The following is a 57,671-nucleotide window of genomic DNA, read 5'->3' as shown; positions in this document are numbered from 1 at the left end:
TGAAGTGTGCCTGATGATTCAGCAAAGCGCCCAGCAACAAAGCTTCCTAAAGCAAGGCTGATAAGCATAACGATAAGAGAACCAATCCCAAAGGAGAGGAAAGTTCCTGCAAAAGGTGTTGAAGAGGTGAAGTCCATTTGGTTGAAACCTAACGCTGCAACCAGAAAAGATAAGCAGATTGAAGTGGCAAGGGCTGTGATCAGTCCAGCAAAGATTGCTGACCATGAAATTGGTGGTTGGAAAAAAGGATAATCTGTTTCTAGAGATGTTTCCCCTAGAAAGTGGCTATCGAAGGGTGTATCCTCAGGAATGCGGGTTTCCATATTTTTATCTCCTCAAATGATGCTGGAGATAAAATGCCCCGTTAGAAATTATGTTCCAAAAGTGACAAAGAGGCTGCCAAATTGATACGAACGTTCAAAACAGTGGGTGATGATTATCGTTTATGAGGGGAATTCTCACGGATTTTGATGATGAAACCATGTTGGTGAAACTTCTTTTTGCAAAATTCTGCTTCAAGGTGCTGTTTATTGCGCGTGTGCATTGCTAGAGATGTTTGAGCGAATAGAAAGAGAAGAGGGATGTTTTGCAATATGGTTGCTTGTGCTGCTTGGTGCTATGAAAATATTTTCTTTTGCGTAGAAATTATGTTACCGGTCCATTTTGGAAAATAAATTTCAGTTATAAATAAATTTCTTTTTCGGTTGTCTCGTGTATCGAAAATTGCAAGAGAGCTTATCTTGGGTGGTGGAATGTTTTGTTCAACTTTTTTAAAAAACCGTGAAATCTATGGACCGCTTTGTGTTGGTTTTGATCCTAGTCATAAAGTTTTGCAATCATGGAATTTAAGTTGCGATTATAAAGGGTTAAAAGAGTTTTGTGAGATTCTCTTAACAGCCGTTGTTGGTAAAGTGGGTGTTATAAAGCCGCAAGCTGCTTTTTTTGAGTTATATGGGGTTGAAGGTCTTCACGTTCTCAAAGAACTTATTGAAGAAGCACATGACCAAGGCTTATTGGTTCTGGTTGATGCAAAAAGGGGGGATATTGGCTCTACTGCTGAAGCCTATGGGAGGGCTTGGCTTGGTTCAAGCAGTGCGTTTAAGGCCGATGCATTGACAGTCAATCCTTTTCTTGGTTTTGATGCGCTCATCCCTTTGATCAAGATTGCTGAAGAAACAGGAACTGCGGTTTTTGTGGTGGTTCAGTCCTCTAATCCAGAGGGAGCAACACTTCGCAATGCGCGCATTGGTGATCAAACAGTTTCTATGCATTTGGCACAGCGTATTTGTGATTATAATAGCCATTCTTTTACGCAACATCATGCTGTTGGACCCATCGGGGCGGTCATTGGGGCAACTTTGGGCAGTGAAGCAAAAGAGACAATCGAACAGTTGAAAAACAGCTTGTTTCTTGTTCCCGGTATTGGTGCTCAAGGGGGAACAATCACACAACTGACAGATCAGTTTCCACAAAATTTGTGGCAGAATATCATTCCCTCCATTTCACGGTCGATTACGGATGCTGGTCGTAACAGTGGTGATTTAAAAACGCTGATCAACTATTTTGCCGAGCAAGCTAAAAACACACTGATGCTTTAAGGATTTTTGCATAGATGTTCAATCTGTCAATTCCTTATAAAAGAGGGTACCTCTTGCAGAGGGATGATTTTAGCTTATTCGAGAGTTGTTTTGATGCTTCTCTTAAAACAGCTTTCGTTTTTTGATGTCTCTTTTGAAACAACTTACGTTATCTTGATGATAAAGACACACAAAATTCTGTTGTCGCATCACACCTTCCTTTCATATTCTCAACAGGGATGATTCACACATTCAATCTGATCTTTATGCAATCTGATCTTTATGCAATCTGATCTTTATGGATATGATGCAAAGGATAGGTACGAGTGTCAGAAGAATAACCGTAAAGCTAAGTGTGTCATGGTTGTCGTTTGACAAAGTATTTTATAAAAAGCCGGTATTTCTTTCCATCCCATAGCTGGTAAGTTTTGCGTTTTATGACGTTGTTGACATCAGAGAGTCTTAGCATTTGCTGTTCTCTGTCAATCAACATTCAATCCCAATGCAGCCATATGTTTCCCATGCAATAGCATGTTTAAGAGAGAGATTAAGACGAATGAACGTCCTATAGGCAGGACCAGCTTTTGGAGACTCAATGAAGAACGAGAGCATTGCATGTATCCATTTTGTAATCTCTGCAACGGGGAGGTAGCCTCATTGGGGAAGGATATGAAGATGTAAAGGCAAAAATCAATCTTCAATCTTAGTATTTCTTTTGGTTTTGCTTTACGGCTGGCAAAAGTGTTTAGAGCAATATCTTTGAGATAATGGAGATGACGCATTGTCTCACGCTTTTGTTTGTCACGTTTTTTAGGGAGTATGCCTCTCATGGAAAGCAGCACGCCATTGTGCGACGCATTCATAGGTTTGTTTTAAATAACTCAAAGTACATCCACGCCCATTTCACGATACAGCCCATGGAGAATATACTGGTAAATCTATTACGCACTATCCTCTTTACACTTGTGGAGGAGCAAGTTGGTATCGTCATACTCTAGCCGCCAATGTTGCAACAGTTTTTGGCATTGAGACGATTTATTAAAGGCATTTTATACCTTTCTTCTTGTGTTTTTATCCACACAATAGCCTCACTTGTGATGTGCAAGAGGATGTTTTTATTCAACAACAGCAGGATTGTAGTGAGAGAATCTTAGGATATTCGTGTTCTCATTTTATAGGCAAAACGCTTCATTGTCTTTGTAAATCAGATTGGTATGGAGAGCATATGAGAAGGTGCTTTGCGTAAAGGGAATGGAGAGGAGAGCGTGTGGAAAATGTGTTTCGAGAGGATTGTTGAAGAGAGAAGAAGGCAGCAGTGGTAGGAGGGCTTGTATGGGAAGTCTTATGGGGAAGTGCTTGTGAAGCGTTTTGTGGTTGCGGGCTCTTCTTTTTTATCGATAATGGGAAAAATATTAACAGAAAGCCGCTCTTTTGCGGTTGAAGGAGCCAAGTTTTTTAGTACGCTTAGGGGTGATGAGCATCTTCTTTGTACAAGGGGTGGTGTTTGTTATCGTGGGTTATGATTGATAAAGGTATTGCAGCGTTGGTTTCTATGAGATAGACACAAGCTATCCGTGAATAAGCCATCCGTGAATAGATATTGTTGTTAGAGAAGAGCATGTCATCAAAACAAGAAAAAACCAAAGCCCGTTTACCTCGTGGTTTTGTTGATCGCACAAGCGCACAGTTATATGCAACTGAAACCATGATTGCACAAATTCGTGAAGTTTATGAACTTTACGGTTTTGAAGCGCTTGAAACACCGATTTTTGAATATACAGATGTGTTGGGTAAGTTTTTACCTGATGAAGATCGTCCCAATGCAGGGGTTTTTTCGCTCCAAGATGATGATGAGCAATGGATGTCTTTGCGCTATGATCTTACCGCGCCGCTGGCTCGTTATTTTGCAGAAAACTTTGAAATTTTGCCAAAGCCTTATCGGAGTTATCGTCTTGGCTTTGTTTTCCGCAATGAAAAACCCGGACCAGGGCGGTTTCGGCAATTTATGCAGTTTGATGCCGATATTGTTGGAACACCTACAGTTGCAGCGGATGCTGAAATTTGCATGATGGCAGCAGAGAGCTTGGAAAAATTAGGGTTTCAACAGCATGAATATGCTATTCGCTTGAATAATAGAAAAATTTTGGATTGCGTTTTAGAGAAAATTGGCTTGGGGGGAGATGAACAGGCTGAAAAGCGTTTAACTGTCTTGAGAGCAATTGATAAATTAGATAAATTTGGTCCTGAAGGTGTGCGTTTGCTGTTAGGGCGGGGGCGTTTGGATGAAAGTGGTGATTTTACAAAAGGCGCGGAGCTTAAGGAGAAAGACATTGAGCGTATTCTTGCCTTCATGGCTGCTGGCGCTGAAAGCGCAGAGGAAAACCTTGATGCTTTGAGAAAAGTCGTTGGGGATCATGTTCAAGGCCTTGAAGGAATTGGTGAGCTTGAGGAAATGCAAACAATCTTTGCCGCAAATGGCACTGAGAATCGGATCAAGATTGACCCATCAGTGGTGCGGGGACTGGATTATTATACGGGGCCTGTTTTTGAGGCGACATTGCTGTTTGATGTGTTCAATGATGATGGACAAAAGGTTGTTTTTGGCTCTGTTGGTGGTGGTGGACGCTATGATGGATTGGTGGCGCGTTTTCGGGGGGAAAAGATTCCCGCAACTGGTTTTTCCATTGGGGTTTCACGCTTGATCGCTGCTTTGCAAAGCTTAGGAAAATTGCCTGTAAAAGAGGTCGCAGGGCCCGTCGTGGTGTTGATGATGGATAAAGAACCTGAGGCGGTTGCAGGTTACCAAAAAATGGTTATGCAACTGCGGGGAGCTGGAATTCGTGCTGAACTCTATTTGGGAGCAGCAGGGATAAAGGCACAGATGAAATATGCTGATCGGCGAAAAGCGCCTTGTGTGGTCATTCAAGGATCACAAGAACGTGAGGAGGGAAAAATACAGATCAAAGATTTGATTGAAGGAGCGCGTTTGTCTCATGAAATTAAGGATAATCAAACATGGCGAGAAAGTCGACCAGCACAAGTGACCGTTGATGAAGAACTATTGGTTAAAACAGTGCAAGATATTTTGAACAGACAAAATACGTAAACATTTCTGTAGAAAGCATTGCATGAAATATTGGGAAAATTTGCGCTTCAATTTTTAAAATTGATACCTTTCTTGATTTTATGTGTTTACCATTGAACACCACTATCTTTACGCTTATGAAGGTACAAGCTGGTACCATCATACTCTTTGCCAGCCCCCAATATCGCGACAGCTCTTGGTATTGAGACGATTCATAACAGGCATTTTGCCTCCTTTCTTTAGAGTTTTTACCCACACGCCAGTTCCGCTTGTGACGTGCCGAAACATCATTTCACTTGATTCAACATAATATGATTTGATATGAGAAAATCTTATGATATTAAGGCGTCTCATTTAACATGTAAGAAAAAGAATTGTTTTTATAAATCAATATTTTACATCTAAAAAAATCCCTAAACGAGAACGGAATGCCATGAGGGTATGCATCACGTTTCTTTCATATCTTAAGACAGGTTACTCACATTAGGGCGATGACGGTCGGTTGGAGAAAAAAAGCATTACGGAGCAGAAAGCGTGCTTTTTTCAGAATTTCTCATATTTCTAGTCATAAGGGCATGCGAAATTCTGTTATCGCGTCATATACACCTTCATATTCTCAGTAAGGATGGTTTATTTCTTTCAATCGGATTTTTACAAAGATGATGCAAAGGATTTGGATTGGTTCGAACGCCTGTAAAAATAAGCAAACGCAAAGCTAAATGTGTCATAGTAATTGTTTTGCAAAGTGTTTTAAAACTGCTCTCACTTGCTAATTTCGTGTTGATCTCTTCGTAGTTTTATGGCGTTTTATGCTTGTAAAGCAACAAGCGGTACTCTCTCTAGCAATTTCTTTGAGATACTGGAGGTTGCATATTGTCTTATGTTTTTATTTGTTATGTTCTTTAATGGGGACCGATCCTCATATAAAAGAACGCTATTAGGTCACACATTTATGGGCTTTTTAAAGATACCCAAACTCATTTCAAGGTGGTGCCGTGAAATGTGATACACTGGCAACTCTATTGAGTAACGCCATCTTTACGTTTGTAAAGCAACAAGTAGGCACCATCTCCAGCAATCTCTTTGAGATAATGGAGATTACACATTGCCTCATGTTTTTGTTTGTCATGTTTTTTAATGAGGACACTGATCACCCTGTAAAATAAAACGTCATTGGGTTATATCTTTACGGGCTTTTCTAACGACTTTTCTTAAGGAACCCAGCCCATTTTACGGCGGCGTTCGCGGAATGCTATAGCGATAAAGCCATTGAGTACCATAATTTTTGCGCTTGTGAAGGTATAAGCTTGCCCCATCAGACTCTTTACCAGCCCACAATGTTGCGACAAATCTTGCATTAAGGCGATTTATTAAAAGCATTTATTCCTTTTTTCTTGTGTTTTATCCATATGATAATCGCACTTATGACATGCCGAAACATCATTCCATTTGATTCAACATAAGAGGATTTGAGATGAGAGAATTTTACAATATTCGGGGGCTTATTTAACAGACGAAACAGTAAATTATCATTATAAATCAATACTTTGTCGCCGTTATAAAAAGAACGCTCTATTCTTGACAATCCATGCTTAAAAAAATTGAGGACGAGCAGTCCGCACAGTGGTGTTAAAAGTGTTCTTGGTGTTTTCTTTGAGTGAAAAGGGGGGAAAAACGTTATACGGGGAATGTTTGGGGGGAGGGTATAGCTCTTTGAGTTCCATGAAGATGAAGCTTCTCTTTCATATTCAGAAGGATGGAGCGTTATTTTTTTGATCATTGCGGAAGATAGTAGTGAGAAGTTGCTGTGTGCTTTTCGTGATAAAATATTTCCGCTTGGTTTTTTGCGTTCAAAAATTTTCCAAAAACAAACGGCACAACTTCTTTTTGCGAAAAAACTTGTACCGTAAAGTCTATGTTTTTAAAGGCTTGAACGCGCTATGAGATTAGTTTTGCAGGTTTTTTAAAACATTTTGTGGTGAAGAGACTTCATAAGGGTCTGTTGTACAATTGTCTGAAAAACCTGCTTCTTCAAACCATTGTTCAATCACACCATCGTTAATAACAGCGGCATAACGCCATGAGCGCATGCCAAAACCAACATTGTCTTTCGCAACCAACATACCCATTTTACGGGTGAATTCACCAGAGCCATCAGGAATTAATTTTACATTTTTAATTTCTTGCGTTTTCCCCCAAGCATTCATGACAAAAGCATCATTGACAGAGAGGCAATAAATTTCATCAATGCCGACTTTTTTAAACTCTTCATAAAGTTTTTCAAAATCAGGCAGTTGAAAGGTTGAACAAGTAGGCGTAAAGGCGCCTGGAAGAGAAAAAAGAATAACCCGCTTTCCTTTAAAATAGGTATCGCTGTTAACCTCTTGCCACCGATAAGGATTATCCCCATCAACGGATTCATCGCGGACACGGGTATGGAAAGTAACATTGGGAACGGTCTTTTTGATCATAATGATGCTCCTGTGTTTTTGTGAAAATTGTCTTTCAAAACAGATCTCGTCTTTAAATATGTTTTTAAATTTCATCTTTAAAGAAGAAAGATGTATTGAAGAAGGTATTTTTAAAAATAGGCTATGCTTCATGAATGTGCAAGCATTACATTGTTCCGTCAAGGGGAATTAATGGTCGACTTTAAGCGCTCTTCACTTTAAAGTTAAAGGAAGAGTCTAAAGGAACAAGGGAAGAGCATGAAGGTACCTTGACAATGACAAAGACAGTTTTAACAACGGCTTTTAATGATCAAAAACTAGGAACATCTGGTTTACGCAAAAAAGTGTCGGTTTTTCAACAACCCCATTATGCGGAAAATTTTATACAGTCTCTTTTCAACAGTATTCCAGATATTGAGGGAAAATGCCTTATTCTTGGTGGCGATGGACGCTATTTCAATGAGACCCTTTTGCAAATTGTCCTGAAAATGGCCGCTGCCAATGGTGTTGCTTGCGTAAAAGTAGGAAGAGGGGGCATTCTTTCCACGCCGGCTGTTTCGCATCTTATTCGCAAAAATCATGCCCATGGGGGATTTATCCTATCAGCAAGCCATAATCCTGGTGGTTTAGAAGGGGATTGTGGCATTAAATACAATATTGCCAATGGTGGTCCTGCTCCCGTTTCTCTTTGTGAAACTGTTTTTAAAATATCACAGCACCTTTCTTGTTATAAAATTTTTGAGGCACCAGATGTTGATTTGCAAAAAGAAGGAACAACTTTTCTAGGGGCTATGCGAATAGATATCATTGATCCCGTCGCAGATTATGTGGCTTTGATGCAAGAGATCTTTGATTTTGATTGTATTGCTAAGGCTGTGAGGGAAGGTCTCACTTTGCGCTTTGATGCCATGCACGCGGTAACGGGGCCTTATGCCCATGAAATTTTTGAAAAATGTTTGGGATTTTCTACAGGGACAGTGGTCAATGGTGTTCCCTTAGCCAATTTTGGTGGGAAGCATCCTGATCCCAATTTGGTTTATGCCAAGGAGCTTTATAATTTTTTAATGTCGGAGCAGGCGCCTGATCTTGGGGCGGCCTCTGATGGGGATGGAGATCGGAATCTTATTATTGGCTGTGGGCAATTTGTAACACCTTCTGATTCCTTAGCGATTATGGTGGAACATGCACATCTCATTAAAGCGTATCGCCAAGGTATTGTAGGGGTTGCGCGTTCTATGCCAACAACGCGTGCTGTTGATTTGGTAGCTGCAAAAAAACAGTTAAATTGTTTTGAAACACCAACGGGTTGGAAGTTCTTTGGTTCACTTTTGGATGCGAGAAAAGTGACCTTTTGCGGTGAAGAAAGTTTTGGAACAGGTTCGCATCATATTCGTGAAAAGGATGGTTTGTGGGCGGTGTTGTTTTGGTTAAATCTTTTGGCGGTGACAGGGAAAACTGTCGCACAAATTGTGCAACAGCATTGGCAAACCTATGGGCGCTTTTATTCTTTACGCCATGATTATGAAGAAGTGGAGGCGGAAAAAGCCCATGCACTCATAGAGCACTTGCGTGCCCATTTACCACGGGCGGGAACCGAAATTGCTGGACTCTTCGTTGAAAAAGCAGATGATTTTACCTATCATGATCCCATTGATCACAGTGTGAATAGCAAGCAAGGTCTGCGTATTTTTTTCAAAAATGGTGCACGGTTGGTGGTGCGTTTATCGGGAACGGGAACCGTAGGGGCGACTTTGCGGCTTTATTTTGAGCAGTATGAAGCTGATCCACGTAAACATTTTCAAGATCCACAAAAAGTTGTCCAGCCTTTACAACAGGCTGCGTTGAAATTGTTGAATGTAAAACAACAGTTAGGGCGTGAAAAGCCTGATATTATTACATAAAGCGATGGGTTAGGGAAAAATTTTTCTCTCTTGTTGTGTGGTGCGTTTGTTGTATGGCAAGCCTTGCGAGGATTCCAGTTATTATCATTCTCGTATGATACGCGTTTTGTGGTTGTCGTGGGTAGAGTTGTATGCATTTTTATGCACAAAATTTTTTGTGCTCTTTGCAAGAAGCGATTTTGAAATGATAGAAAAAACATCGAACCGCAGAGGGTTCGATGTTTTCATCAAGTAAAATTTGTTGTTCTCCATTTATTGTTTGTTGTGTAGATTTATTGTGCGCGCTTATTGCGGATGAATCATCTTTTTAGGATCAACAAGCCGGTCATAAGTCTCTCCAGAAATGCCTGCTTTTATTGCTTCAGCACGCAAAGTTGTATCATTCTTATGGGCGGCTTTGGCAATTTCAGCAGCCTTCTCATAGCCAATTTCTGGGGCAAGAGCGGTCACCAGCATTAATGAGCGTTCCATGAGAGAATGAATATGGATTCGATTGGCGCGTAAGCCTTGGATGCAATGCAGGTCAAAAGAGCGTATGCAATCACCAAGAAGTGTGATCGACTGTAAAACATTATAGCCAATAACAGGTTTATAAACATTGAGTTCAAAATGGCCCTGACTTGCGGCAAATGTTACACTGGTATGATTGCCAAAGACTTGGCAAGCAACCATCGTCATTGCTTCACACTGTGTGGGGTTAACCTTGCCCGGCATGATAGAGGAGCCTGGTTCATTTTCTGGCAAGTTGAGTTCTCCCAATCCTGAACGGGGACCTGAACCCAAGAAGCGAATATCATTGGCAATTTTGAATAGATCGGCTGCTAGGGCATTCAAACTACCATGGAAATGGGCAAGGGCTCCATGATGGGCGAGGGCTTCAAATTTGTTGTTGGCGGTCTTAAAAGTGATCCCTGTAAGAGTGCTGATTGTTTGCGCAAAAGCAACATCAAAACCTTTCGGTGCATTGAGCCCTGTTCCAACGGCTGTGCCTCCTTGGGCAAGCATTTGCACATCGTTTAGAGCTGTTTCAATACGTTGGCGGTTGGCTTCTAAGGCAGCACGATAGCCGGAAAATTCTTGGGCGAGAGTGAGGGGGGTGGCATCTTGGGTATGCGTTCGACCGATTTTAATGATATCGGCAAATTCTTCCTCCTTTTTCTTTAAAGTCATAATAAGGGCTTCAAGAATGGGAAACAAGTGTTGGCGTGTTTGCAATGTGGTGGCAATGTGAAGCGCTGTGGGAAAGGAATCGTTTGATGATTGACTCATATTGACATGGTCATTGGGGTGAACCGGTTTTTTGCTGCCTAATTTTCCTCCCAAGAGCATGCTGGCATGGTTGGCAATTACTTCATTGACATTCATATTGCTCTGTGTCCCAGAGCCCGTTTGCCAAACAGAAAGGGGGAAATGGGTGTCAAAGGCACCGGCAAGCACTTCATCAGCCGCAGCAATGATCGCTTTACCAATTTTTTCTGAAAGCTTGCCTTTTTCCATATTGACAACGGCTGCTGCTTTTTTAACAAGGCTTAAAGCATAGATGACGCTGAGAGGTTGTTTTTCACTGCCAATATTAAAATTATGCAGAGAACGTTCAGTTTGTGCGCCCCAATAACGATCTTGCCGGACCGCAATCGTTCCAAAGCTATCCGTTTCCTGACGTGTTTCAACCATGATAAGTTCCTTTTTGTTTGCAAGTTTAATACAAAGCTAGATAACGCAAAATAGAAAAGAGAAGCAAGTGTTTGAAGACTTTTTAGGGAAATTATTTTATGAACAATCCTTGACATTGAGATGCTGGGATTTTATATCTTAACTGCTGTTAGCACTCGTAAGTTGAGAGTGCTAGCAAGGACTTAAAATTAATTCAATTCTATCAATTATATTAAGTTTTAAGGATTTAAAATATGGCTAATATACAATTCCGCCCACTACACGATCGTGTTGTTGTTCGTCGGGTTGAATCTGAAAATAAAACCGCTGGTGGGATCATCATCCCTGATACGGCGAAGGAAAAACCTCAAGAAGGTGAAATTATTGCTGTTGGTAATGGCGCTCTTGATGACAACGGAAAGCGTGTGCCTCTCGAAGTGAAAGCAGGAGACCGTATCCTGTTTGGAAAATGGTCGGGCACCGAAGTAAAGATTAATGGGGAAGATCTCCTCATCATGAAAGAATCTGACATTATGGGAATTCTAGGTTAATTCAGAATCCCAATTTTTTGTTTTGTACTATTTGAGATAATTTCAAGGAGAAATTAAATGGCTGCTAAAGAAGTCAAATTTGGCCGTGAAGCGCGTGAGCGTCTGTTGCGCGGTGTTGATATCCTTGCTAACGCTGTTAAGGTGACCCTCGGCCCTAAAGGGCGCAATGTGGTGATCGATAAATCATTTGGTGCACCTCGCATCACAAAAGATGGTGTATCCGTTGCAAAGGAAATCGAACTAGAAGATAAGTTCGAAAATATGGGTGCGCAAATGTTGCGCGAAGTCGCTTCCAAAACCAATGATATCGCTGGGGATGGAACAACAACCGCAACTGTTTTGGGACAGGCTATCGTGCAAGAAGGTGTAAAAGCCGTTGCTGCTGGCATGAACCCAATGGATCTCAAGCGTGGAATTGATGCTGCTGTTGATGAAGTGGTGGCAAATCTCTTCAAAAAAGCGAAAAAAATCCAAACTTCAGCAGAAATTGCCCAAGTGGGAACAATTTCCGCTAATGGCGCGGCAGAAATCGGTAAGATGATTGCTGATGCTATGGAAAAAGTGGGCAATGAAGGCGTTATTACCGTGGAAGAAGCAAAGACTGCTGAAACGGAATTAGAAGTTGTGGAAGGTATGCAATTCGATCGTGGATATCTTTCCCCCTATTTTGTCACCAATGCTGAAAAAATGGTGGCTGATCTTGATGATCCTTACATCCTCATTCATGAGAAGAAATTGTCTAATCTTCAATCTCTCCTTCCTGTGCTTGAAGCTGTGGTTCAGTCTGGTAAGCCTCTTCTCATTATCGCGGAAGATGTTGAAGGTGAAGCTTTGGCAACGCTCGTTGTTAACAAGTTGCGCGGTGGTTTGAAAATTGCTGCTGTTAAAGCACCAGGATTTGGTGATCGTCGTAAAGCAATGCTTGAAGATATTGCCATCTTAACATCGGGTCAGGTTATTTCCGAAGATGTCGGCATTAAACTGGAAAATGTCACTTTGGATATGCTTGGACGTGCTAAGAAAGTCAATATTTCTAAAGAAAATACCACGATTATTGATGGTGCTGGACAAAAAGCTGAAATTAGTGCACGCGTTAATCAAATTAAAGCGCAGATTGAAGAAACCACTTCTGACTATGATCGTGAAAAATTGCAAGAAAGACTTGCTAAACTCGCTGGTGGTGTTGCCGTTATTCGTGTTGGCGGTGCAACAGAAGTTGAAGTGAAAGAAAAGAAAGACCGTGTTGATGATGCCTTGAATGCAACACGTGCTGCTGTGGAAGAAGGTATTGTTGCTGGTGGTGGAACTGCGTTGTTGCGTGCAGCAAATGCGCTCACCGTTAAAGGAAGCAATCCTGATCAAGAAGCTGGTATTCATATCGTTCGTCGTGCACTCCAAGCACCAGCACGTCAAATTGCAACCAATGCCGGTGAAGAAGCAGCCATTATTGTCGGCAAGGTATTGGAAAACAATGCAGACACCTACGGTTACAACACGGCAACTGGTGAATTTGGCGATTTGATTGCTTTGGGAATTGTTGATCCTGTGAAAGTTGTGCGTTCTGCTCTTCAGAATGCTGCTTCAATCGCAAGCCTTCTTATTACAACAGAAGCAATGGTTGCTGAAGTACCAAAGAAAGAAACCCCAATGCCTCCAATGCCTGGTGGTGGAATGGGCGGAATGGGCGGAATGGATTTCTAAGCTCTTTCGTCAAGATAAAAAGGACGGGTCCATTGGGCCCGTTTTTTTATTTCAGCGGGTCTTATTGTAGCAATGCATTATCAGTGAATTTGGTGATTTGATTGCTTTGGGAATTGTTACTCTGGTGAAGGTTGTGCGTTTGGCTCTTGCACATGCTGCTTCAATTGCGAGCCTTCTTATCACAACAGAAGCGATGGTTGCTGAAGTAGCAAAGAAAGAAACCCCATGGACTTTCATGCTTGGTGGTGAAATGGGCGGAATGAGTTTCGAACCTTGTTATCAAGGGAAACAAAAAATGAATGAAGAAAAAGCATTTTATAGGGGGGCTTTTTTATATGATTGTAATGTGTCCTTCTTATGCCAATGGGTTTTATCTTCATTGATGTATTTTTTTATGAGGTGTTTTGATGGTAATGTTTGCTTTGAGGATATTTTGTATTGCTCTTTGGTGAAAATTTCGCTCTTGTTTTTCGTTAGATGATTTTAATCACTAAGAATTTTAGAATAATGCACTGTTCGTCTTTTGCTTTAGCAATGGACAATCGGGATCTTTTACTTTATTGACCGTTTATAGAGATGTTTTTTCTTGAATAAAAAGGGAAACTATGAATCAATATCCTAAATGCCCTCACTGTGGTGGTCTTTATACCTATGAAGAGGGTGAAAACTTTGTGTGTCCTGAATGCGCCCATGAATGGCCACAAAAGAGCGAAGATTCTTTTACCTCTGAGAGCGTTTATGATGCCAATGGTCAGGTTTTGACAAATGGGGATAGTGTTATGGTGGTGAAAGATCTTAAAGTCAAAGGCGCGGCTTCGGTTCTCAAAACGGGTACTAAGGTGAAAAATATTCGCCTTGTCGATGGAGATCATAATATCGACTGTAAGATTCCAGGGATTGGTCAGATTGGCTTAAAATCAGAATTCGTTAAAAAGATTTAGTGGGGACTAAAGTTTAATCACTTTTTGTTTGTAACAATATATTGACTTATAAAGAGAATTTATCGTTCCGTATATTGAATTATGTCTCTCGAATATTGTAAGTTTCTCTTATCTTCAATTCATTAAAATCATTTGTGTGCATGTCACAAACACTATTGGCGTATGGATAAAAGCTGTACAAGAAAGGAAAAAATGCCTCTCATGAAGCGTCTTTATGTAACAACTATTGCAAAGGGGCTATCGTAACATTTCAGAGTTAGCAAATAGAATGATGATGCCGGATTGTGAAAGCACATTTGTTTGAGATGAAGGTAGAGAGAGCAGAATTGCTTCCATTCTTTTAAAGTTTTCAGAGATAATAACCATTTAGAAAGAGAAACATCATGGAGATCTCAAAGAGATCAATGATCGGTATCACCTAGAGTGTTAAGGGGTGTTCTCTGTTTGTTTTTCTTCAGTTTTATAACTCCAATCATTCCAGTGGAAATAATGAATGCAGACATAGCTAAAAAAGAGCTCACTAATCCCACGAGTGCAAAAAGTCCAGCAATAAAGCCAGATATTGCTTCAGAACAGTTCGCTAAAGTTGAAAAGGTTCCAAAACTCTTCCCAAAATCTTCACGACGAGAGTATAATTGAATAGCTGAGACTAAACTAATATCGACAAATGCACCAATAAATCCCAAAACAAATGCGAGCACGAGAAGAAGTTTTAAAGAAAGCATGGCAGCTAAAGGCATAACAAACATAACTATCCCATAGAGAAGCCAAAATACCATGAGCTTCAAGGATGTAATATTGAATATAATTTTACTATATAAAAAGCCACCGACAAGAGTTCCAAAAGCAATGAGAGAAAATAGAGAACTCACAAAACTTTCCTCTCCACCTTGAGAAAGAATAAATGCTGGAATTAAAAATCTTAAAATTGCCCCAGTAAAGAGAATAGCAAAGGACGAGCCAACCAGCGTAATAAATAAATTCTTATTTTCTGTAGAAATATGTTTAAGATAGAAAGTTGTTTCGCGATAAATTTTTATAAAATGGAATGAGTTATTCTCACTTGAATTGAAATTCATGAGATTCAACAATAAGATAATAGATAGAAAATAGGTAAAAAAATCAAAAATGAGCACTGTCGATTTATTGGCGAAAAAAAGCAATACCGAACAAACGAGAGGACCAATGAGGGATGCAGTATCTTCTATAATTTGTGAAATGCTATTTGCCTTTGTCAGATCATTTATTGAAAATATTCTCGGAATAGCAGCTTGAAAACTTGGTTGAAAAAGACTCCTTCCTATCGTTGTACAGATTGCTGCAAAAATAAGAACAACAATATGTGCACTCCCTGTTATATAGGTTATAAAAACGAATAATGAGGCTAATAATCTCACAAATTCACTGAATATCATATTTTTCTTTAAAGAAAAATTATCCGCTAACCAACCTCCTATAGGGCCAAAAAAGAGAAAAGGGATAAAGCGAAAAAAATACACAAGACCTGTAAAAAAGAAGTTATCTGTTAATTCTAAAACAAGTAAAACAAAAATAACTTCATAAGCATAATCACCAATTTTAGAAATAAAGAGAGAGAGAAAAAGCAATAATGGATTTTTTTTAAAAAATAAATTCATACCAATCATCCGATATTAAACTTTTCTATAATTAAAGTTATATTACCTTTAGTAAAATTGGTGATAGGAAATTCAAAGGAATCGTCTATTTTCATAAATCACTTCATGGGTTAAGTGAAAACTTTTAAAGAAATATGCATCATAGTACAAGTATTGAGACAAATATCAGGAAATATAATCATTTTTCTTTATTTATTGCTTTTTAAAAGATAAGAATATAACAACCTATTCGATCAAAATCTGTCCTATGCGTATAATAAAGAGTTCACTTTTTTACACGCGTGTAATACTGTTTTTAACATTTATACAATATTAGATTTATTCTTTTATCATTCTTTTTTGGATTAAGAATGGATAAGGTTAACGCGAGTAGAGAGGGAACGGTTGTTATTTTTATTAAGCCGGTATTCTCATTCTCTTTGTTCACCTCTATTGTTGCAACAATTCTTGCTCTGCAGATGATTCATAAGAGGCATTTTTATGCTTTTCTTAAACGGTTTTTACCCACATACCTATCCTGCTTGTTATGTGCAAGGGGATGGTTTTTTTTGATTTAATATAAGGGGGATGGAAATGAGAAAATCTTAAGAGTGTTTGAGAATCTTATTTAATATGAATAATGATTTATTATCATTAAAATTCAAAATGTTATTTCAATAACATGTCTTTGAATTTCGTTTGTATGATTTTTGTAGCGAAGAGGTTATCTTGCTTTTTTCTTTGATTTTATAAAGAAAGTGCCAATAATCAAGTGCTTGAAATCTTCTTTTTTGGTGATCTTTATAGATGATGTTATGTGGTTGGGGGATTTGGTTTTATAACAGTGTAGGACTATTCTTTTCACGCTTGTATTTTCTTATCGCTGTTTTGCTCTCGTTGTCTATTGCGGCATTGCTTTTACACCTAAAACTTCTGGAATAAAGAGCCGTAAGAGATTTTCAATTCCATGTTTGCGTGTTGCGGTTGAGGAGGGGCATCCAGCGCAGGCGCCGCGCATATTGAGGGAAACAATACCGTTTTCAAAACCGCGAAAAGTGATGTCTCCTCCATTATTGGCAACGGCGGGGCGAACACGGGTTTCGAGAAGTTTTTTAATTACAACACTATCAGCGTCTTTTTGGTATGCTTTGCTTTTTTATTGCGGCATTGCTTCTACACCTAAAACTTCTGGAATAAAATGCCGTAAAAGATTTTCAATTCCATGTTTGCGTGTTGCGGTTGAGGAGGGGCATCCAGCGCAGGCGCCGCGCATATTGAGGTAAACAATAGCATTTTCAAAACCGCGAAAAGTGATGTCTCCTCCATCATTGGCAACGGCGGGGCGAACACGGGTTTCGAGAAGTTCTTTCATTGTTACAACACTATCAGCGTCTTTTTGATGTGTTTTGCTTTTTTATTGTGGCATTGCTTCTACACCTAAAACTTCTGGAATAAAGTGCCGTAAAAGATTTTCAATTCCATGTTTGCGTGTTGCGGTTGAGGAGGGGCATCCAGCGCAGGCGCCGCGCATATTGAGGTAAACAATACCATTTTCAAAACCGCGAAAAGTGATGTCTCCTCCATCATTGGCAATAGCTGGGCGAACACGGGTTTCGAGAAGTTCTTTCATTGTTACAACACTATCAGCGTCTTTTTGATGTGTTTTGCTTTTTTATTGTGGCATTGCTTCTACACCTAAAACTTCTGGAATAAAATGCCGTAAAAGATTTTCAATTCCATGTTTGCGTGTTGCTGTTGAGGAGGGGCATCCAGCGCAGGCGCCGCGCATATTGAGGGAAACAATAGCATTTTCAAAACCGCGAAAAGTGATGTCTCCTCCATCATTGGCGTTGGCGGGGCGAACACGGGCTTCGAGAAGTTTTTTAATTACGATACTATCAGTGTCTTTTTGGTGTGCTTTGCTTTTTTATTGCGGCATTGCTTCTACACCTAAAACTTCTGGAATAAAGTGCCGTAAAAGATTTTCAATTCCATGTTTGAGTGTTGCGGTTGAGGAGGGGCATCCAGCGCAGGCGCCGCGCATATTGAGGTAAACAATACCATTTTCAAAACCGCGAAAAGTGATGTCTCCTCCATCATTGGCAACGGCGGGGCGAACACGGGTTTCGAGAAGCTCTTTAATTGTTATGACAATATCTGCGTCTTTTTCGTCATAAAATTCTTCGTTAAGGGCGTGGGTTTGCGCTTGTGTAGAGGCGTTGGTGGTAACAACCGGTTCACCGGACAGAAAATGCTCCATAATTGTGCCTAAAATAACCGGTTTTAGATGCTGCCATTCGCCCTCTTTTTTGCTTACCGTGATGAAATCATAACCTAAAAAAACACCATTGACATTTGGAATATTAAACAGTTTCGCAGCAAGAGGCGAATTTTTATCCGCTTCTTCACGGTCACGAAATTCTAATACACCTTCGGAAAGAACCACACGACCTGGCAAAAATTTAAGTGTTGCAGGGTTGGGGGTGGCTTCAGTTTGAATAAACATATGCTCTCCTTTTATATAAGGTCTTTGAGATAAGGGATGAGGAGGATTGTTATCCCTCACTCTGTTTTAAGCAATCGATTCAATGTCTTCATCGGCAATATTGCTCGGAATGACGGTAACAGGTATTGCAAATGCTGTTCCCCGATTTCCAATCAGTTGAATCAGTGGTCCTGGTCCTTCTGCATGGGCACTGGCTGCTAAAACAATCAGTGCAATCTCCTTATCTTCGTTGATGAGTTTAGAAATTTCATCAATTTTTTCACCTTCACGGATAATGATTTCTGCTTTTAAAGCGTGGGTTTTGTGTACATCATGGGCAATTTCTCGCAATATTTTATCAGCAATTTGCGTTGATTCTGTGCGCATAACGTTATTGACACCAAGAAAATGTTGAAATTCTATACTGTCCACCACACAGAGCAATACCAATGTTCTGTTGGTATTTTGCGCATGTTGTGCGGCAAAAGCAACAGCACGGCGGCATTCTGGTGTTTCATCAATAATGACTAAAATTTTCTTCTTATGAGGTTTTTTCGGATTTTTTCTCTTAGAAACCATGAGTTGCTCTCTATATTCTTGACCATTGAAACCTTATTGTTTCATGTATCGTGTAAAAATCCAACGATTTGACGGATTTTTTTCATATTTTTTTCTGCTAATGCACCGGCACGTTGTGCGCCATCATGCAAAACAGAGTCAATATAAGCATTGTCTTGATGCAAGCGACGCAGTTCCTCTGTTATTGGTGCAAGCTTATGGACAACAAGGTCCGCTAAGGCTGTCTTGAACAGTGAAAACTGTTGCCCGGCAAATTCTGAAAGGACTTTTTCTTTGCTTGAGCAAGCAAAGGCCGCATAAATACCAAGAAGATTGTTGATCTCTGGTCGTCCTTCTAGAGCTGTTAGTGTATCGGGAAGAGGAGCGGAGTCCGTTTTTGCTTTGCGGATTTTTTTGGCAATAAGATCCGCATCGTCGGTTAAATTAATGCGCGAAAAATCGGAAGGATCTGATTTGGACATCTTTTTTGTACCATCGCGCAACGACATAATGCGCATCGCTGTCTCTCCTATTAGCGCTTCTGGCATTGGGAAAAAGCCTGTTCTTTCTTCTTCACCCATTGGCATTGAAACAGCAAAATTTAACTCTGCAATGCGATCAGAATAGTCGTTATTGAATTTTTGCGCAATATCTCTTGTCAGTTCAACATGCTGTTTTTGATCTTCACCTACTGGAACATGTGTGGCACGATAGAGTAAAATATCAGCAGCCATCAGACTTGGATAAGCAAAAAGCCCAAGGGACGCTTTTTCACGATCTTTGCCTGCTTTATCTTTAAATTGCGTCATGCGTTGAAGCCAACCAATACGGGCGATACAATTGAAAATCCATGCCAGTTCAGCATGTTGGAAAACACGCGATTGGTTAAAAATAATGTGTTTTTTGGGATCAATCCCAGCCGCTAAAAAAGCGGCGGTGACGGCTCTTGTTGATTCAGTCAAAGTAAGGGGATCTGGATTTACTGTAAGGGCATGCATATCGACAACGCAATAGAGGCAATGATGCGATGTTTGTAGCTCAACCCAATGTTTGATGGCGCCAAGATAATTGCCAAGATGTAAGTTTCCACTCGGTTGTACACCAGAAAAAACAAGCGGTGTGAAAGTCTCCATAGAAGTGTTCTTTCTTAAAATAAAATTATGCCTTTTGCGTTTTGTGTCAAAATGCCTTTCTGAAAGCAAGTTAAAATATTAGAGTCGTTTTTTGAAGTTTTTAAGGGTGAGGAAAAAAGAACGCGTATCAATTAAAAAATAGGTGCTAAAATAGATCAAGAAGAGAGCAAGCATTATCCCTGATAACGTGCTCGCACGTAAGAAAAATGATGCTTGTGAGGATAAAGGGAAAGACAAAAAGCCAACTCTATTCAGGAGATAATAAAGGGCTATCGTGCTTAAAACAGTGATGAGTATCAGGCAGGAAATGCGTTTTATTAGTTGTGCGTCAACTTTCCAATAGCCGCGTTTGATGAGGACAGCACAAAGCAACAGGGTGTTCACCCATCCAGAAGTGATTTCGGCAATGACAATGCCGCGGGCGGATAAAAGGGGAAATAATGTTAAAGCAAGACTGATATTGATGAAAACACAAATGCCGGTGAAAATCATCGGTGTTTTTGTGTCTTCATGGGCAAAAAAATTGGGAATAAATACTTTAATGAGGACAAAGGCGGGAAGCCCTAATCCATAAAGTCCAAGGAGTTGTGCTACATGGTGTGTTGACTCACTGGTAAATTGTCCACGTTCAAAAAGCAAACTGACAATGGGTGTGGAGAGCAGCAAAAAGGCAACCGATGCTGGGAGCGTTAATAAGAGGGTGAGTTCAATAGAGCGGTTTTGTAAATCATGTGTTTCTTCATGCTTCTTGCTGCGCAGAGCTCTTGTTAATTCTGGTAGAAGAACCGTTGCAATAGCAATTGCTATGACACCTAGGGGCAATTGATAAAGACGATCCGCATACATCAAAGAAGAGACAGCACCCGATTGGCTGGAAGCAATGTTGGTATTAATGAGCAAATTGATTTGCGTAATCCCTCCTGTAATGGCAGCAGGGAAGGCTAAAGTTAAAAGCTTACGAACATTGGGACTGAAATGGGGACGGCGAAAGAAAATCTTCATGCCACTGCGACGCAAAGCAACAGCGATTAAGGTGAGTTGGAGAATTCCGGCCGCTAAGACACCCCAAGAAAGATTTAAGCCGATATGCCAAGCATCAAGTTTATAGAACCAAGCATAGGCAAGCACACAGATGAGAATAATATTCAAAAAAAGGGGGGCGACAGCTGCAATGAAATAGCGCCGCAAGGCATTTAACATGCCCCCCATCATGGCTGCTAACGACATGCAGGTTAAATAGGGAAACATGATTGCGGTAAAATGAATCGTCGCGTTAAATTTTGTCGCATCTTCTGCAAAGCCTGGCGCAATAATGGTTCGTACCAAAAAAGGCATACTGAGTTCCATGGCAATGGTTAAAAGTAACAGCAGCGAAAAGAGAACGCCAAACACCTCTTCTGCGAATTTGCCAGCAGCTTCGCTGCCATCTTCCGTAATTTTTTTCGAAAAAAGAGGAACAAAAGCTGCGTTAAAGGCGCCTTCAGCAAAAAAACGGCGAAATGTATTGGGAAAACGAAAAGCCGCATTGAACGCATCGGAAACAGGACCCGTTCCAAGAGCTGCCGCCATTAACATTTCACGGATAAAGCCAAAAATACGGCTCATCAGGGTTCCAGAAGCAACTGTTGCAAATTTTTTAAGTAAAATCATAAAAATATATCGTGTTTGTCATAAAAGACAGGTGGTAAAAAATCAGTATAAATCATGAGATTATAAAAATCCGGTTAGCGTCTTAATACAATAGTGTTAATAAATACTCTTTTAAAGTGCTTTATGCTGGTGTTTCTTGTTCTTTCAAAAATGCATGAAGCGTTTTTAAACGTGTTTGTTACTTCCTGTGCTAAAGTTTTTAGAAGCATGCACAAAATATTAAAATTTCTTTCTCTTCAATTAAAGAGAGAGGACAGAAGAGAAAAGAACGCAAAAAAGTGAGGAGGGTTGATCATTCTTTCTGTGAATGCTTTATTGCGCTTTTTCTGCTTATCATACAGAGGGTGTTTCTTTGTTTTTTAGACTCTTTTGTTTGCTGCTTAAAATGATGATCAGTTCTGTTTTTCTTTGATGAAAAAACAACAAAGAGTAAAGAGCGCAAATTCCTCAAGCAGAGAGTGCAAACAATTCTCTTGCTTGAGAAAGAAGGGAAAAGCATGAAAGAGTGAGAGTTTATAGATGCATCATTGTTATTTTTGCATGCACAGCTTTGTGTGGTTGAACACCTTGTTGTGTCGCTTGTTCTTGCTTGAAGGATTTTGCTCCTTCCTCTTCTTTCATTGTTGATGGGGTAAGGGGTTCTGGATGTTCTTGGGAATTGTTCCTTTGTCTGGATTGATGCAAATTTTGTGCTGGGTGTTCAGCAAATGTGTGGAAAGAAAATTCTAGATGGGGAATGCTCTGTCGGAGTTCTTTTACGGACTTGACGATTCTTATAATTTTCTGTGCTTCACTGAGTGATGTGCCAATCATGTTAGCAAGTTTTTCGTCATTGTTTTCCTTGATTGCTTCATGTTCACTTACTGATAAGCGTGCATTGATTTTTTTGTTATAAGCTCTCACTTCCTCTCTCAGCGAAAAAGATTGTGATAAAGTTTCTTGCTGTTGTTCTTTTGTCAGGGAACATAGATTTTCCAACCATGTGCTAGGCATTTCTACGGATTGTTCACAGCGCTTTTGTTCCGCAGAATGGTTTTGCAAAATCTCCTTTTCTGCTTGTTTAAAAGTATTCACATAATGATCAATAGCGACAGATAAAGGCACAATATTCTCTGCAGCACACGTGCGTGCATTATTTGTTATGTGTCCTATATTGATACCAGCAAGCTTAGCAATAGATTGAGGGGATTGTATAATTTGACATGCACGCCTCTCTCCTTCAAGGGGATTTTCATGAATCATTACAATTCTGTCTTCTAAAATATGCGGATGGCCATAAACAACTTTGCACAAAGCTTCGATTGCTTGTTTGCTGGTTTGAACCGATATGTGATTTTTAATCCTTTCAATTGTTTCTTTTCTCGTGAGAGGGGCTCTTTTTTCTTTTGGGATGAGCGTTTGTTGTAAGTCTTGAATCCTTGGTGTTGTAAAGGAGAGAGTGTCACCAATTTTTAATGTCTTTAATTGCTCTGGTGTAAGGTGTTTTTTATTGCCGACAATAAAACAATCCTTGTCTTCAATCATGAAGCTGTTGGCTCCACAGCCTCTATAAAGGCCCCTATAAGTTTCACCTTCTTTCGTCATTATAACAAGATGATTGTTAATATTCTCAAAGCCAATCTTTTTCATGTTGAACATAAATTCTTTTAAAATAAACGTTTTTTCTGGATTGGAGATATCTTCGAAAAGGTCTTTCATAGGTTGTGCATTGTTGTCTTTCAGGGACGCAATACTGGCAAGATTCATGCGTTCTGTTGTCGCAAGAGAAAAGTCTAATTTGTGACCTGCAACTTCAGCAAGTTTTTCAAAAAACATTCGTTGCGTGCGTCCATTGCCTTCTCTGAAAGGATGCGTATAGTTTAGCTGTATCATGATTTCAGCGGCATTTTCAACAAAGTCCTCGCGCGATAAGCCTTGCAAATAATTGTTCTCGCTAAGCGTTTTATCTAAATTTTCAAGACCTTCTTGCACCTTACTTCCCAATGCGAAGAAAATACCATCTTTTTTCATCTCTGGCATGCAAGCTACAGTGCCATCTGCAAAGGTAAAGGGTTTATCACGGGTATGGCCTGCCCATTCAAAAGTGTTTCGAAATAAAGTGTGATGAAGAGAGAGAAGATACAAAGATGTTAGCTTTGGTGGTGCTGCTTCTTGGCGTAAATTGATCATCGCTTTTGCGGTATCATGGGCACACTGTATTTGTAATTTTCGATAGTCTTCTATTCCATATTTATTTTTCAGGGTGACACTATTGGGATAAAAGAAATTACGGGAGAGTTGATAATTTTTTTGAATTGCAAGAATTGAAGAGAAGGGATTGTCGGGGGAGGTAAGAGGGGTGTCATCCAATCTTTCCGTAGCTGTGGTGGTGTATTCCGTCGTTTTTGGGGGATGTTGTTGCTCCCTTTGAGGAGCGGGAGAGCGTTTTATTTCCGCCACTTGGGCTGTCATTCTATCATTTTCAATGCCGTCACTGATCTGTAAAATGGTTTTTTTATATTCTTTCTGTCTTTGTACAAGAGAGTAAGAAGATTGCGAAATTTGTTCTGTTCTCTGTTCGCTTTCTTGCAAAACTTGCTTGATATCCTCTGTTGTGTGAGGAGAAATATGAGAAGAAGGTTTTGAAAAAGTTTCTCCTTCTCCTTTTCTTGTTTGCGGAGGGGTATCACTTTTCAGTGTTTCGAGATTTTCTTGTTGCGGGATGGGGGGGGCTCTGTTCTATCCAGATCTTTGGTCACAGGGACTGTAAAGGTGAATTTATTGCCAGGTTTTAATGTCTCTAATTGTTCTGCTGTGAGATGCTTTTTGTTACCAATGATGAACCGTCCATTAATGTCCATCAAAAAACTCTCTGCTCCGCAGGCTCTATATTTGCCTTCATAAATAATACCTTCATTTGCTGCTACAACATACTGATAATGGATATCATCACCTCCGATCTTTTTCATATGCTCCAAGAAGTCCTTTAAAATACGACATTTTTCTGGATTAGAAATATCTTCAAAGAGATGTTGCATTGGATTAAGATTGCCATCTTGCGCTGCCGCAACACTCGCAATCACCATGCGTCCTTTTGTCACAACAGAGAAGTCTAGATGATGCCCTGCAGATTCGCCAAGCTTTTCAAAAAACATTCGTTGTGCACGCCCATTTCCTTCTCTAAAAGGATGTGTGTTGTTAAGAGAAACAAACAATTCTGCCGCCTGCTCAACAAATTCTTTGCGTGATAAGCCTTGCAAATAATTTTTCTCGCTAAGCGTTTGGTCTAAATTTTCAAGTTCTTTTTGAATCTGTGGACCAATGGCAAAAGAAATCTCAGCATTTTCTTTTTGCATAGCCGGCATACCGGCAACAGTGCCATCTGCAAAGGTAAAAAGTTCATCACGGGTATGGCCAGCCCATTCAAATGTATGTTGAAACAAGCGTTGATGAAGATATTTGAGATAGGAGGAATCTATTTTTTCTGGCGTAGGTTCTTGGCGCAGATTGATCATTTCCCGTGATACATCATGGGCACATTGCTCGTTCAATGCTATTTTGTCCATGATGCCATATTTATTTTTCAGTGTCTTGCTACTGGGGTAAAGGAAATTATGCTCGAACATGTGCGTCTCTTTCTATCATATAGCTTGATTTATGAGAGTATTAAACTGTTCTGGTGAAGACTCTTCCCTTGCACATTCTTCTAAAACTTTAGGCGTTTTTAAAGAACCTATGATCCTTTTAAGCAGATGTGTGTTGATGGTTGTGTCAAATGATTTGTGGTATGCTTATCCTTTTTCTTGTGAGAGCGATATGCATAACAACACTTTGTGTTTTTATGCATATCGCCTTCATGTTTTTTATATTGACGTTTACCTCCCCTGAACGCCTTCTTTTTTTGATGCTTTAAGCATTTTTTATCAAGAAGGACGTTCAGCTCAATGATTTCAGAAGGGATTTCAGAAGGTTTTATATTTTTTACGGATTATCATTATGTCTATAGTTCATTTTTTAACTCTTGAGATCAAATGATAGAAATTGTTTGATAAAACTTTGCTATGGTATTGCACAATACTCCTTGATACAACTGCTGTTGAAGGGACCAAATAAAAGGCTAAAGTTGATGCATATTTAGAGGGTAAAAGCTCTGCCTTTTTCTGTCTCAACTTTGCGTGGTCGAACGTCTGGTGGAATCATCTTTTCTGCTTGCTTGAGAGAGACTTCAGCAGCCTTTTGATGGGCATTTTCTGATGAATGTTCAAGCTTTTTATGAGAATTTGACAGGTCTTGTTGTTGCAAGTCTTTTTCTGGGTTTCTCTTTTCTGCTTTCTTGAGAGAGGTTACAGCAGCCTTTTGCTGGGCATTTCCTTGTGAGCGTTCAAGCTTTCTATGAGGATTTGGAAGGTCTTGTTGTTGCAAGCCTTTTTCTGGGTTTCTCTTTTCTGCTTGCTTGAGAGAGGCTTCAGCAGTCTTTTGATGAGGATCAAAGGTCTCATTTTCTGGAGAGAGGCTTCAGCAGTCTTTTGAGGGGCATTTTCTGGAGAGTGTTCAAATCTTTTCTGCTTGCTTGAGAGAGACTTCAGCAGCCTTTTGATGGGCATTTTCTGATGAATGTTCAAGCTTTTTATGAGAATTTGACAGGTCTTGTTGTTGCAAGTCTTTTTCTGGGTTTCTCTTTTCTGCTTTCTTGAGAGAGGTTACAGCAGCCTTTTGCTGGGCATTTCCTTGTGAGCGTTCAAGCTTTCTATGAGGATTTGGAAGGTCTTGTTGTTGCAAGCCTTTTTCTGGGTTTCTCTTTTCTGCTTGCTTGAGAGAGGCTTCAGCAGTCTTTTGAGGGGCATTTTCTGGAGAGTGTTCAAATTGTTGAGGAGAAAGCGAGAGATCTTGCTGTTGTTGCAAGTTTTTATCGAGGGGTCTAGACAGTGTATAGGCTTGTTGTTGTTGATGGTTTTCTAAAATGTTTTCTTTGGCATGTTTTAGAGCTTCTGCATAACCTTCAATGGCACTCGCTAGAGATGAAAGAGCCTCCTCAGCATCTTTGCGTGCTTTGTTTTTCAAGCCATGGAAGTTGCGACCAGCAAGTTTACCAAACAAATGAGGAGCAGTTGTCACTTGCCATGCAAGCTCATCTCCTAGAGAAGGAGATCTGTCTATTTCTTCAAGTCTGTACTGCAAAGCACCTGGGTCACCATAAGCAACGCTACAGAAATAGGTAATTTCTGCATGACAATATTTTACCATTGTACTACTGCGCACTCTGCGGGCAATTTCCTTTTGCGAAAGGGGAGCTGTTTCTTTCTCACGGTTAAGTAACTTTTGTAAATCTTCAGCCATTTCCTCTGCACTCATTGACGACATCCTACGATATGTTTTTATTGCTGCATTGCCAAGAAGAGCGCTCTTTCTTGCCTGTTTTACACTATCGGCATAATTTTCAAGAGCAAGACAGAGGGCAGAAATGTTCTCTTCAGCATTTTTTCGTGTTTGACTTTTTACACCAAAAACTTTTTTTCCAGCAAGCGGACCAACAAGTTTAGGTCTTGCTGCAACTTGACATGAGAGACTTTCGCCCAAAGCAGGGTTGTTTTCAATTTCTGTAAGTTTTTGTTCAAAAACATTTGGGCTGCCATAAACACGTTGAGAAAAATCCTTGACTGCATCTTTACAGGCTAGGACCAACGGATTGTTTCTCACTTTTTCGAGAATTTCCTCTTGAGAGAGAGATTGATTTATTCTTGGGGGAGTAACAGTTGAAGATTTGCTTTTATCTTCTTGAGGAGTTGCATTTCTTTGCTCTTTGTGTCTTTTGAGTGGTGGTTTATGCGGAGCAGCTGTCGTAAAGACGTCATCACTTCCTTGAGAAGAGCTGCTGTTTTGCTGCATGGCTTTTGTACGGGGTGGTTTTTGCGGGGCAATTGTTGCGTAAAGACCTTCACTTTCTTGAGAAGAGCTGCTGTTTTGCTGCATGGCTTTTGTACGAGGAGGTTTTTGCGGAGCAAGTGTTTTGTAGAGTCCATCGCTTTCTTGGGAAGAGCTGCTGTTTTGCTGCATGGCTTTTGTACGAGGAGGTTTTTGCGGAGCAAGTGTTTTGTAGAGTCCATCGCTTTCTTGGGAAGAGCTGCTGTTTTGCTGCATGGCTTTTGTACGAGGAGGTTTTTGCGGAGCAGTTTTTTTGTAGAGGCTATCGCTTTCTTGAGAAGAGTTACTGCTTAACTCTTTGTCTCTTGCACGTGGTGGTCTTTGGGGAGGAACCCTTGGGGATGATGCTTGGCTGTCTTGCGTGGTTGTGATGCTTAACCCTCTCTCGTGCGCGCGCGGTGGTCTTGGGGGGGCAACTCTTGTTTGTGGCGTAGGTGTTGTGTGGAGGACCTCATTTTGTTGTTTTTGGGATGCTGTGTTGTTTTTTTGCATGTCTCCCGCATGTGCTGCGCTTGGTGAAACAACGCTTGCCTGTACGGTTTCTTGTGGGGGTTGTTGGAGAGGTGATTTTTGCTCCTTTGGGGGGACATTTGAGTTAGAGGGCATTGTGGTGGTTTGTTGTTGCGGATTTTCAAATTTTGCCATCAGTTGTGCTATAGTAGAGGAGGGAGTTTTTTTTTTCATGCGTGTTTCCTTTCAAATTTTTACAATATCTTTTTATTTTTTAATTCCCCTCTTCATGGCTCTCTCCATCTTTATTTTAATGCTTCTTCATTGCTTTTTATGGAGGATGCCAAGTGAAGTGCTTTCAAAAGATTTTGCATTCTTTATGTAAATGATAGTCAATATTTGTAACTGAAAATGCTGTTCTATGAACCAGTTAGGCTTAATTTAAAGAAAGTGCTGATCAAATTTTCATTTTATTGCCTCTTTTGCTTCGTGAAAATTGCGTAAAAAAACAGGATGAAAAGCGAAAATTTCGATATGCTTAGTTGGCGAGAGCCATCGTTTTTGGGCATGCAACCTTTTGAGGGTGAATGTCTGATCTTTTTTCATGTGTGTGAGAGGGTTCACGGGTCTCAAGATGTGAGGTGGAGGGTAAATATTCAGGGACTCTAGAAGATTTTTGTAAGTTGTGGTGTCTTTGTAAGTCTTTCTCTTGTTGAGTAGACGGTTCATGCTGTTTTTGATGCACTGCTGTAAGCTGCTCTTTTTGCAAATTGACGGCATTTGCATAATTGTCAACCGCGTCAATGAGATGGGAAAGACCTGCCTCAGCATGTCTTCGTGCATTGTTTCTAAAGCCACACATGTTGATACCCGCGTAGTGATGAAAAGATTGAGGATAGGCGGCAAGTTGCCATGTGAACTCCTCTGCTATAATGGGATTTTGGAAAATCTCTTCCATTTGTTTTGTAAAAAGATTCGCATTGCCAAAAACAACATCGCTCCAATATTTGACTTGTGCATGATATCTTTTGACTGCTGGCTCTTTTTGAATCATAGCAGAGATTTCTGCGCTTGAGAGTGCGTGTTGCGCCCTTTCAGGATGGGCTGGGTTTTGTAGAATCTCAGTAAGTGCTTCACGGCCCATAGAGTGTTCATAATGCATGAGGACTGTGTCTGGATTCATCAAGAAGTCTTCTCTTGCAGATTTTACAGCCTCTTTATAACCAGCAAGAGCGTTACACAGAGCAGAAAGACTTTCTTCTGCATTTCTGCGTGCTTGATTTTTGAAACCCAAAAGATTGATACCGGCAAGTTTAGAACTCGCAAGATGGGCTGTCGTTTGCCATGAGAGCTCTTCTTCCATGGTAGGATTTTTTTGAATTTCTACCATTTTTGCTTGTAAAGCATCTTTGTTACCATAAGCAATGTGGCACAAATTTTGGATTTTTTCTTGATATGTTTTTACCAATTGGCTGTGAGGAAGAAGCAGCATCATTTGTTGTTCTGAGAGAGCCATTGCTGGTCTTTGTGAAGTTGCTGCCGCCAAGAGAGCTTCATTTTCTTGAGAAGATGTGCTGTCTCTCTGTATGCTTTTTGTACGTGGCGGTTTTTTCGGAGATTCTGTTGCGTAGGAATTCTCTCCTTCTCTGGAAAAGAAAAATACCTCCTCATCTTCTTCCAGTATAGTTGAAAGCCCCCTTCCTTGTTGGGGCATTGCGGTGTTTATGGTTTCGAGAGAGGGACTCCTTTCAGGGAGATCGCTTCTCATGAGTGGGGGTGTTGGTTGAGACGGAACGGATGTTGATAAAATGTCTTTAGTGCTCGTTGGCGTGCTTCCTATAGGTTGTTGCTGCTGTTTTTTTTCTAAAGGAGAAGACGGTTTGTTGCTTTGTGCGGCAGGTTTTTGGGAAAGATTTTCTGAGGTAGTGTGCCCTGTAGCCGTTTGTTCGTAGAAGTTTATGAGTTGTTGTACTGAACGGTGCGGAGGAGAGGGTTTGTTTTTTTTCATATATGTTTCCTTTCAAAATTGTTTCAGAAAACCTTTTTAGTGGATAGGCTACCTTTTATATGATTGTTTTATCTGCACCATACTCCTTCGAATGGCTTGTAAAATTTGCACTACTCATCACCCTGTAAGAGACATTGACGTCTTCTATACAGTCTTTTTATGCAATTTTATCAATGATTTATGTAAAGTTACGCAATCTCTTGTGATGATTTTTTCTATAACATTTGACAACAATCCTTAGCGCAACCGTTTTATTTTGGTTGCGCTAAAAATCAGATCAAAGGCAAAAATGTATGCATTTTTCCTTTATCCACACTTACATCGCAAAAGCCATTCCACTTTGCTCTCTGCCGCGGTGGTGCCTTTCTTGTTGTGGAGATTCATGCTCCCTTCCTTGGCGTTGATGGCGATCATGATGGTGGTGGTGTCCACGCTCTAGACTTTCTTGACCTTTCTCAATACCCTTGTCTTGGCTATGTTCACGTGTAAGAGCTTTGTGTAGCTTTTTTGCAGTCCTTACATGTCGTTCAAGAGCATCACAAAGGGGCTGAAAACCGTCTTCAGCTGCTTTGCGGGCTGGGCTTCTGACGCCAAGTGCTTTGTGACCCGCAAGCTTACCAGGGCTTTCAGGATCTTCCATCAGTTTTTGTAAGATGTCACGTCCTTTGCTAGGATCATTAAGAATCTCAAAAAGTTTCTCATTCAAAGCATTCTCGTTACCATACACAGTTGCGCACCATACTTTAACTTCGCTTGCACCATATTGGTAGGCTGTGTTTTTTAAAAGCCCTGAAGTTACTAAATCTTTCGTTGTTTGGGGAGGTGACGTTCTTCTTCTTGCTTCCACACCTTCGTAGATAGGGTTTTCTCGGTGGTCAGCGTCTGGTCCACCATTTCCTCTACCGAGCTCTGCGTAGACACTTTCTACTGGTTGCGCGGGATTGCGCCCTCCACGTGGGTCTATTTCTGCGTAGAGATGCGTTGATCTTCGTTGAGGATTGCGCCCGCTATTGCCACCGAAGTCAAGATCTGCGTAGTGATGTTCTGGTTGTTTATGAGGATGTTCTCTATCTATATACCAGTTTTGGGGTTCTTCGAGGGATGCTCGCCAATTGTTTTTTGACAGATCACTTACTGAATAGGGGCTTACGAGCTCTTCACGCTGTTGTCCACGACGCGGTCTTGAAGAGGAACTGGCGCCTTGTAGTGGGTATTGTGGGGCATAGGGAGTTTCTGGTGTTTGTGCCTGATGCTGCTCTCTTTTTGGTTTATTAACCTGTGCATAGAGATCTTCTGGATTAACTGCTGAAGAAGGGCTTTGTTGATGTTTTTTCATGCATGTTTCCTTTCAAAAATTTAGAAAACCTCTTTGGTGCATTCTCCACCTTTATGCTTAAATCGCTTTTACAAAAAAGGTGCTCATTTGAATGACTGAATGACCTCCAAAGATTCTGCGCTATTCACTGTTAATGTAATTGATGTTTGTGTCTTTTATACAGTTTTTTTGTGATATTTTATCAATAACTTAAATAAAATTACTGGGTTTGTTTTGATGGAACTTTTTTGTAATATTTTAGAACATTCTTGGCGCAATCGAGAGGGAATGATTGGCACCAAGAGATCAGAGCCAACGCTCAATGTTCTGTTGATTGTTAGCTGGTAAGAGCGAGGGATGAAGAGCGACTAACTTTGAGGGCGCGTGCTTGACATTGTGCTTCTTTGGTATGGTCTACGGCTTTGGCAATGTCTTTGGCTTTGCTTTCTGAGGTGCCAAGCAGGCAAGAAAGTCTTGTGATATCTTTGTCCTGTATGGCTTTACGCTCTTCTGATGACAAACGACAGTGTAATTGACGCCCATAACTATGCAGTTCTTGTTTTAGTGTAGGAGAATGAGACAAGGCTTCTCTTTGTTGATCCACTGGTAGAGAAAAAAGAGTTTGCAGGTTTCTTGAGGGTTTTTCAACAGATTTGCCCAAGCGGTTTTGTTCTTTTGCGTGTTGCTCTAGAATTTCCTCCTTCGTCTGTTGTGCTATTGTTACATAATTTTTAAAGGCTTCACAAAGCTGTGGAAGATGCTCTTCAGCTTGTCTTCGCGATGGGCTTGTTATGCCAAGAACTTTTCTTCCCGCAAGTTTACCAATGGCTTTAGGATTTTGCGCTATTTGATTGACAAACTGTTCCCCCAAGCTTGGATCACCATTTGTGATCTCCATCTGTGCTCTTAACGCATGCCTCTTGCCATAAACACGTTTTGATAAATTCTCAACTTGTTTTTGGCATGTTTCGATAGAGGGATCATCTTGCAGCCTATCAAAAAGTTCTTTAGGGGAGAGAGGCGCTAATGTTTCTTTCGGAATTAGAGTTTCTCGTATATTTTGAACATTGGTTTTTTCAAAGCAGAGGCGGGCGCCATTTTGTAAGTTTTTGATTTGCTCTGGTGCGAGATCATCTTTGTGGCCCACAACGAAAGCGCCTGCCACTTCCATAACAAAACCTTCTGCTGAAGACCCCATATAGAAACCATCGTAAGGTACACCTTCTTTTGCGGCGACAACAACGCGATTGTTGATTTCATTGAGACCAGAATTTCTCATCTGGGAGATGAATTCTTTTAAAAGCTGTGCTTTTTGCGGATGGGTGATATCTTCAAACAAATCTTGCATTGGCTGTGGGTTGCCATTTTGCATGGCTTCAATACAGGCAAAGTTCATGCGTGCTTGTGTGACAAAAGAAAAGTCAATCTTATAACCTGCTGCTTCCCCAAGTTTTTCCATGAACATGCGATTGACACGTCCATTCCCTTTTCGGAAAGGATGGATATGATTGAGTGTCGCAAAAACTTCAGCGGCCTCGGTAGCAAACTCTTGGCGTGATAAGCCTTGTAAATTGTTCTTGGCGCGAAGACTTCGCTCTAATTTCTTTAGTTCTTTTTGAATCTGAGAACCGACAGCGAAGGGCATCTCATAACCTTTGGGGCGCATTGCTGGCATACGTGCTGTGGAGCCATCCGCAAAGGTAAAGGATTGATCACGCGTATGGCCAGCCCATTCAAAAGTTTGATAGAAAAGACTCCAGTGAATCTTTTTTAGGTAGTCAGCATCAAATTTTTGTGGTGGTGGTTCAAGGCGAAAATTTACTGCTGCTTTGGCTGCATTTTTGGCACTGCGTGTATAGAGTTGTTGTGGATCTGTGATACCATATTTATTTTTCAGTGTTTTGCTCTTTTTATACAGATAATTTTGCTCTAACATCTTTTTTTCCTTATGAGGCGGGGTTGGTGGATAAGCGTGCTAAACGCTTTGTGTTCAAATTCCCCCCTTCGCGTCTTTTTTTGAGATTTTAAGCTTTTTAAGAGAGAGCGTTTTATTTTCTCAACTCTCTATTTTGTAGAGGTGTGATGGATTGTATCAAGTGTTGCACGGGGTTTTGGTCATTTTTTTTGCATAAAAATGGATGGTGTGTTGGCGTTGTTGGTAGGGAAGGTGGTCTTTTTTGGTTTGTTTAGAGAGTGCTCTCTTTGAGGGAATTCCTCTGATTGGTTGGAGTGGTGATAGATGCTCTCTTTTTCAGTTATTTTCCTTTCTAAGCCGTTTTACTCAAAAGCTCTTTGTTCGGTGTCTAAAGAATGGAGTTTTGATCATGATTGCTGTTGGTCTTTTAAAGGGCTTTCACAATGCGCTGATGTTGGGGGCCGGCACGTATAAAATTTGCATGTATAAAAGGAGTGATCAAAAATTTCTCCATTATGATTTTTCTTTTTGGGCGTGGTTTTTTTGGGGGGCTATACAGAAACTCCTTTTTAATGGACCTTTATGAAAGAAAATGTTTGTTGTTGCTGTTCTCTTGTTGTTATGATCCTGACCGTTTTTCCCATAACAGGGGGTTAGTTTTTCTTTTTTTGTGGAGCAAAACGGTTCTTGTCAGCAGCTGCTAACATCTCTTTTCTTCTAAAATAGATCGCTCGACCACATCGTAAAGGGGGATGCCCTTGCATAAGGATAATTTGTTCATCTTGACGCATTTTCTGAATCACTTCATGCGGTAAAATGAGGGCTCGTTGTTGATAATTAAAGTTGTAAGAGCTCTTGCCCAAAGACAAACCTCTCGATTTGCTTGTGCCGGTTACTTCAACGGTCATTTGACCGCAGCGTTCTGAAATATCTTTGGCTGTTTGGAGATCTTTAATGGCGGCGTAACTGACAAATGAACAGCTTTCAAACCATGATCGGGCTCCTGCTTCGCCAAAGTGATTGACCAACTGACCCGTGGATTGATAAAAAAGCATCAAGGATGTGCCGTATTTACGACCACGGTCGCGTGCCTCTTCTAAAATATTCATGTAACCAAGAAGATCAACTTCATCTAAGACAAATAAAACACGCTTTTTATAATTTCCATCAGCTGTGATCATGGCATTTAAAAAGGCACCAATAATCACCCGTCCAATGGCTGGATAACTGTTTAAAATACTCGCTGGGAGATTGAGAAAAACATCTGTATTGCCATTTGTGATATCCGAAGATGCAAAGTCATCACCGCAAACAAGATCAGCGTAATTAGACAAAGAAAGCCATTGGGTGTCTTTTGATGCAGTCGTGTAGACCCCTGAAAAGGTTTGCTCTGCCATTTCTGTAAAAACACCAACCATTTCACGAATAAAAGGAGAAGGGGTTGTTTCTTGAATGACACGGAGTTGATTGACAACAGCCGTTTCTGATTGAGACAACATCCCCCGTAATGTTTTCAAATTGCGTTCACTGTCTTCATATTCATCTGAGAAGATCACATGGGCAAGAAGAGCGGTTAAAAGATTATGCGCTTGTGTTGAAAAATATTCCGCCGAAGAATTCTCTGATTTCTTATCAGAGAGAAGCAATTTGGCAAAACTCACAATATTGGCTTCCCGTTGTGTGCGTGGTACGCTGTCATCTAAAAGCCAATCGATCACATTAAAGTTTTTTGTTAAAATAGAATTGGGATCAAGAACAATAACATTTCTATTGCCCATTTTTTTTCGAGCAAATCTCACCATTGGAGCAACTTCCGTGGAAGGGTCAAGGCAAACAATGGAGCCTGGATAGGTTAAACAGGTCGGAACCACCGTGCTTGTTGTTTTATAACCACCAGAGCCGGCAAAAAAGATCATGTGCGTTGAACCAAAATCAAGATTAAAAGAAAGCAAGGGCACTTTTCCACCTTTTCCCCAAGTGCTTTTATTGCCAGGTGCAAAGGGAATATTGCAGACATTATCTTGATCAACACGGTATCTTTCGCCAACAACAATTTGACCATTGGCAGGAAAGATTCTTCCGGCTTCTCGTAAATTCATCCATGCCGCATCACCAAAAACACCTTTTTTGGCACGCTTGACTTTGTTATCGTGTGGAAAGCTTATAAAAATTTGAATTGCTAAAAAAACAAAGCCGGTAATAACACCATAGATAACCATGGAATCCATAAATTGGAGAGCATAATTCCACGTTATGCCTTGTTGACCAACATAGGGACTTAAGCGTATGACTTCACCGCTGATGTGGTAAAGGGCAAGGAGCGCAAAAAAAACAGCTGAGACATGTGTAATCGCTTTGCGGAGGTGTAGTTTTTGTAACAGCGTGTAAAATAAGAAAACAGCAGCTACCAGCCCTAACATCAATAACGGTTCTGAGCGAAGATACCAATAAACTTGATCATTTGTTAAACCATTGGTGATCAACAACAAAAAATGAGGAACGAGGAATATTGTTAAAATGCCTAAAGGGATTGGCATTAAAATAAGCGCAAGTTGCGTTTTTGTGTATTGCATTGTCTCTTACTTCCAGTGTCTTTATCCGAGTGTGCTGTAAACGATGTTTTTAAAAAGTGGTGAGAGAGCGTTCAATACTCTCTCTTTTCATATGCGAGAGAAGGTGAGAAAGATCTCCTCGCCATCAATGATCAATGTGCAAAGGGAGATGCAAATTTTTACATTTCTTAGCTGACCATAGCCAGCACATTGGAACGATTAATCTTACGGAGGGAAACTTGTTCATGGGCTGCTTTGGCTTTCTCAACAATATTGGTAATTTCCTTTGCTTTTTGTTCTGCTACACCAAGACTTTTCGCAAGTGTTTCATAATCATGGGTTTTGATCGCATGAGTTTCGTTTGATGAGAGACGATGCTCTAAAGTGCGTATGAAACTGTGCAGTTCTTGGTATAACAGAGGAGATTGAGATAAGATTTCTGTTTGTTTTTCTGGTGATAAGTAAAGAAGATTTTGTAACTCTTTACTCGGCTTCTCTACCTCTCTTCCACGGCGTGCTTGTTCGTTTTGATGTTCTCGCGTGATGGCATGACGCGCATAAGTGACAGCATCCGCATAATGTATAACGGCACGAGAAAGCAGAATGACATGCTCTTCGGCTCTTGCGCGCGCTTGCGTTCTAAAGAACAAAAAATCGGCACCGGAAAGAGAAGAAATAGAATGAGGAACGCGTTTAATCTGATTAGAAAACTTTCGACTTAAATCTGGATTTTTAAACATCTCTTCCATCTGTTCGTTTAATATTTCTGAGTTGCCATAAACGATTTTTGACAAATGTTGAATTTGCTCTCGAGCTGTCTCAACATGAACACTGTTTGCAACCCTTTGTGCAAACGCACGTTCTGTAAGAGGTTCTAGTCTTTCTTTGGGAATGAGGGTGTTTTCAAGCTCTTGTGCCTTTGGAGCTGTAAAAAGCATTGTATCACCGGATTTTAAGGTTTTTATTTGTTCTGGCGTAAGCTGCTTTTTATTGCCGATGATGTAAATCTCTTGCGTTTCGAGCAGAAAGCTATGAGAATTCACATCTTGATAGGTGCCAAGGTAAGTAACACCTTCTTTTGCTGCCATAACAGGACGATCATCAACATCACGCCGAAGTTCTTTCATGCTGTTCATAAAGGATTGTAATGTACGTATTTTTTCGGGATTGGAGATATCTTCAAAGAGATGCCACATAGGTTCTGGATTGCCATATTGTGCTGCTTGCGTATAGGCAGCCATCATGCGCTCTTGTGTTACCAGCGAAAAGTCAAGCTGATGCCCCGCTGCTTTGGCAAGATTTTCAAAGAACAGTTGCGCTGCGTGTTCATTGCCATCTACAAAGGGGTGGATATTTTTGAGAGAAACAAAGATGCCTACCGCTTGAGTGATAAATTCTTGGCGCGTTAAGCCTTGCAAATTATCTCTTTCGGCAAGTGTTTTCTCTAATTTTTGTAAATTTTCAAGGATTTCCGCATCACTGACAAAAGCCTTGTCCCATTCTGCCCTTTTCATTTCCGGCATAGCGGCTGTGGTGCCATCTGCAAATGTGAAGGGAGCCGTGCGGATTTGTCCAGCCCATTCAAAGGTATTTTGAAATAATTGGTGATGGAGATGACACAGATAAGCAAAATCAAAATGTTCTGGCAGCGCTTCTTCACGCAGCTTCTTCGTTGCTTGTTCTCTATCATGCGAACATTTTTCTAAAAAGAGTTTTAAATTCGTTTCTCCATATTTGTTTTTAAGTACGTTGGTATCAGGATAGATATAATGATGCGGTGAGGGGATTCCTTTCGTTTTTGACTTTGCTTTTGGCATAATGACCTCCTTATAATAGAACGAGATTCAATAAGATGGCTTATGGTGGCATTAAACTTTTTATGTGAAATGTCTCTTTTTGCCTCTTCTCCTAAAAGAGAGCGTTGTTCTTTTAAGGGGAGAGATATTGAGTGTTCTGCGTGCGTTTCCTCTTTGTGATCTTGTTATCCTTCTCTTAAAGTTATCATTTATTGTGTCTATTTTATTCTGTTCATATGGCTCTAAAATGACGCCTATAGTGTGAAATATCGCCTTTTTTCTCTAGACACTATGAACAGTTGTTTTTCTCATGAGAGCATGGGTTTGTTAAAATACCTCCTTGCTGTGGGTGTTCCAATGAAGGAAAAAGAGTGCAAACTGTTTAGCTCGCCATAGCGAGTCCTTTTGAGCGATTGGATGTACGGACTTGCGATTGTTGGTGTATTTCTTTGGCTTGCTTCGTGATATCGGTAATTTCCTGTGCTTTACGTTCTGAGACACCAAGACTTTTCGCAAGTGTTTCATGATCATTGTTCTTGATGGCCTTCTGCTCGTTTGATGAGAGACGCGCATTGATCTCTGTTACAAAACCGCGGAGTTCTTTTTGAAGAGAGGGAGAAGCTTGTAAGGTTTCTTGCTGTAATTCTTTTGGTAAAGCGAAGAGATTTTGCAAGTTCTGATTTGGCATTGCTACTTTTTGTCCGCAGCGTTTTTGTTCTGCTTGATGCTCTTTTGTGATTTCTCGTTTAGCATTTTTTACAGCATGTGCAAAATTTGTAACGGCATGACAGAGTGTTTCAATATGCTCTTCAGCATCGGCACGTGCTTGATTTTTTAAGCATATGAAGTCGAAACCGGCAAGATGCGCAATAGAATGCGGACGCTTCGCAATCTGTGTCGCAAGTTGTTGACTAAGATTTGGATTTTTAATAAGTTCCTCCATCTGTGCGTTTAATATTTTCGAGCTTCCATAAACAATTTTTGCCGATTTCTGGATTTGTTCGCGGCATGCATTGACACAAGCATCTTGGCTAATCATTTCGGCATATTCATCTTGCGTCAAAGAGGTTCGTGCCTCTTTGGGAATGAGCGTGTTTTCAAGATCTTGTGCTTTGGGGACTGTAAAGGTAAATTTATCACCGGGTTTTAAGGTTTTTAATTGTTCTGGTGCGAGATAATCTTTGTTGCCAATGATGTAAGCACCTTTGACATTGACTGTAAATCCTTCAACACCAGCACCTCTATACGTTCCTGAGTAGGTCTCACCTTCTTTTGCAACCATAACAGGGCGGTCATTTACATTACGTCCAAGAGCTTTCATGCTGTTCATGAATTCTTTTAAAATACGCCTTTTTTCTGGATGGGAGATATCCTCAAACAGATGGTGCATAGGCTCTAGATCACCATCTTGCGCTGCTGCAATACTGGCAGTTGTCAGGCGTTCTTTTGTGGCAAGCGAGAAGTCAAGTTGATGCCCTGCTGCTTTGGCGAGATTTTCAAAAAAAACGCGTTGTACGCGTCCATTCCCATCTCTGAAGGGGTGGAGTTGGTTGAGAGAGACAAATATTGGCGTTGCTTCTTTAACAAAATCTTCACGTGTTAAGCCTCGCAAATTATTTTTTTCGGCAAGTGTTTGTTCTAGTTTTTGTAAGCCTTCTTGGATTTCGTCACCGACGGCAAAAAAAACCTCCGAGTCTTTTTTTTGCATTCCTGGCATGACGGCTGTGGTGCCATCAGCAAAGGTGAAGGGAACATCGCGGGTTAAACCAGCCCATTCAAATGTCTTTTGAAATAATTGGTGGTGAATACGGCAGAGGTAGGTGCTATCAAATCGTTCTGGTAGGGGTTCTTTTCGTAGATCGGTTGCTGCTTTTTCTGTATCATGTCTCGATTTTTGAACGAAGGTTATAAAGTCTTTTGTTCTATATTTATTTTTCAGTGTGTTGGTGCCAGGATAGACATAGTGATGAAGCGAGGGCATTCCTTTTGTTTTTGTTTTTGCTTTTGGCATTGTTATTTCCTTATAATATAGCACTGTCCATAAGAATGTTAAATTCTTCGAGTGAAAGATCTCTCTTTGCGGATCTTTCTAAAATTCAAGCGTTTTTTGATGAAGTGTTATCCCCTCAATTGCATGACCGTTGATGGCTGCATTAACTGCTTTACGGCGCTTTTTTTGAATTCTTTTGCTCTATGCGATAAAAGATCTTTTGTTCTTTTTGTTGCCATTTGTTCTTCCTTATCGTTTTTCAGCAGTTGCTTTAAAAGGTCTTGCGGAGGGTCTTTTCATGCCGTTACTCCCCGAAAATATTGCGTTGTTTGAACGGATCATAATAGATTTCTGTGACTTTAAACTTTCCTTTAATCCGTTTACATTGGATGATAATATCAATCATTGAGATCAAGAGCCCTCGAATATCATCACGCTCTAAATCACTTCCACCGTCACTTTCTTTGACCAGAAGGGTCATTTGTTCAAAGGCAGACAGGGCCGTTGAGGCATGAACCGTGGTAATTGAACCAGGGTGACCTGAATTGACATTGCGGATATAATAAAAGGCTGTACCATCACGAAGCTCTTGTAAAAGAATGCGGTCAGGGCGCATGCGTAAAGCAGATTCAAGCAATTCTTTGGGACCAATAGAAGCTAAACCCTGCCCATCTTTTGAGTAGATCATAGAAACATGGTTTTGTTGTGGGACAACCAGTTCTTGTGTATCTTCAATGGTGATAATACGTTCATTACTGGGAATTTTGGCAATCAGTGCCTTTGAGAGTGTTGTTTTTCCCGAACCGGTTTTTCCGGAAATCAGAATATTTTTTTGATGTTGTACAGCTTGATTTAAAAAGGAAACAAAGTCCCTGTTGCAATAAGCCGTTATCAAGTCATGTTCAATGTTTTTAAGTTCATGAGAACGCGATTGATAATCTTTTAAAGGGGTAAATGAGACCTGTTCACACAAGGAAAAAAGATCTTTATTGGCAAGATCTTCTAGGGAAAAATTGCGTGATGACGGTTTGCGAATTGTTATACTGATGGTGTCTTTTTCTACCGCTGGAGGAATGACAATTTGAATACGTTCATTATTGGGTAGCGTCGCTGATAAGATGGGATTTTTATCCGATATATTTTGTTTAGAGTAGGAGGCGACAACTTTAGCAATCCCCATAAGCTCATTAAACGAAAGAGCTGGTGCCTCTATGGTTTGCCATCCTTCAAACCCTTCCGTCATGATTTGATAGGGACGATTGATGACAACTTCAAAAAGACTTTCATCGTTCAAAAAAGCACGGATTGGCTCAAGTTTTGTTAAAACAATTGCAACAGTTTCATCATGCAAGGGGTCTATGTTTGCGTTCATTTTAAAGGCACCGTAGAATTTTAATAAAAGTTTCTTGAAAGGGTGCGATTGATAATTTTGTTTTTGTTTTCAATCACTTTCAATTTATAAACACTGGAAAAATCTAAATCGCGAGCCACAAAAACATTGACCATTTCCCCTTGATTTTTGGTCAAGGTAGGAGGAATATTGGTGTAATTTTCTGTGAGGATATTGGCAATATTTTGCCCCGAAGCGGCGGTTTCAGATTCTTTCTTCTCCGAACCTTTAGAAAGACGGTTTTTCGCGTAGCTTGTTGCATCTTTGACAATCGAAACAAGAAGCGCAGAGCCAATGCGTTCGAACCAATGATTATCAATATTGCCATCCATACCAGAACGTCCCAAAGAATCCGTAGCAGGTGAAGCTAATGTGATAATGACACCATCGGGGGTTTTCGCTCTATTCCAGAGAACAAAGAGGCGACTTTGCCCTCTTTTTAATCCAGCGCGATATTCGCCAACAATTTGTGTGCCTTTATCAAGGAGGACAACGCGGCCATTGTCTGATAAAATATCTCTGGAAACGATACAGCTGGTAAACCCTTGTTGATCACTGCTAATTGCTGTTTCTAAAATACAGGGAATAGAAGAACCCATGGCGATGATGTAGTTGCGGTCACCAAGTGTTGAAGCACGAACACCTTCAAGGGTTGTGGGCTTGAGAAGATTATTAAAGCGTTGTGCTGTTTCATCAGGCTTTTTTTCAAGTGGGTTCAGTGCAACACCATTATTTGTTGCTGCTTGTCCTTGCTGTTGATTTGCATAGGCCAACACAGGAGCACGTTGTGCTGCTTCCAAAAGCTTAGTGTCAGCGGTTGATTGATTATTTATTGTCGGTGTTGGGAGCTCAACTTTGGGTAACAGAGTGCTCTTTTGTTCGCTTTGTTTTTGTTCACTTTGTTGAAGAGGTGTTGGTTTTATATCAGCAGGGCGGAAAATCTCTGTTTGCTTAATAATCCCTTTTCTGGGAGGTTCAACAGATTGTTTTTGTTCTGTGGCAAGTGTTGAATATGCTAAATAAAGACAGACACTGAAAAGAATAAGAAGGACAGCTGCTTTTCCTATCTTGCTCTGTTGGTTCTTTCCGCGAGCGTCTTTTATTGTATCACGATCATTGAAGTCTTTTTCATCCATTTTGTCATTCATGGCTGTTTCCTATATGCACTTTACGTTGTACAGAGGGGGATGTTGTACCCGTTTCGGGGTTGATACCTTCAGGAGCAAACCTTCTATTGAAGATGCACAGCACGTCATTGCCACGGCGTAAAGTAAATTGCGCGGCTGTCGTATGAACGATAACCTGATTGCCTTTAATGGTTTTGGGAACCAGAGATTCTTGCCCATCAGAAGAGACAAGATAAATGGCAGGAATTTCGCTGTTGCCTACAAATGTAAAGGTTGTTGTTTTACCATTGTCATAAACAGAACTAGGTTCTATGAGCGTTGAGCCTTGTGCTTCATAAGCCCAATTGCGTGGTCCGAATTCTTCATGAATATTGAGAATATCATTGACAAAATTTGCCTCACGCTGTTCAGCCTTTGCTGCTTCAGCTAATTTTTTGCGCAAAGCTTCATCCTCTGGATAGCGAAACTTGACGAGAAAATAGGTTTCATTGCCTGCTGAAACATCACCTTCTCGCACTTGGAGCTCAAATTGATAAGAGCGTTTGCTACCGTCTTGGCGGGTGGTGACAATTTGTAAATTGGTGACAGGTTGAACTTCGCGTGGTTTTAAAAAAAGAAAGTGGCCTGCTGGTGCAACTTGCCAAGCAACAGAATTGCCAATACCGACATAGGTCACTTCTTCATCATCGGCAAATTCCAGCTGCACTGAGGAACGAATAGAACCAATAATTTGCGTAACATTGTAAGGATCGTAATTAACAAAGCGAATACGATTGTCTTTGCGTCCACTTACAGGTGTTGTTTCGGCAAAGAGGGGCGCTGTATAACCGGTTATTGCGACGATGAAAGTGAAAAAGATTATTTTTGAAAATTGGCTCATTGTATCACCTCTGGATCGGATCTATATTCCGATACTTGAAAACCAAGGGGATTGATTAAGCGGTCTGTCGTGGAAATGTGTGCATTAATATAGGAAAAGTTTAAGATCGAAACCCAATGGGAAATTGTTTCTTTGCCATTGAGGTCTCTGACCGCTTTGTAATAACGCACTTGAATAAGATCTTTGCTTAAAAAAGAAATCGATTTGATTGTGACCGTAGCACTCATATTTTGATAGATATTTTGTGGACTTTCTGGATTGTTGCCGGCATACCATTTAGCAAAACGATTTTGTTCGGCAGGTGAAGAGAGCAGAGAGACCAAGCTAAAATTATTTTCTGCTTCTGATGATAGAAATCCCTCACGGGCACGAACATATTTGGCAGCAAAATAGCGTGTTATTGCTTCATCATAGTCATTGGGAGATTCCTTGAGGGCGTGCACTGTATCAACAATACCTGTTGAATTATCAACGCGGATAACAAAGGGCTCTACGGTCTTTAAGGGGGTTAATGCTGCTACAGCTAAAGCTAAAGCGATGGTCATTAATCCAAAAAGCACTGTTAAAGCCATGGCAATTTTCATCCGTATGCGCATACCATACATGCGGTCAATATCGAATGAACGTGCCTCTTTTATATATTCTTCAAGTGCATCACTTTTCACGCGTATCCTCCACCGTTTTATCAAAGTGCGTTTCATGATTTAGGGGATTGAATGAGGCTTGCTGAAGCGTCACGTCCGCTGTTGCTTGTTCGCTTTCTAGGGTATTCAGGATGATGGGTGTTGTGATAGGTTTTACCATTTTTCCTTGTTGTCTATTTGTATCGTCCCAATCCCACTTATCCCTATTTAAAACGCGGGTCTGTTTGCCATTACAGCGTGGTGGCTTTTTGGAGCCACTCAGTGAAGCACAGCCGGTAAGGGTCATGGTTAGGATCACAAAAAAAGTTATTTTTCGTTTCATTTTTAAAACTCACAAATATTTTGGAATACAAACCTGTTGAAGCTTTTGCTTTAAGTCATCTCACAAACGCATAGGATGCTAGGTTTTCATTGGTCTGGTAGAAACCAAGAATATGAAAGCTTTTACGCAATGGGGGTGGAGTGCGCGCGCTCCCCCACGCGCGCAGGGCAAAAACGAAAACTTTGCTGCTTTTTTTTAAGGTGTTGAACATTAAAATCGACCACGGCTTCGTGCTCCCATTTTTGCGGCTTGGGCACCACCACCACCCGCACCACCACCCGCCATTTTTGCTGCGTTGGTGATTTGCGAAGCTGTATTTTTAGTTGCTCTTGCTCCATTGGCGATCATTGTAAAAATTTGTCCTCCTGAAGAGATTCCAGCGTTAAAGTATGGTCCGCCAGCAGAGAGGGCAGAGGCAACACTAGGAAGGGCACGGAAAAGAATGGCTCCTATAATCGAGATGACGACGACAGGGGGAAAGAGAACATAAATTGAATCATATGTGCCACTGAGAACGTGCAGAATAATTTTGCACATAATCGTTCCAAGCATGATCACCAAAACCTGTAAAATAGTAAAGTTGACCAATGTTGTAATCCATGCATCGGTAAATTTTCTCGTCGCATTGAATAAGTATAAACTAATGAACAGCGGTCCAAGACCTATAATCATCACCAGTGCAACTTGCGCAAACATTTGTACAATAAAGCCCGCTATACAAAAGACAATAACAGCGCAAATCATTAAAAAGCCAAGAAGTCCCACCAAGATTCTTTCAAGAAACCACGCGTTATATAATACTTCTTGATAACGTGTAGAAGCCTGTAACAAAATGTAATCAAATACATTGGAACCGGAGGTGTTGCCATTTAGTGCATTGCCAATAGCGTTTACTAAGTCCTCGAAAAAGACATTTTTAACATAAGTATTAAAGGTATCTGCATTGGTTGCCATGGTCGTTACAACAACAATTTTAACCACATTGTTGAGAAGACTATGCATGGAAAAGGCAACACGACCCGTCATGACATTATAGCCATAGAGAAAAATGAAAATGATCGAAGCAAGATTCAGCGGTGCTGAAATAGTACCTGACAAATTGCTCACGGTCGTATCCATCACATCATTGAGGGGCTTTAAAATATAGCTAGAAATGCTTTCAAATGGTGAAGAACTAAAATCTTTCATCGAGACTCCCAAGATTTGATGAGACATTAGACTTTGCAAGTTTTTCTTTTAATTTTTCTAAAAGATCTTCGTTTTCTTTATGTACGTTCTCTTCACGAACTTCCTCATTGGTTTTGGTATTTTTTGCTTGAATCATATCCAAGGACTGAAGTTTTAAAGCATCCGCTTGAAGTTCTGCTTGAAGAGCGGAAAGTTCTATTTGAAGAGCCTGTAATTCTTGCAGGTTAGACTGTTCTTGTGTTTGTGTTTGTTCTTTTTCTTGTGTTTGTGTTTGTACTTTTGCTTTTGCTTGTAATTGTGCAAGTTTCTCATTGATTTCTTTAATCTTTTTTGCCGCTGTAGTGGCATGCTCATGAATCGTTTCAGCTGTTCCTGATTTTACAGCATTTAATGTTTCTGTGGTTTCGAGTGCCTGTTTATAATACTCTTCAGTATTTTCCGTATTGTCTGCTATTGCATGAGAGATAAAAGACAAAGATAAGAGGGTAATTAAGCTGTATTTTTTCATTGATTTTCTCTCCTTTGGTGAAATATGGGCAGCCATGTATTGGGATCGCTTCCATATTCGTTGATAATTTGGTGCATCAGTTCAATATTTTTGGTTGTGCCACTCAAGACAGCTATCTCGTCGTTTAATCCCCGTAGATTGAGTTCGGCAACGACAGAATTTTGTCCCTGCTTGATGAGAAAACGACGGGATTCTCTACTTAATTCTGATTGGATCAGTTCAAATTCACGTTCCGTTAGTTTGAAATTTTCAACATAATCGTTGTAATTGGCTTTTTGATTGGGAAAAAATATTTGCGTGGGACATTGTTCAATAATTGTGTGTGCTATCGTTGAGTTCAAAGCATCTCTAGGGCTTTGCGTTGCAAAGAGCATCATACCGTTTTGTTTACGGATTGTTTTGAGACGGTCTTGCGCAAAAGCTTTAAAGGAATCGTCTTCAAGGGCTTTCCAGAATTCATCAATGACAATAATAATGCGACGCCCATCAATAAGATCGAGAATGCGGTGAAACAGATACATCATCAAGGGACGCCGAATTTCTTCATTGTCTAAGAAATCGGTCATATCGTAACCAATAAATTGGGCATCTAAATGAAGATCATCTTGATCATTATCAAAAACCCACCCTAGGGCATTGCCTCTAATCCAAGGTTGTAGCCGTATGGCAATGCCTTCTTTTGATGTGTTATCAAAAAACAGTTGAAGAGCACCAAGAGAGCGTTGGGAACGGGGCAAAGTTTCTAAGGAATCTATCGCTTTGGCGATATCTTGTCGCTCTTGTTCTGTTACCGTTTGCTCTTCAGGACAGACAAGTTTTAACACCCAATTGCGAAGAAAGACTTTGTTCTTTTCATTATATTCTAGGCCTTTTAAAGGGGAAATGCCCGTAGGTTGCCCATTTTTTAAAGGTTTGTATTTTCCACCTCCCGCACGTACAAAAATCTCTGCGCCTTGATCTTTGTCAAAAAAAACCATTGTTGGGTTGTGCTTTTGTAATTGGGCAAGAAGAAAATTCACAATAACCGTTTTACCAGATCCAGAGGGACCGCAAACAAAGGTATTGCCAAGGTCGCCATAATGAAAATTAAAATAATATGGAGAACTCGCTTGTGTTTTTAATAATGCTACCGCAGCCCCCCAAACATTGCCCTCAAGTTGTCCAAGGGGAAAGGAATGGAACGGTGATAGGGCGGCAAAATTCCTGCTGGTAATGGCTCCAGAACGCGCACGATAGCTAAAGTTTCCAGGCAATTGCGCCCACCATGCCGCTTCCAATCCTAAATCTTCCCTAGCAATAACAGCTCCACCATTGGTTAAAGCAGAGCGTGCTTTTGAGAGATTTTCAGCCAATATTTTAGGATGATTAGCAAAAACAGCGAGAGAGAGATGGTGTTCGCCTAAGACAAAACGATTGGACTCTAAATCATCAAGCGCTTCATCAAGGGCATCAACTTGTGAGCTCGCACGATCCGCTGCATTAATCATTTGATTTTGTTTGCGGCTCATAATGGTCCCAGCAGCCGCTTTACTCTTAAAGACAAAGGATTGTGTGAGGATAAATTCAAACGGGGCGGTTAGCAATTCACTCGTCATGCCAGGGCGTGTTTTAGAGGGATATTCTTTCCAGCCAAAAATACCAACAAAGCGTTCATTGCTTTCATGACGAATTTCGATAATTTCTTTACCAAAAATAACACGATCTGAATAAATCGTTGAGGCAATAGTCCCAAAGGTGAGAGGAATACGTTCACGTCTTCCTCCTACCAATTGGTGTAGAAATTCACTTTGTTCAGAAAATAACAGACCATCATGTTCATAGAGGGATAAGAGGCGTGCGTTATAGGCCTCCAAACCTTCTATAAAATCGCGGCTTAATTCTTCAATTCTACGAATGGCTTCCTCATCCGGTTCACATTGCGTTTTCTTCGCTTTTGTTAAGCGTTGAAAAAATGAAGCCAGTTGTTCTGTCTTATCTGATGCCGGATTCCAAAGCAGTGAAACAAACAGATCATTTCTATAAAGTTCTTGCGAAACCATCTTCTTTTTGTATTTTGCATCCAATGTTGCGGCAAAAGATGAAGAAAAACATCCCTCTGGATAGATCGTTTCGCGACGACGAATGATGTGAGAATATAAAGCAACACGTTCATCGGCAATATTTTTTAAAAGAGTGTTTAATTGGTTATGTAAGGAATTTAATTGATCAATATCTGCAGTATCAAAATTGACCCCTTCAAGAGTTATGACCGTCATTAAGCAGCGTGAATTTAAGGCAATGACATGCTGGTTGACATGACGTATATAGGGAATATAGTCTTCAGGAAAAGTTTCTCGTTTCATGATAGACATGGGTTTCACTGAGTTAATTCCTTATAATTGCGGATAAGACGTAATGGGGAAGTTGACCCTCCTCCCCATCTCTCAACATTTTTTTGTTTTCCTCGTGTATTAAGCCAAGCAAACAACACGCGAAATTGATTGTGATCATGTTTTGTTATTTCACGCAAAACAAAGTGCATACCAACCCCTAAACCAAACATTGTAAAATCACTGGTCAAAACAAAAAGAATCGTTGTCGCCATGATATTGAGAGCCATTGCTTCCATTGTCACACCGGCAAACATGACCGGTCTTGTACAAGCAAGGAAAAGGGTATCTTCGTTCATTTATGTCCCGCCTGTTAATTTATCAACGAGAGCAGATGCACCAAAAACAATACCAATGCCGATAATACAGTAAGCGGCTTTGCGTAAATCAATAAAGCCATACATCCAGCCAATCCCCACTGCAACAACACATATAATTGCAATAAGCCTTGCCGTTGTTCCCGTCATCATCGAAACAATATTTTGTAAAACACCATCAAGTTTCCCTAGTCCACCCGTATCAGCATTAGCGGCATAAGAAGGATCCCCGACAATGATGGAGATTAAAAGCAGCATAATGACGATAAACATAATGTTTTTGGATCTACTGTCTGTCATTTGTCCTCTCTTTAAAAAGAATTATTTAGCTTCGGATGTTCTTTCATCTCTCCTGAAGAGCCTTATTGCTTTACAGCTTATAGGGTGCTCCTCTGTTTCTCATTTATAAAAGCTCTCAGAGTGGTTCTGTTTCTTTTCACCCTGCTTTTGCCGAGAGATAAAAGTTTTCTCATCTTAAGATTGTTCTACATAAAAATGGCAATTTTAAGTTGTATCTCTTCGCAGAGTTAATTTGCAAAAGACCTCCTTAAAAATTCTTTTTCAAGATTTAAGAAGGGTGTTGGTAAAAATGTGAAAGGACAAAGAAATAATGAATTTTTTGAGCAAATGTATTAAACGCGTGCACTTTAGATTCATCGTTATTGTTTATATCATGGGTTCTCTATTATGGGGGATGTACCAATATAAAGATAAAGTCGATATTGATGTTTTCAAAACATTTATAATGCAAGATATTGTCGGTGTGCAAGAGGGCGTTGTTGGTTTGCCTTTGCAAGAGAATAAGTCCATGGAGACGATCACCAAACAGCAATTAACAAAAACCGGACCGACTCTTCCTTTGCAGAACAATGTTTTACTGAAGAATAGCACTGCTTTCCAGGGTAAGGCATTGGTGACCAGTGGTGTTACATTTAAACTGGTGACTCCTGTTGCACAATCTTGGCGTAAAAATATTGTTCGCAATATTCATCTTTATGGTGTCGATACTTGTGCACCACGTCAAAGGGCAAAACTGAACGGTCAAGAATGGCCTTGTGGTGCGGTTACAACAGCTTGGCTTGTTACCAAAACACTTGGTCAGAATTTATCTTGTCAACAGGCCCTTATCGACAATGGGATTTCCTATGCACAATGTTTTGTTAATGGGGTGGATTTAGCTGAAGCGGGTCTTACAGAAGGCATGTTCGTGCTTTCAAAAGAGAGCAAAAATCCTTTTCCAACACAGTATCGGACTGCGCAAGAAACAGCACGCAACAACAAAATTGGTCTTTGGTCGAGTGAATTCACCGAACCTTTACAGTGGAGACGGGATAATGGATCTTACAACCCCTTTGCGGGTTTGTAAGGAGAGTGATAGCCATATTTCCCTGATATTGCGATTGTGAACTTTATAAAGCAAACTGAAACAAACCAAAGAGTAAAGTGAAAAAAGTATGAGAATCTATGGGTCTGTTTCTCACAAAGAGAGAGGGATTTGCTCCCCATTTTAAGATATGGGTATTCTCAAAACGACTTCGCATTGAGAGTTGTTGCTAGAGTTATTGTTTACATAAACAGCTATTATTGACGCAATGCGATGTTTACACAACATTTATACAATATAATGTTTCGACAATTCTATCAAAAAAACTCTTATTTTATTCAGATGCTATAGAAGTATAGAAGTGATGAACGGTGTTTTTTAAATAATCGAGTTCATAGATGAGGGATGAAGAATTGTGCATCCTCTTCAATGATGGGGTGTAGAATTTTATGAAACACAGCGATTTACTTTAACAGAATGGAATGAAGCCGTGATAGGGTCTTTTTGTTCTTGTTTGGTTTGTAACAAAACAATCGATAAAAATGCTCTTTATCAGTAAAGCGCATTATAAAAGAAATTCTTTATAAAAGAAATTCTTTGTGGTTTTGTGAACAGAATGAGCCTTGATGCATGGGGTTTGGAGAAGAAATGATGGTTATGACAAAAGAGCAGCATTATCTTTTCTCCTCCTTTTCTTTCACCGACAGAGGATAAAAATTGACGATTTGCAGGGAAAAAATATAAAGCAAGGCAAAAAATACGAGGGAGATTGAGGGTTAGCCAATTTGCGGTTTGAAAAAAGCGGAGAGGAAAAAAGAACCTTTACATCCCTTGATCTTTAAAAATTGTAAGAAAATCGAGAAAAGAAGGAAAACGCTAACAGAATTAAACAGTTTTTTGGTTCACTGTATTTTGTATAAGCTCTGGAGTAATGGCGTATTTTTGCGGAAGATCACTCAAAAAGTATCAGTTTAATATCAGGTGCTGCTAACAGTATCTAAAGCGATATCTTTTAAATAATGGAGATTGCGTATTGTCTCACGCTTTTGTTTGTCACGCTCTTTAGGGGCACGCCCCTCATGCAAAACAGAACGCCACCCAGTTGCCAATTCACGGGCTTTTTTTAAGAGATATTTCTTAAAGCACCCAAGTCCATTTCACGACTCTGCTCGTGGATGGTATCGTGTAAAATCCATTGGGAACCATTATCTTTGCGCTTATGAAGGTGCAAGCCGACACCATCATGCTTTGTTGCTAGCCCTCATGTTGCGACAGCTCTTGCTTTGAAATGATTCATAACAGGCATGTTTACTCCTTTCTTCTTTTTATCCACACGATAATCCCACTTATGACGTGCAAGGGGATGGTTTTGATTGCTTTACCATAAGCAGGATTGAAGTGAGAAAATTTTAGGATATTGGGATCTCTCATTCAATCTCGAAAACGATGAATTATCGTTATAAATCAATATCTTGCCTAAACGTATGACAAGTCTGTTATAAGATCTCCTGAGAGATGGAGTGCCAAAACCTAGAATAGCCTTCATATATGATGCGATTGTGCAACGGCTGTTTGTTGCGCGTCTGTTCTAAACTCTAGATTCTAAAAAGATTTCTTGAACTACAATATCCGTAAAGCGGATGAAAAATTTATTTTTTTATAATTTTTAATATAGTTTGGATTGATTGACGAATTCCTAAGGAGAAAAATGAAGAGTGTGTCCTTCAATACGTCTTCTTTTTTCGGGTGTCGTGCGGGAAAAGTTTGCTGTATTTGCCTTGAAACTTTTCTTCACTGTCGCGATGATTTAGCAAAGGATCTCCTTTCTCTTTTCCTTTTCCTCAATTAGTGGGTATCGCTTTATGCGTAGAAAGGACTTTTTTCGTTACAGAATAGCAAGAAAACATGCAACTTCTCCTTTGTTAGAGGCAATTGCAGAGTTATTGTTTGCTCTTCAAAATACATTATACTCTTGATACTTTTGAAATTTTAGAATTGTGTTTTCATTCATCTGCGCATCCTTTGTCTTTATAGATAGGGTGGGGGATATGGTACTAAGACTCCTGAGATCATTGAAGGAATGGAAGATTGAGGGGCATAAGCCTATTGTTTCCTCTCAAGACTTTTATCAATGAATGTTACAGGAAGAGCGCATTTGTTAATATGCATGCTCCATTTTTGAACGATACGCTACGCTCTTTGGTGCTCTATTCTATTGCTGAGGGGTAGAATTCTTTCTAGCGTAAGAATGCTTTTTAAACAGTTAAGAAAATACAAAAGAAATTGCCTTCTCTTTGTGTTTCATATATGAAACCACCCAAGAATTTAATATCCAAAAAATATAGAAATCAATAAATTATAAAAGAATATTCTTTTATAATTCTTGTTTTCCTCATGTATAACTCAGATCATCTTTGATGATAAAAAGTTATACGGACAAAAAAATGATTTTCTGTCTTCATGTTTGAGAAACTGTAGAGAAAAAAGAGAATTTTGAGAAAGCAAGAGATAGAAGAATAGTTTTTTGATAAGTCATTTTTAAGTAAAAGACAGTTTGATAAAGAGTGAATATATTAAACAGGTGCAAGATGAATGAACTTACCCATATTGAGACTGTTATAGCGCATTACGATGCTGTTTTTTGCGATGTTTGGGGTGTTGTGCATAATGGTGTGCATGCATTTGAACCGGCATTGAAAGTTTTGCACGAAATTCGACAGATGGGAAAAAGTGTCATTTTATTGACCAATTCACCTCGACCACGGGACAATGTCATTGCGCAATTACAAAACATGAATGTGCATAGTGATTATTATGATGCTATTATCACATCAGGGGATGTGACGCGCGATCTTATTCGTGCCGCACCGCGTAAAGTTTTTTTTATTGGTCAGCAGCGGGATTTGATGTTGTTTGAAGGGTTAGAGTGTGAACTGGTTGAGGAATGGGAAGCTTCTGTCGTGGTTTGTAGTGGTTTTCTTGAAGATCTTGATGAAGAGCCCTCTGCTTATGAGGAGATGTTTCACCGTCTGCGAGCGCGTAATTTGCCTTTCATTTGTGCTAACCCTGATGTAATCGTTCATTACGGGCATCAGGAATTTTGGTGTGCTGGTGCGTTGGCGCGTCTTTACCAACAATTAGGGGGAGAGGTTCGTATTGCTGGTAAGCCTTATGCACCTATTTATGAATGTGCCTTTGAAAAATTGCAAAAAATTCGTGGAACAGCAGAAAAAAAACAGGTGTTAGCTATTGGTGATGGTCTTTTGACCGATATTAAAGGGGCTGTCCATTTTGGTCTTGATGCCCTTTATATTATGGGGGGAATTCATCGTTATGACTATATGCAAAATGGTGTCGTGGATAAACAAGCTTTGTACTCTTTTCTTGAACGTCATGGTTATAAGCCACAAGCCATCATGTGGGCCCTGCAATAATGTCTGATTTTTTGCGTCTTCAGGGGATTGATAGGCTTCCTTTGCCTTGGCGAGGAGCCGTGTTGGCACTTGGAAACTTTGATGGTGTTCATTGTGGACATCAGGCAGTGCTGCAAGCCGCGCTTGATTTCGCGCGGATGAAAAATAAACCCGCGGTTGTTCTAACCTTTGAGCCACATCCAAGAAGTTTTTTTTGCCCTTCTGCTCCTGTTGATCGCTTGACACAAGCCGCTGAAAAAGCTGAAATCTTTAAAATCATGGGATTTAATGGGGTGATTGAACAGCCCTTTGATGCAGATTTTGCTGCTCTTGCAGCCGACCAATTTATCCATATGATTTTAAAACAAGTTTTTGATGTTTCCGTTGTCGTAACAGGTGAAAATTTTCACTTTGGTCATCAGAAAAGTGGAAATGCACAGCTTCTTTGTCAAAGGGGAAAACAATGCGGTTTTGAGGTTGTGCTCGTTCCTTGTGTTTCTCACACACAAGAGCAACAACAGGTGATTGTTTCTTCAAGTTCTATTCGTAAGCTGCTTTCACAGGGAATGGTCGAAAAAGCAGCTCATTTGTTAGGCTATCATTATCGCGTGCGTGCAAATGTTATTCAGGGTGAAAAACTAGGACGCCTGTTGGGATTTCCAACCGCTAATCAGATGTTGCCTTTTCAAGCCAATTTGGCGCATGGTGTTTATGCGGTACGTTTGCGTCGTGCCAATGGTGTTTTACATGATGGGGTTGCAAGTTTTGGTTGTCGCCCGACAGTTGTTAAAAATGGTGCGCCACTTCTGGAAACTTATTTGTTTGATTTCAATGATGATCTTTATGGAGAAAGTTGCACCGTTTCTTTCTTCCAGTTTTTACGAGGGCAAGAAAAATTCGATGGGCTTGAGCCTTTAATTGCACAAATGCAACGCGATGAAAAAGCAGCAAAAGCAATCTTGGCGACAGTACAACCCGTGTCGCAGTTGGATCAGCTACTTACTTTTAAAAATAAAGTCTAAGTTGGTCAAAAAAAGGAGATGGGATTGCAAGTTTTGGTTGTCGCCCGACAGTTGTTAAAAATGGTGCGCCACTTCTGGAAACTTATTTGTTCGATTTCAATGATGATCTTTATGGAGAAAGTTGCACCGTTTCTTTTTTCCAGTTTTTACGAGGACAAGAAAAATTCGATGGGCTTGAACCTTTAATTGCACAAATGCGACGCGATGAAAAAGCAGCAAAAGCAATCTTGGCAACAGTACAACTAGTGTCGCAGTTGGATCAGCTACTTACTTTTAAAAATAAAGTCTAAGTTGGTCAAAAAAAGGAGATGGGATTGCAAGTTTTGGTTGTCGCCCGACAGTTGTTAAAAATGGTGCGCCACTTCTGGAAACTTATTTGTTCGATTTCAATGATGATCTTTATGGAGAAAGTTGCACCGTTTCTTTTTTCCAGTTTTTACGAGGACAAGAAAAATTCGATGGGCTTGAACCTTTAATTGCACAAATGCGACGCGATGAAAAAGCAGCAAAAGCAATCTTGGCAACAGTACAACTAGTGTCGCAGTTGGATCAGCTACTTACTTTTAAAAATAAAGTCTAAGTTGGTCAAAAAAAGGAGATGGGATTGCAAGTTTTGGTTGTCGCCCGACAGTTGTTAAAAATGGTGCGCCACTTCTGGAAACTTATTTGTTCGATTTCAATGATGATCTTTATGGAGAAAGTTGCACCGTTTCTTTTTTCCAGTTTTTACGAGGACAAGAAAAATTCGATGGGCTTGAACCTTTAATTGCACAAATGCGACGCGATGAAAAAGCAGCAAAAGCAATCTTGGCAACAGTACAACTAGTGTCGCAGTTGGATCAGCTACTTACTTTTAAAAATAAAGTCTAAGTTGGTCAAAAAAAGGAGATGGGATTGCAAGTTTTGGTTGTCGCCCGACAGTTGTTAAAAATGGTGCGCCACTTCTGGAAACTTATTTGTTCGATTTCAATGATGATCTTTATGGAGAAAGTTGCACCGTTTCTTTTTTCCAGTTTTTACGAGGACAAGAAAAATTCGATGGGCTTGAACCTTTAATTGCACAAATGCGACGCGATGAAAAAGTAGCAAAAGCAATTTTGGCAACAGTACAACCCGTGTCGCAGTTGGATCAGCTACTTACTTTTAAAAATAAAGTCTAAGTTGGTCAAAAAAAGGAGATGGGGTTGCAAGTTTTGGTTGTCGCCCAACAGTTGTTAAAAATGGTGCACCACTTCTGGAAACTTATTTGTTTGATTTCAATGATGATCTTTATGGAGAAAGTTGCACCGTTTCTTTTTTCCAGTTTTTACGAGGACAAGAAAAATTCGATGGGCTTGAGCCTTTAATTGCACAAATGCGACGCGATGAAAAAGCAGCAAAAGCAATTTTAGCGACAGTACAACCCGTGTTGCAGTTGGATCAGCTACTTACTTTTAAAAATAGGGTCTAAGTTGGTCAAAAAAGGAGAGCAGAGCAGCAAAAAGAGCACTTAAACTGACTATGAGCACAAAGATATATTCTAAAACATCATGGAGTATATGCGCCTTTCGCTGCTGAGAGGAAGAAGCAACGGTTTGGAGATCTGATTTCAACATGCGCTTTCTCGTAAATTTATGAAACTCTTAGGCTTTTATGATCATGTAAAAGTTTACTGCTTGTTTCTTTATGATCCGTTAAGATAGATGATTAAAGGCTGGCTAAACGATAAAGATGTATGGAGCGTGTTCCCTTGTAGCAATAGGCGAGAAGAGGTGTTGATGCTGTTTCTAAGATTGTTTTCATGGTTTCAACATCTGTTTTTTTTATGCTAGGGGGCACGATAGGAATATGATAGGCTGTTATGCCATATTCTTGTGCTGCTGCTTTTATGATGGAAAAATCAGGTTGGTCAGCATCTTCTTGATCGGGGCGGTTACAAATAATTGTTTTAAAGCCAGCTTGTGCGAGTGTTTTGATATTTTCAACACTGATCTGCCCGCTGATAAAAATATCAGGGCCAATTTGTTGTAAGTTCATCTTTGTTGTTCTCCGATACGCTTTCTCTTTAAGATATTTTCATATTCGATTACCCAAAAGCACGAGCAGCATGAAACTTTTTGAGAGAAGACTTTAACAGAAATGCGTCATCTGTCGAGAAGAATAAAATTGCTTGGAAAAATGATAGGGGATTTTACAGAGATATAAATGTATTGATTGTTTAATGCTTAACTTTCTTCGCTTATTATCATGTGAGCGTTGGATATCTTGCCTCATCACCTTTATCATCTTTGAAGAAAATGCCTTCTGAGGAGAAAACTAATGTTGTTGATGACATAGTACACAAAAAATACTTTCTCAACATCGTCACGCAACACTAGCAAAAAGATAACTTAAAAGAATTGTTGATTACCCTTTTTCTATGATCATTGGCTTTGTATCTTTATGAAGAAAAAGAGGAAAGCTTGATTCTACAGGATTTTTTCAACTTTTTGGGTTGTGGTAGAATGATGAAGTCTTTCATTCAAAGCATTGCTTGAGAAATATAAAAATGTAGACCTCAATTTTTGATGCGTTTCTGGAGAGCTCTGCTTTTCCTTTTGTCGATTGTAGCAATGGTTAGGGGGAAGTGATGGTCTTCAATGCGGGAGGGTATAGGCGTGTCGCTTTTATCTATACAAGAGGGAAAGGATAGTTTTGTATACTTTGGGTGCTTGTCTCCTTTGTTCCTTTTAGTGCTTGAGAAATGTCAAAATGTAGACTTCAATTCACGCGCTTGCTTTAAAGAGACATCTCTTAAAGCACCCAAGCCCATTTCACGACGCTGCCCTTAAATGGTATCGCGTAAAATCCACAGAGCACCATCATCTTTGCGCTTATGAAGGTACAAGCTGGCGCCATTATCCTCTTTACCGGTTCCCAATGTTATAATAGCTCTTGGTATTGAGACGATTCATATTTACGCCTTTCTTTAGAGTTTTTTATCCATACATTAATCCTACTTGTGGTGTGCAAGGGGATAGTTTTGATTGATTCAATATAAGCAAGTTTGAAATGAGAGAATCTTAGGATATTCGGATCTCTCATTTAACAGGAAAAACGATAAATTATCGTTATAAATCAATGTGATGTTAATTGTTCGATGCGTTTCTGGAGTGTTCTGTTTTTCCTTTTGTCGATTGTATCAGTAGAGGGGAAGGTGATGGTCTTCAATGTGGGAGGGTACAGGCGTGTCGTTTTTATCCATAAAAGAGGGAAGAGATTGTTTTGCATACTTTAGATGCTTGCCTCTTTTGTTCTTTTCTGTATAATCGTAAAAACGATAATACAGAAAGGCGTCATGAATGATCATTGGACTTTTAAATCAAAAAGGAGGGGTAGGGAAAACCACATTAAGCGTAAATCTTGCTGCTAGCTTTGCACGGACTGGAGCACGTGTGTTGCTTATTGATGTTGATCCGCAAGGAAGTGCATTGGATTGGGCGGCGGCTCGTGAAGAGGCTCCTTTATTTCCAGTTGTGGGGTTGCCACGTGCAACAGTTCACAAAGAGATTACACAAATTGGTTGTGATTATGATCATATTTTTATTGATGGTCCTCCACGGGTGACGGATCTTGCGCGTAGTGCTCTTATGGCTTCAGATTTGGTCCTCATTCCTGTTCAACCCAGTCCATATGATATTTGGGCAGCTGATGGAATTGTGAAACTTATTGGCGAAGCACGCGTCTATAAAGGAAACTTGAAATCTGCTTTTGTTATTAATCGTAAAATAGTCAATACAGCAATCGGGCGGGATGTGGGGGAAGCCCTTGGAGTGTATTCAGAGCATGTTCTTTCTGCGAGCGTTGCACAGCGCGTGATTTTTGCAGAAGCGACAGCACAGGGGAAAGCTGTTTATGAAGTTGATAGGCAAGGACCCGCAGCAGCAGAGATTGAAGCGGTTGCCGCGGAAATCAAGGAGT

At 40.2% G+C, this 57,671-nt stretch carries 42 protein-coding genes and 10 pseudogenes (2 of these 52 running past the window's edge); 16 read left to right on the top strand and 36 right to left on the bottom strand.

Features of this window, described 5'->3' with window-relative positions; translation table 11 throughout:
* Window positions 1-323: the beginning of a TIGR04086 family membrane protein gene (locus LNM86_RS09335; RefSeq protein ID WP_241437463.1), read on the bottom strand. The gene continues 766 nt to the left of window position 1, outside the view; only the first 323 of its 1,089 coding nucleotides appear in the window; its start codon is at window positions 321-323; the stop codon falls past the left edge of the window.
* A 429-nt stretch (window positions 324-752) separates the two neighbouring features.
* Here LNM86_RS09335 and pyrF point away from each other — a divergent pair, with 429 nt between their 5' ends.
* Both pyrF and hisS read left to right on the top strand, forming a co-directional pair.
* Window positions 753-1,598 carry an orotidine-5'-phosphate decarboxylase gene (pyrF, locus tag LNM86_RS09330; protein ID WP_241438976.1) on the top strand — a complete coding sequence of 282 codons (846 nt, stop codon included), beginning with the start codon at window positions 753-755 and terminating at the stop codon, window positions 1,596-1,598.
* A gap of 1,597 nt (window positions 1,599-3,195) precedes the next feature.
* Window positions 3,196-4,683 (top strand): histidine--tRNA ligase, encoded by a 1,488-nt coding sequence (gene hisS / locus LNM86_RS09325; protein ID WP_241437462.1) that lies wholly within the window; start codon window positions 3,196-3,198, stop codon window positions 4,681-4,683.
* A gap of 1,209 nt (window positions 4,684-5,892) precedes the next feature.
* On the opposite strand, the gene LNM86_RS09320 is transcribed toward hisS, so the two are convergent.
* Together LNM86_RS09320 and LNM86_RS09315 are read right to left on the bottom strand one after the other, a co-directional pair.
* Window positions 5,893-6,042: a DUF4102 domain-containing protein gene (locus LNM86_RS09320; protein ID WP_241437461.1), complete on the bottom strand. Its 150-nt coding sequence runs from the start codon at window positions 6,040-6,042 to the stop codon at window positions 5,893-5,895.
* A gap of 566 nt (window positions 6,043-6,608) precedes the next feature.
* A complete protein-coding gene (locus tag LNM86_RS09315; RefSeq protein ID WP_241437460.1) occupies window positions 6,609-7,133 on the bottom strand; it encodes a peroxiredoxin in 525 nt (174 codons plus the stop codon).
* A gap of 254 nt (window positions 7,134-7,387) precedes the next feature.
* On the opposite strand from LNM86_RS09315, the gene LNM86_RS09310 reads away from it, so the two are divergent.
* Entirely contained in the window at window positions 7,388-9,013 is a 1,626-nt protein-coding gene (locus LNM86_RS09310) for an alpha-D-glucose phosphate-specific phosphoglucomutase (RefSeq protein WP_241437459.1), read from the top strand.
* A gap of 285 nt (window positions 9,014-9,298) precedes the next feature.
* Here the strand turns inward: LNM86_RS09310 and fumC are convergent, their stop codons facing one another.
* Window positions 9,299-10,687 (bottom strand): class II fumarate hydratase, encoded by a 1,389-nt coding sequence (gene fumC / locus LNM86_RS09305; RefSeq protein ID WP_241437458.1) that lies wholly within the window; start codon window positions 10,685-10,687, stop codon window positions 9,299-9,301.
* A 233-nt stretch (window positions 10,688-10,920) separates the two neighbouring features.
* Between fumC and groES the strand changes: the two genes are divergently transcribed.
* The 4 genes from groES to LNM86_RS09285 all read left to right on the top strand — a co-directional run bounded on the left by groES (window position 10,921) and on the right by LNM86_RS09285 (window position 13,859).
* Window positions 10,921-11,217, top strand: a complete 297-nt coding sequence (gene groES, locus LNM86_RS09300; protein WP_004865053.1) for a co-chaperone GroES — start codon at window positions 10,921-10,923, stop codon at window positions 11,215-11,217.
* A 57-nt stretch (window positions 11,218-11,274) separates the two neighbouring features.
* The gene (groL, locus tag LNM86_RS09295) at window positions 11,275-12,918 is read left to right on the top strand and encodes a chaperonin GroEL (protein WP_241437457.1); all 1,644 of its coding nucleotides are present in this window, start codon (window positions 11,275-11,277) and stop codon (window positions 12,916-12,918) included.
* A gap of 193 nt (window positions 12,919-13,111) precedes the next feature.
* A complete protein-coding gene (locus LNM86_RS09290) occupies window positions 13,112-13,399 on the top strand; it encodes a hypothetical protein (RefSeq protein WP_241437456.1) in 288 nt (95 codons plus the stop codon).
* 124 nt (window positions 13,400-13,523) lie between these two features.
* Entirely contained in the window at window positions 13,524-13,859 is a 336-nt protein-coding gene (locus LNM86_RS09285; RefSeq protein WP_241437455.1) for a zinc ribbon domain-containing protein YjdM, read from the top strand.
* 401 nt (window positions 13,860-14,260) lie between these two features.
* Here the strand turns inward: LNM86_RS09285 and LNM86_RS09280 are convergent, their stop codons facing one another.
* The 29 genes and pseudogenes from LNM86_RS09280 to LNM86_RS09135 form a co-directional block, all read right to left on the bottom strand.
* On the bottom strand, window positions 14,261-15,496 hold the full coding sequence (locus LNM86_RS09280) for an MFS transporter (RefSeq protein ID WP_241437454.1): 1,236 nt from the start codon (window positions 15,494-15,496) through the stop codon (window positions 14,261-14,263).
* Window positions 15,497-16,376: 880 nt separating this feature from the next.
* Window positions 16,377-16,592 carry a NifU family protein gene (locus tag LNM86_RS09275; protein WP_372712457.1) on the bottom strand — a complete coding sequence of 72 codons (216 nt, stop codon included), beginning with the start codon at window positions 16,590-16,592 and terminating at the stop codon, window positions 16,377-16,379.
* A 39-nt stretch (window positions 16,593-16,631) separates the two neighbouring features.
* Window positions 16,632-16,874 (bottom strand): annotated as a pseudogene (locus tag LNM86_RS09270) (NifU family protein); the annotation flags it as partial.
* Between the two features lie 15 nt (window positions 16,875-16,889).
* Window positions 16,890-17,132, bottom strand: a pseudogene (locus LNM86_RS09265) (NifU family protein); the annotation flags it as partial.
* Between the two features lie 15 nt (window positions 17,133-17,147).
* Window positions 17,148-17,363: pseudogene (locus LNM86_RS09260) on the bottom strand (NifU family protein); the annotation flags it as partial.
* Between the two features lie 39 nt (window positions 17,364-17,402).
* On the bottom strand, window positions 17,403-17,981 hold the full coding sequence (locus LNM86_RS09255) for a NifU family protein (RefSeq protein ID WP_241437453.1): 579 nt from the start codon (window positions 17,979-17,981) through the stop codon (window positions 17,403-17,405).
* A gap of 66 nt (window positions 17,982-18,047) precedes the next feature.
* The gene (locus LNM86_RS09250) at window positions 18,048-18,539 is read right to left on the bottom strand and encodes a universal stress protein (protein ID WP_241437452.1); all 492 of its coding nucleotides are present in this window, start codon (window positions 18,537-18,539) and stop codon (window positions 18,048-18,050) included.
* 41 nt (window positions 18,540-18,580) lie between these two features.
* Window positions 18,581-19,651: a tryptophan--tRNA ligase gene (gene trpS, locus LNM86_RS09245; protein WP_241437451.1), complete on the bottom strand. Its 1,071-nt coding sequence runs from the start codon at window positions 19,649-19,651 to the stop codon at window positions 18,581-18,583.
* Between the two features lie 78 nt (window positions 19,652-19,729).
* Complete coding sequence (gene murJ / locus LNM86_RS09240) at window positions 19,730-21,301, bottom strand: murein biosynthesis integral membrane protein MurJ (RefSeq protein ID WP_241437450.1); 1,572 nt, start codon at window positions 21,299-21,301, stop codon at window positions 19,730-19,732.
* A 513-nt stretch (window positions 21,302-21,814) separates the two neighbouring features.
* A complete protein-coding gene (locus tag LNM86_RS09235; protein WP_241437449.1) occupies window positions 21,815-23,872 on the bottom strand; it encodes a BID domain-containing T4SS effector in 2,058 nt (685 codons plus the stop codon).
* Between the two features lie 101 nt (window positions 23,873-23,973).
* A complete protein-coding gene (locus LNM86_RS09230) occupies window positions 23,974-24,846 on the bottom strand; it encodes a Fic family protein (protein ID WP_241437448.1) in 873 nt (290 codons plus the stop codon).
* A gap of 568 nt (window positions 24,847-25,414) precedes the next feature.
* Entirely contained in the window at window positions 25,415-25,702 is a 288-nt protein-coding gene (locus tag LNM86_RS09225) for a hypothetical protein (RefSeq protein WP_241437447.1), read from the bottom strand.
* A gap of 129 nt (window positions 25,703-25,831) precedes the next feature.
* Window positions 25,832-27,886 (bottom strand): BID domain-containing T4SS effector, encoded by a 2,055-nt coding sequence (locus LNM86_RS09220; protein WP_241437446.1) that lies wholly within the window; start codon window positions 27,884-27,886, stop codon window positions 25,832-25,834.
* A 304-nt stretch (window positions 27,887-28,190) separates the two neighbouring features.
* On the bottom strand, window positions 28,191-29,660 hold the full coding sequence (locus LNM86_RS09215) for a BID domain-containing T4SS effector (protein WP_241437445.1): 1,470 nt from the start codon (window positions 29,658-29,660) through the stop codon (window positions 28,191-28,193).
* Window positions 29,661-29,976: 316 nt separating this feature from the next.
* Window positions 29,977-30,996, bottom strand: a complete 1,020-nt coding sequence (locus LNM86_RS09210) for a BID domain-containing T4SS effector (protein WP_241437444.1) — start codon at window positions 30,994-30,996, stop codon at window positions 29,977-29,979.
* Window positions 30,997-31,312: 316 nt separating this feature from the next.
* Entirely contained in the window at window positions 31,313-32,911 is a 1,599-nt protein-coding gene (locus LNM86_RS09205) for a BID domain-containing T4SS effector (protein ID WP_241437443.1), read from the bottom strand.
* Window positions 32,912-33,543: 632 nt separating this feature from the next.
* Entirely contained in the window at window positions 33,544-35,463 is a 1,920-nt protein-coding gene (traG, locus tag LNM86_RS09200) for a Ti-type conjugative transfer system protein TraG (protein ID WP_241437442.1), read from the bottom strand.
* A gap of 167 nt (window positions 35,464-35,630) precedes the next feature.
* Window positions 35,631-37,259, bottom strand: a complete 1,629-nt coding sequence (locus LNM86_RS09195) for a BID domain-containing T4SS effector (protein WP_241437441.1) — start codon at window positions 37,257-37,259, stop codon at window positions 35,631-35,633.
* 361 nt (window positions 37,260-37,620) lie between these two features.
* On the bottom strand, window positions 37,621-39,249 hold the full coding sequence (locus LNM86_RS09190) for a BID domain-containing T4SS effector (RefSeq protein ID WP_241437440.1): 1,629 nt from the start codon (window positions 39,247-39,249) through the stop codon (window positions 37,621-37,623).
* Between the two features lie 283 nt (window positions 39,250-39,532).
* A complete protein-coding gene (gene virB11, locus LNM86_RS09180; RefSeq protein ID WP_241437439.1) occupies window positions 39,533-40,600 on the bottom strand; it encodes a P-type DNA transfer ATPase VirB11 in 1,068 nt (355 codons plus the stop codon).
* Window positions 40,601-40,620: 20 nt separating this feature from the next.
* Window positions 40,621-41,766: a type IV secretion system protein VirB10 gene (virB10, locus tag LNM86_RS09175; RefSeq protein WP_241437438.1), complete on the bottom strand. Its 1,146-nt coding sequence runs from the start codon at window positions 41,764-41,766 to the stop codon at window positions 40,621-40,623.
* A complete protein-coding gene (gene virB9, locus LNM86_RS09170; protein WP_241437437.1) occupies window positions 41,759-42,625 on the bottom strand; it encodes a P-type conjugative transfer protein VirB9 in 867 nt (288 codons plus the stop codon). The genes virB10 and virB9 overlap by 8 nt, the downstream gene beginning before the upstream one ends.
* On the bottom strand, window positions 42,622-43,326 hold the full coding sequence (locus LNM86_RS09165; protein ID WP_241437436.1) for a VirB8 family type IV secretion system protein: 705 nt from the start codon (window positions 43,324-43,326) through the stop codon (window positions 42,622-42,624). Before LNM86_RS09165 ends, virB9 begins: the two co-directional genes overlap by 4 nt.
* Window positions 43,280-43,591 carry a type IV secretion system protein VirB7 gene (locus tag LNM86_RS09160; protein ID WP_241437435.1) on the bottom strand — a complete coding sequence of 104 codons (312 nt, stop codon included), beginning with the start codon at window positions 43,589-43,591 and terminating at the stop codon, window positions 43,280-43,282. The genes LNM86_RS09165 and LNM86_RS09160 overlap by 47 nt, the downstream gene beginning before the upstream one ends.
* A 210-nt stretch (window positions 43,592-43,801) precedes the next feature.
* Entirely contained in the window at window positions 43,802-44,779 is a 978-nt protein-coding gene (locus LNM86_RS09155; RefSeq protein WP_241437434.1) for a TrbL/VirB6 family protein, read from the bottom strand.
* Window positions 44,766-45,287 carry a DUF4407 domain-containing protein gene (locus LNM86_RS09150; RefSeq protein ID WP_241437433.1) on the bottom strand — a complete coding sequence of 174 codons (522 nt, stop codon included), beginning with the start codon at window positions 45,285-45,287 and terminating at the stop codon, window positions 44,766-44,768. The genes LNM86_RS09155 and LNM86_RS09150 overlap by 14 nt, the downstream gene beginning before the upstream one ends.
* Entirely contained in the window at window positions 45,284-47,638 is a 2,355-nt protein-coding gene (locus LNM86_RS09145) for a VirB4 family type IV secretion/conjugal transfer ATPase (RefSeq protein ID WP_241437432.1), read from the bottom strand. Before LNM86_RS09145 ends, LNM86_RS09150 begins: the two co-directional genes overlap by 4 nt.
* A gap of 5 nt (window positions 47,639-47,643) precedes the next feature.
* Window positions 47,644-47,955 (bottom strand): VirB3 family type IV secretion system protein, encoded by a 312-nt coding sequence (locus tag LNM86_RS09140; RefSeq protein ID WP_241437431.1) that lies wholly within the window; start codon window positions 47,953-47,955, stop codon window positions 47,644-47,646.
* Window positions 47,956-48,273: a TrbC/VirB2 family protein gene (locus LNM86_RS09135; RefSeq protein ID WP_241437430.1), complete on the bottom strand. Its 318-nt coding sequence runs from the start codon at window positions 48,271-48,273 to the stop codon at window positions 47,956-47,958. It abuts the gene before it with no gap.
* 310 nt (window positions 48,274-48,583) lie between these two features.
* Here LNM86_RS09135 and LNM86_RS09130 point away from each other — a divergent pair, with 310 nt between their 5' ends.
* Complete coding sequence (locus tag LNM86_RS09130; RefSeq protein WP_241437429.1) at window positions 48,584-49,339, top strand: hypothetical protein; 756 nt, start codon at window positions 48,584-48,586, stop codon at window positions 49,337-49,339.
* Between the two features lie 941 nt (window positions 49,340-50,280).
* Here LNM86_RS09130 and LNM86_RS09125 read toward each other — a convergent pair.
* Window positions 50,281-50,603 (bottom strand): annotated as a pseudogene (locus LNM86_RS09125) (integrase arm-type DNA-binding domain-containing protein); the annotation flags it as partial.
* Between the two features lie 1,282 nt (window positions 50,604-51,885).
* Here LNM86_RS09125 and LNM86_RS09120 point away from each other — a divergent pair.
* From LNM86_RS09120 to LNM86_RS09090, 7 genes and pseudogenes are all read left to right on the top strand, one after another.
* Complete coding sequence (locus tag LNM86_RS09120; protein ID WP_241437428.1) at window positions 51,886-52,731, top strand: TIGR01459 family HAD-type hydrolase; 846 nt, start codon at window positions 51,886-51,888, stop codon at window positions 52,729-52,731.
* Window positions 52,731-53,732: a bifunctional riboflavin kinase/FAD synthetase gene (locus tag LNM86_RS09115; protein ID WP_241437427.1), complete on the top strand. Its 1,002-nt coding sequence runs from the start codon at window positions 52,731-52,733 to the stop codon at window positions 53,730-53,732. Before LNM86_RS09120 ends, LNM86_RS09115 begins: the two co-directional genes overlap by 1 nt.
* A 17-nt stretch (window positions 53,733-53,749) precedes the next feature.
* Window positions 53,750-54,022, top strand: a pseudogene (locus LNM86_RS09110) (riboflavin kinase); the annotation flags it as partial.
* A 17-nt stretch (window positions 54,023-54,039) separates the two neighbouring features.
* Window positions 54,040-54,312 (top strand): annotated as a pseudogene (locus LNM86_RS09105) (riboflavin kinase); the annotation flags it as partial.
* 17 nt (window positions 54,313-54,329) lie between these two features.
* Window positions 54,330-54,602 (top strand): annotated as a pseudogene (locus LNM86_RS09100) (riboflavin kinase); the annotation flags it as partial.
* A 17-nt stretch (window positions 54,603-54,619) separates the two neighbouring features.
* Window positions 54,620-54,892, top strand: a pseudogene (locus tag LNM86_RS09095) (riboflavin kinase); the annotation flags it as partial.
* Window positions 54,893-54,909: 17 nt separating this feature from the next.
* Window positions 54,910-55,182 (top strand): annotated as a pseudogene (locus LNM86_RS09090) (riboflavin kinase); the annotation flags it as partial.
* A gap of 236 nt (window positions 55,183-55,418) precedes the next feature.
* Here the strand turns inward: LNM86_RS09090 and LNM86_RS09085 are convergent.
* Window positions 55,419-55,748 (bottom strand): protein tyrosine phosphatase family protein, encoded by a 330-nt coding sequence (locus LNM86_RS09085; RefSeq protein WP_241437426.1) that lies wholly within the window; start codon window positions 55,746-55,748, stop codon window positions 55,419-55,421.
* A 724-nt stretch (window positions 55,749-56,472) separates the two neighbouring features.
* Window positions 56,473-56,665: pseudogene (locus tag LNM86_RS09080) on the bottom strand (Arm DNA-binding domain-containing protein); the annotation flags it as partial.
* 387 nt (window positions 56,666-57,052) lie between these two features.
* Here LNM86_RS09080 and parA point away from each other — a divergent pair.
* Window positions 57,053-57,671, top strand: the 5' portion of a protein-coding gene (gene parA, locus LNM86_RS09075) for a ParA family partition ATPase (RefSeq protein WP_241437425.1). It continues 11 nt past the right edge of the window; the window shows 619 of its 630 coding nt (coding positions 1-619); it begins with the start codon at window positions 57,053-57,055; its stop codon lies off the right edge, out of view.

The organism is Bartonella machadoae (assembly GCF_022559585.1).
Taxonomy (GTDB): Bacteria; Pseudomonadota; Alphaproteobacteria; order Rhizobiales; family Rhizobiaceae; genus Bartonella; species Bartonella machadoae.
Note: the sequence above shows the minus strand (reverse complement) of the source record. Positions and strands in the feature narration are given on the sequence as shown.

Bases quoted from the DNA above. Each gene is read 5' to 3' on its own strand.
- pyrF (WP_241438976.1), top strand. From the start codon at position 753: ATGTTTTGTTCAACTTTTTTAAAAAACCGTGAAATCTATGGACCGCTT.
- hisS (WP_241437462.1), top strand. From the start codon at position 3,196: ATGTCATCAAAACAAGAAAAAACCAAAGCCCGTTTACCTCGTGGTTTT.
- LNM86_RS09320 (WP_241437461.1), bottom strand. From the start codon at position 6,042: ATGCTTTTAATAAATCGCCTTAATGCAAGATTTGTCGCAACATTGTGG.
- LNM86_RS09315 (WP_241437460.1), bottom strand. From the start codon at position 7,133: ATGATCAAAAAGACCGTTCCCAATGTTACTTTCCATACCCGTGTCCGC.
- LNM86_RS09310 (WP_241437459.1), top strand. From the start codon at position 7,388: ATGACAAAGACAGTTTTAACAACGGCTTTTAATGATCAAAAACTAGGA.
- fumC (WP_241437458.1), bottom strand. From the start codon at position 10,687: ATGGTTGAAACACGTCAGGAAACGGATAGCTTTGGAACGATTGCGGTC.
- groES (WP_004865053.1), top strand. From the start codon at position 10,921: ATGGCTAATATACAATTCCGCCCACTACACGATCGTGTTGTTGTTCGT.
- groL (WP_241437457.1), top strand. From the start codon at position 11,275: ATGGCTGCTAAAGAAGTCAAATTTGGCCGTGAAGCGCGTGAGCGTCTG.
- LNM86_RS09290 (WP_241437456.1), top strand. From the start codon at position 13,112: ATGGTTGCTGAAGTAGCAAAGAAAGAAACCCCATGGACTTTCATGCTT.
- LNM86_RS09285 (WP_241437455.1), top strand. From the start codon at position 13,524: ATGAATCAATATCCTAAATGCCCTCACTGTGGTGGTCTTTATACCTAT.
- LNM86_RS09280 (WP_241437454.1), bottom strand. From the start codon at position 15,496: ATGAATTTATTTTTTAAAAAAAATCCATTATTGCTTTTTCTCTCTCTC.
- LNM86_RS09255 (WP_241437453.1), bottom strand. From the start codon at position 17,981: ATGTTTATTCAAACTGAAGCCACCCCCAACCCTGCAACACTTAAATTT.
- LNM86_RS09250 (WP_241437452.1), bottom strand. From the start codon at position 18,539: ATGGTTTCTAAGAGAAAAAATCCGAAAAAACCTCATAAGAAGAAAATT.
- trpS (WP_241437451.1), bottom strand. From the start codon at position 19,651: ATGGAGACTTTCACACCGCTTGTTTTTTCTGGTGTACAACCGAGTGGA.
- murJ (WP_241437450.1), bottom strand. From the start codon at position 21,301: ATGATTTTACTTAAAAAATTTGCAACAGTTGCTTCTGGAACCCTGATG.
- LNM86_RS09230 (WP_241437448.1), bottom strand. From the start codon at position 24,846: ATGGACAAAATAGCATTGAACGAGCAATGTGCCCATGATGTATCACGG.
- LNM86_RS09220 (WP_241437446.1), bottom strand. From the start codon at position 27,886: ATGAAAAAAAAAACTCCCTCCTCTACTATAGCACAACTGATGGCAAAA.
- LNM86_RS09215 (WP_241437445.1), bottom strand. From the start codon at position 29,660: ATGAAAAAAAACAAACCCTCTCCTCCGCACCGTTCAGTACAACAACTC.
- LNM86_RS09210 (WP_241437444.1), bottom strand. From the start codon at position 30,996: ATGAAAAAACATCAACAAAGCCCTTCTTCAGCAGTTAATCCAGAAGAT.
- LNM86_RS09205 (WP_241437443.1), bottom strand. From the start codon at position 32,911: ATGTTAGAGCAAAATTATCTGTATAAAAAGAGCAAAACACTGAAAAAT.
- traG (WP_241437442.1), bottom strand. From the start codon at position 35,463: ATGCAATACACAAAAACGCAACTTGCGCTTATTTTAATGCCAATCCCT.
- LNM86_RS09195 (WP_241437441.1), bottom strand. From the start codon at position 37,259: ATGCCAAAAGCAAAGTCAAAAACGAAAGGAATCCCCTCACCGCATCAT.
- LNM86_RS09190 (WP_241437440.1), bottom strand. From the start codon at position 39,249: ATGCCAAAAGCAAAAACAAAAACAAAAGGAATGCCCTCGCTTCATCAC.
- virB11 (WP_241437439.1), bottom strand. From the start codon at position 40,600: ATGAACGCAAACATAGACCCCTTGCATGATGAAACTGTTGCAATTGTT.
- virB10 (WP_241437438.1), bottom strand. From the start codon at position 41,766: ATGAATGACAAAATGGATGAAAAAGACTTCAATGATCGTGATACAATA.
- virB9 (WP_241437437.1), bottom strand. From the start codon at position 42,625: ATGAGCCAATTTTCAAAAATAATCTTTTTCACTTTCATCGTCGCAATA.
- LNM86_RS09165 (WP_241437436.1), bottom strand. From the start codon at position 43,326: ATGAAACGCACTTTGATAAAACGGTGGAGGATACGCGTGAAAAGTGAT.
- LNM86_RS09160 (WP_241437435.1), bottom strand. From the start codon at position 43,591: ATGAAACGAAAAATAACTTTTTTTGTGATCCTAACCATGACCCTTACC.
- LNM86_RS09155 (WP_241437434.1), bottom strand. From the start codon at position 44,779: ATGAAAGATTTTAGTTCTTCACCATTTGAAAGCATTTCTAGCTATATT.
- LNM86_RS09150 (WP_241437433.1), bottom strand. From the start codon at position 45,287: ATGAAAAAATACAGCTTAATTACCCTCTTATCTTTGTCTTTTATCTCT.
- LNM86_RS09145 (WP_241437432.1), bottom strand. From the start codon at position 47,638: ATGTCTATCATGAAACGAGAAACTTTTCCTGAAGACTATATTCCCTAT.
- LNM86_RS09140 (WP_241437431.1), bottom strand. From the start codon at position 47,955: ATGAACGAAGATACCCTTTTCCTTGCTTGTACAAGACCGGTCATGTTT.
- LNM86_RS09135 (WP_241437430.1), bottom strand. From the start codon at position 48,273: ATGACAGACAGTAGATCCAAAAACATTATGTTTATCGTCATTATGCTG.
- LNM86_RS09130 (WP_241437429.1), top strand. From the start codon at position 48,584: ATGAATTTTTTGAGCAAATGTATTAAACGCGTGCACTTTAGATTCATC.
- LNM86_RS09120 (WP_241437428.1), top strand. From the start codon at position 51,886: ATGAATGAACTTACCCATATTGAGACTGTTATAGCGCATTACGATGCT.
- LNM86_RS09115 (WP_241437427.1), top strand. From the start codon at position 52,731: ATGTCTGATTTTTTGCGTCTTCAGGGGATTGATAGGCTTCCTTTGCCT.
- LNM86_RS09085 (WP_241437426.1), bottom strand. From the start codon at position 55,748: ATGAACTTACAACAAATTGGCCCTGATATTTTTATCAGCGGGCAGATC.